Source organism: Aromatoleum anaerobium (genome assembly GCF_012910705.2).
GTDB classification, from domain to species: Bacteria; Pseudomonadota; Gammaproteobacteria; order Burkholderiales; family Rhodocyclaceae; genus Aromatoleum; species Aromatoleum anaerobium.
In genome coordinates this window covers 281,622-337,568 of sequence record NZ_WTVG02000038.1, presented here as the reverse complement: position 1 = coordinate 337,568, position 55,947 = coordinate 281,622, and the positions used below count along the sequence as shown (strand labels likewise).

Here is a 55,947-nt window from a genome sequence, read left to right as displayed (position 1 = left end):
CGCCACAAAGACCAAGTGGGCGTGCATCTTAAAAACGCAGTGCCGTCCATGTCGAATATCGTTGTCATCGCTCATAGACCAAGAGTATGATTGAGCCATGCAACGACTTCAAGCCTTCAAATTCGAACTCAGCCCGGACGGCCAGCAGGAGCGGCAGATGCGCCGCTTCGCTGGCTCGTGCCGGTTCGTGTTCAACAAGGCGCTGGCGCTGCAGAAAGAACGCTACGAGCAAGGCGAGAAGAAGCTCGGTTATGCCGGGCTGTGCAAGCGGCTCACCGAGTGGCGCAACAGCCCGGATACGGGCTGGCTGTCCGGCGCCCCCGTTCACCCTCTGCAGCAGACGCTCAAGGATCTGGAGCGGGCTTACGCCAACTTCTTCTTGAAGCGGGCCGATTTCCCGCGCTTCAAGAAGAAAGGCCAGGCCGACAGCTTCCGCTATCCCGACCCGAAGCAGATCAAACTTGAGCAGGCGAACAGCCGCCTGTTTCTGCCAAAGCTCGGCTGGTTGCGTTATCGCAACAGCCGGGACGTGCTGGGCACGGTGAAGAACGTCACGGTTAGCCAGTCGTGCGGCAAGTGGTATGTGAGCGTTCAGACGGAGCGCGAGGTCGAGCAACCCCTCCCCAACGGCGGTGCGGTTGGCATCGACATGGGCGTGGCGCGCTTCGCCACGCTTTCGGACGGCACGTTTTACGCTCCGCTCAACAGCTTCAAACGGCATCAGACCGCTTTGCGCCGCGCGCAACAGGCCATGAGCCGCAAAACGAAGTTCAGCAACAACTGGAAGAAAGCTAGGGCCAAGGTCCAGAAGATCCATTCCCGCATCGGTAACGCCCGCCGCGACTACCTGCACAAGACCTCAACCACGATCAGCCAAAACCACGCGATGGTGTGCATCGAGGACTTGCAGGTGCGGAACATGTCGAGGTCGGCGGCAGGCAGTAGCGAGCAACCGGGGAAACAGGTTCGGGCCAAGTCGGGCCTGAACAAAGCCATCCTCGATCAAGGCTGGGCCGAGTTCCGACGACAACTGGACTACAAGCTGGCGTGGAACGGCGGACACCTCATCGCCGTGCCGCCGCGCAACACGAGTCGAACCTGTCCATGCTGCGGCCACGTGTCGTCGGCCAACCGCCAGACGCAAGCCCGGTTCGAGTGCGTGGAATGCGGCTTCGAGGAAAACGCCGACGTGGTTGGCGCGATCAATGTGCTAAGGGCGGGACACGCCCGGTTAGCCTGTGAAGTGAACGGTGCGGTCATGCCGTCAGCAGCAGGAACCCACCGAAGCGACTCAGGGGCGGCTCAATGCCCGCGCCTGAGCGCAGCAGGAATCTCCGGCCTTCAGGCCGGGGAGGATGTCAAGACGCTGCTGGTCAAAGCATGGAGAGGGAAACGAACATGAGCACCGCATTCGAAAGCATCAAGCGCGGTTTGATGGAGGCCATCGAGCACGCCGAAGGCCGCGCCCCGGCAACTCGCATCCACCGGCCGCGCCCGGTGGATGTAAAAGCGTTGCGCGCCAAGGTGGGCATGACACAGGAGCAGTTCGCCGCCCGCTTCGGCTTCTCGACTGCCACGCTTCGCCATTGGGAGCGAGGCGACCGCACGCCACACGGCCCCGCACTCGTGCTGCTGAACGTCATCGAGCGCAACCCGGCCGCCGTCATCGAGGCGTTGAGCGCGTGACCGAGCAACGCCGCGCCTACCTCGACGGAGGGAAAACCGGGACACCTTCACCCGGCTGGCGCGGCACCTACCTGAGGGGCGCACGAAGGGGCGCGAACGATGAGCAAGCCTGAACCGAACTGGGCTATTTGGCGACATATGCCGAGACTGTCGGCGCATGAGGCGATTACCCTGTCCCTTGGAATTGATCCTGACAAGGTTTCAAAGTGGAGTCCAAACGAATGGGCTATTGCGGCCCGTAAGGGGGTGGCAATCTCAGTCCCCGAGTTCGGGCCGCGACTGAAGCTTTTTCGCCGCTGTCACGAGCAGTTGCTTTCGTTTGCACGCAGGTGCAGGGGCGCTGGTTCTATCTCTACCTGATCTCCAGAAAGCAAAAAGGCCAGCTCGCGAGAACTGGCCTAAGTGCTTGAATCTGCTGGTGGGGGCAGTAGGATTCGAACCTACGACCTACTGATTAAGAGTCAGCTGCTCTACCAACTGAGCTATACCCCCGGTTCTGTGTTTTTTGGTAGGCCGTGCGGGATTCGAACCTGCGACCAACGGATTAAAAGTCCGCTGCTCTACCAGCTGAGCTAACGACCCAAACCTAGAAGGATTGCGATTCTAGGGAATGCTGCCGGGCACGTCAAGTTATCGTGATAAACGGGTTTCTCAATGGCATTTTCACGATCCGATAGCTTGCTGTAGCGCGGGGAAAGGACGCCCCTGCCGATCAACCGCGCTCGGGCGCGGGCTGGGTGCGGCAGAAAGGGCCGGAATCCGGAGGCCGGTGACGCAGGCAGGTTTACTGATAGGGAGTCGGATCGGGGATGCCCGCAGCTTCGAATCCGGCTTTGCGCAGGCGGCAGGCGTCGCACAGGCCGCAGGCGCGGCCGGCGTCATCGGCCTGGTAGCATGAGACGGTCTGGGCGTAGTCGACGCCGAGAGCGGTTCCCCGCTGGATGATGCCGGCTTTGGACAGCTGGATCAGCGGTGCGTGGATCGTGATGTGCGCGCCCTCGGTGCCCGCCTTGGTGGCGAGGTTGGCCATTGCCTCGAAGGCCGCTATGAATTCCGGGCGGCAGTCCGGGTAGCCGGAGTAATCGACGGCGTTGACGCCGACGTAGATGTCCTGGGCGCCGAGGACTTCCGCCCACGCGAGCGCGATCGACAGCATCACGGTGTTGCGTGCCGGCACGTAGGTGACGGGGATGCCGCCGACCGCGCCTTCGATCGGCACCGGAATTGACGAATCCGTCAGGGCCGAGCCGCCGAATTCGCCGAGGCTGACGTGAGCGAGCCGGTGCTCGCGGGCGCCGAGGCTCTGCGCGACGCGCCGTGCCGCGGCCAGTTCGGCGGTGTGGCGCTGCCCGTATGCGATCGACAGCGCGTAGCAATCGAAGCCCGCCTCGCGGGCGATCGCGAGGCAGGTTGCGGAGTCCAGGCCACCGGAGAGCAGCACGATGGCGCGTTTCGGTTCAGTCATGATGAAGGTTCTCATCGAGCGGTTGGGAGGAATGCGGCGCGCCGGACCGTGGATCGCCCCACCCACAGCACAGGAGGCTGCGACCCATCAGCCGGCGTCCGCGCTATCGCCCGCGGGCGTCGTTCCAGAGAATCTTGTGCAGCTGAAGCTGGAAGCGCACGGGGAGGCGGTCGCGCACGATCCATTCGGCGAGCTGCGCGGGATCGAGTTTCCCCTGTACGGGCGAAAGCAGGACCGTGCAGCGCCGCGCCAGCTGATGTTCGGCGAGGCATTGGATGGCCCACTCGTAGTCGCGTAGGTCGGCGAGGACGATCTTCACTTCGTCGCGCTCGTTCAGGTGCGCGAGGTTGTCCCAGCGATTGCGCGCGACCTCGCCGGAGCCGGGTGCTTTCAGGTCCATGACACGCGACACGCGCGGGTCGACGGCGGCGATGTCCAGCGCGCCGCTCGTTTCGAGTGACACCGAAAGACCGGCATCGCACAACGCGGCCAGTAGTGCGAGGCAGCCTTTCTGCGCGAGCGGTTCGCCTCCGGTGACGCAGACGTGTTCGACGCCGTGCCCGAGGACCTCTTCGACGATCGGTGCGATGCTGCGGCTCTCGCCGCCCTGGAACGCGTACTCGGTATCGCACCACACACAGCGCAGCGGACATCCGGTCAGCCGCACGAAAACGGTGGGCAGGCCGACTCGCGTCGATTCTCCCTGGAGTGACGCGAAGATCTCGGTGATCCGCACCTTCACGTCGTGGCTGTCGCTTGCCTGCTGCATCGTGGAACCGTTTAACGCTTTACGCCGAGCCGCTGACGGGCCGCCTGCGCGGCGGAACTGTCGGGAAACCGCTCGACAAGTTTTTTCAGTGTTTCCTGCGAGGTCTTCGCATCGCCCAGTGCTTGCTGGCTGTTTGCTAGGCCGAGCATCGCGTCCGGCGCGGCGGCGTCCTGCGGCCAGGTTTTGAGGACGGTGTTGAAGTAGGTGCTTGCCGCGGCGACTTCCTTGGCCTGTAGCGCGGCGTTACCGGCCCAGAAGTGCGCGCCGGGGAGGAAGGTGCTTTGCGGGTGCTCCCTGATGAACTGCTCGAAACCGGTCAGTGCGTCCTTGTACCGGCCCTCCTTGAGGAGATTCAGCGCGGCCTCGTACTGCGCCGATTCGGCTGCAGGATCGGGCGGGGGGGCGTTCGGCGCCGTGGTGGTGGCGGACGCGGTGCGGCTGCTTTCGATCTGGCGCACGCGAGTGTCGAGGTCGACATAGAAATCGCGCTGGCGCTGCTTGAGTGATTCGACTTCGTGCAGCAGGACTTCGAGTTGACCGTGCAACCGGGAAATCTCGGCCTTCAGCAGCTCGTTCTGGCTCGCCAGTTCGAGCTGCCCGCGGCTGCTCGCCTCCAGCCGCTCGAGGCGGCCGTTCAATTCCATCCGCATGTCGGATATCGCGCGCCGCGCCCCGTCGTCGGTGAAAAGACCCGCCTGCGCGGGCCCCATCGACGACAATGCGGCAAGCATTGCCAGCGGCAGGAGGCGTTTCATCAGAACTCGCCCGAATACAGCATGTCGCCGCGGCGGTTCTGCGCGAAGCACGATTCATTGCTTTCGCCGCAACGCGGTTTTTCTTCGCCGAGGCTGACCGACTCGATCTGCGATTCCTTCGCGCCCAGCAGCGTCAGCGCCTGGCGCACCGCGTCGGCCCGCTTCTGGCCCAGCGCGAGGTTGTATTCACGGCTGCCGAGTTCGTCGGTGTTGCCCTGGATCAGCATCTTCATCTGCGGGTTCTGCACGAGGAAACGTGCATGGGCCTCGATCAGCGGACGAGCTTCGGGCTTGATGACGAACTGGTCGAAGTCGAAGAACACGCTGCGTTTCGACAGGATATTGTTCGGGTCGGTCAGGGCGGCGATGCCCGAACCCGCCATGCTCGGTGCGGTGACCGTGGCCACGCCGGGGGCGCCCGTCGAGCGGTCTTCGACAGCGGTGCCGCCTGCCTGGTCGAAAGTCCCGGTGCTGCTGCAACCGGCCAGCAATGCGACGAGCAGTGCGGGCAGAACGAATTTCTTCATGAATTTTCCTTGTAATGAGACGAACAGCAGTGGTTGTTACCTTGTGAGCGGTCCCCATGAGGGTTCGCGCACGTCGGCGGCCTGCACCGAAAGACGCTGTTTCACCCGGCCGTCGGACGACACTGCCGCGAGGACTCCGCGTCCGCCACTTTCTGAGGCGTACAGGATCATGCGGCCGTTGGGAGCGAAGCTGGGTGACTCGTCGCGTGACGAGTCGGTGAGGATCGTGGTCTGTCGGGTCGCGAGGTCCATCACCGCGACCTGAAAGCGTCCGTTGTTGCGGGTGATGAAGGCGAGGCTGCGGCCGTCCGGGGAGAGGCGCGGCGTCACGTTGTAATTGCCTTCGAAAGTCACCCGCTGGGCACTGCCGCCCGTTGCCGGAATCCGGTAGATCTGGGCGCTGCCGCCGCGATCGGAACTGAAATAGATCCATTCTCCGTCGGGCGACCAAGCCGGTTCGGTGTCGATTCCCGATGAGGTCGCCATCCGGCGCAGGCCGGAGCCGTCCGCGTTGAGGACGTACAGCTGGGACTGGCCGTCCTTCGTCAGCACGACTGCGAGCCGCTGACCGTCGGGGGCCCACGTCGGCGCCGAGTTCGAGCCCTTGAAATTCGCGACGACCTGGCGCTGGCCCGTTGCCAGCGTATGCACATACACGACGGGCTTCTTGGCCTCGAACGACACGTAGGCGAGCCGCTGGCCGTCCGGCGCCCAGGCCGGCGAGATGATCGGTTCGCGCGACGCGAGCGCGGTCTGCGCGTTCATTCCGTCGGCGTCGGCGATCTGCAGTTCGTAGCGCGGGCCGCTCTTCACGACATAGGCGATGCGGGTCGCGAAGTAGCCCGGCTGGCCGGTGAGCTTTTCGTACACAAAGTCGGCAATGCGATGCGCCGTCGCGCGGTTCTGCGCCGGGGTCATGCGCAGCGACAGTCCGCCGAGTTCGGTCTGCTTCTGGGTGTCGAACAACCGGAAGCGCACGTCGTAGCGCCCGTCGGCTTGCGGGTAGAGGCTCCCCGCAAGCACTGCGTCGGCGCCGCGAGCGCGCACGCCGGCGAGATCGGGCACCGCCGTTGCGGGCATCGCGACGAGACCCATGTCGATGAGGCTGAACAGGCCGCTGCGCTCCAGGTCCGCGCGGACCACATCCGTGATGCCCCGCGGCAGGGATCCTTCGTTCTCGAAGAGCGGAATGGCGACCGGAAACCGCGTTGCACCCGCGCCCGTGATTTCGATCGAGAGCTGCGCATGAGCGGCCCACGAGAGGGTCGCAAGGGTGGCAGCGAGCAGCAGGCGGAAACGGGAGAGGAGGATATTCATGGCGTGGCGGTGGCCGTCAATTGGCAATTATAACGAACGAATCCGAACAACAGGCGCAGGGAAGATGACACGCACCTCTTAGTCCTCGTCGAGAGGCTTGAACTTCAGTTCGAGCGTGCGCTGGAAAAGTTCCTTCGCTTCGGGCAGCGGCAGTGGGCTCGAGCGGCGGATGGCGCGTTCGATGGCCTCGTCGAGCGCGGGGATGCCGGACGAGCGCTTGAGACGGATCGCAATCACTTCGCCGCTCGGTAGCTGGTCCACCTCGAAAACGGCTTCCGGATTGCCGCTCAGGCCGGGGGGGCGCAGCAGATTGCCGCGCACCTTGGTCCGCAGGGCATTCTCGTAGGCGTCGCCGGCGGCACGGTTGCGGGCCGCCGCCGCATGGGCGACGTCGTCGCGCATCATTCGTTCGAGTTGTGTGCGTTCGGTTTCCTGCGCCAGGCGCTGCGCCATGTAGTCATCTTTCGGCGGCACGACCGGTTCGGGTTTCCTGGTCTGCGGTTTCGCCGGTTCCGGCTCGGGTTTCTTCGGCTCCGGGAGTTTGGGCTCCGGTTTCGGTTCCGGCTTCTTCGGTTCCGGTTTTTTCGGCTCCGGCTTCGGGGGTTCGGGCTTGGGTTCCGGTTTGACCGGTTTCTTCGCCTCGGGCGCCTTCATGGCGATGTCGGGCTTTGCCTGCGCTTTCGGCGGCTCGGGTTTCGGGGCCGGCTTTGGCGGCTCGGGCTCGGGCTTGGGAATCGGCTTCGGCTCGGGCTTGGGAATCGGCTTCGGCTCCGGCTTGGGGATCGGCTTCGGTTCCTGCTTCGGTTCGGGCGCCGGTTCTGGCTTTGGCGGTGCGGGGTGCGCCGGGACTGCGGCCACCAGGTCGACTTCCAGCGCCGCGGGCGGAGCGCTTTGCCAGCGCACGCCCAGCACGAGAAACGCAATGAGGCCGAGATGGACGGCAATCGTCAGCGCGAGCGATGCCCATTTTCCCGGCTCGTCGCGGTGGGAATTCGGGACTGCGTCGTTCATCGCCCGCTGCTGCCCGCCTGCGTCTGCAGGCCGACCTTCTGGATCCCCGCCTGGCGCAGGCCATTCAGCGTATCCATGACTTTCTCGTAGCTGACCTTCCGGTCGGCGGCAATGACGACCGGCTGGAGTGGGTTGCGCTCGATCGCCCGGCGCAGTTCGCGCAGCAGTTCGTTATTGCTCATCGCCTGCTCTGTCGAGCCGCCGGTCGCCTTGAGGGCGAGCGAACCGTCGCGCTTGACGACGACGAGCATCGCCTCGAGCGGGGTCTGGGGCACTTGGTCGACGGTCGGCAGGTCGACGCTGCCGGTCTGGATCATCGGCGCGGTGACCATGAATATGACGAGGAGGACCAGCATGACGTCGATGTACGGCACGACGTTGATCTGGTTCATCAGGCGGCGCTGGCGCATCGCAAAACCTCCGGCGCTCAGCGCAGCTGGCGCTGCAGGATGTTCGAGAACTCTTCCATGAAGCTTTCGAAGCGGATGCCGATCCGGTCGATGTCGTGGGCGAAGCGGTTATACGCGACGACCGCCGGAATCGCGGCGAACAGGCCAATAGCGGTGGCGACGAGGGCTTCGGCGATGCCGGGCGCGACCTGGGCGAGCGTCGCCGAGCTGACGTTGGACAGGCCGCGGAACGCGTTCATGATTCCCCACACCGTACCGAGCAGACCGATATACGGCGAGACCGAACCGACCGAGGCGAGAAACGCGAGGTGGGCTTCGAGGTCGTCCATTTCGCGCTGGTAGGTTGCGCGCATCGCGCGGCGGGCGCCATCGATCGTCGCCGCGTGGTCGTGGCTTTTCGCGCGCAGCTTGGTGAATTCGCGATAGCCCGATTCGAAGATGCGCTCCATGCCGCCCGTCTGATGGCGCGCCGCGGCGGCCGACTGGAACAGTCCGTTGAGGTCGCCGCCGCTCCAGAAGTCGCGCTCGAAGCCGTTGGTCTTGTTGCGTGCCGAGCGGATCTGGAACGACTTGCGGAAAATCCAGTACCAGGAAACGAGGGAGAGGCCGGCGAGCAGTGCCATCACCAGCTGCACGAGGACGCTGGCCTGGCTGACCAGGCTGATGATGGAGAGGTTTTCGGTGAGGGTCATGCTTGAACGAGTTTTTCCAGTCTGGAACGTATTTCGGCAGGGAAGGGGGTGGGGCGTTTTTTGTCGAGATGGACGCAGGCGATCACGAAGCGGCCATCGAACAGGAGTTCGGTGTCGCGCAGCACGCGTTGCGCAAAAACCAGGCTCGCGCCGCCGACCGTGTCGATGTTCGACACGACGTGTAACGCATCATCGAGGAATCCGGGTGACAGATAGTCGGCCTTTACCGAGCGCACGACGAAGGCGATCCGTTGTTCGGTGAGCAGTGCCTGCTGCTCGAAGCCGATTTCCCTGAGGGTTTCGGTGCGCGCGCGCTCGCAAAAGCGCAGGTAGTTGGCGTAATAGACGACGCCGGCGGCATCGGTGTCTTCGTAATAGACCCTCAGCGGCAGCGAAAAAACGGTCTTTTCCGCTGCGATCGCAGGGTGGCAAGCGGTGTGCATCGCAGCATTCTAGCCGACTCGCACCGGCGCTGCGAATCCGTTTCCGGGCACATTTTTTCAAAATGCAAGGCGTTGCCGGGACGCCGCGCGAAGGGGCAAATCGACCCGATGCGCCGGGGAGTGGCCCGAGTTGCGCAATGCCCGTTTCGTTTCCGAAGTGCTATTCTTTGCCGCTTGGTACGATTCACCTAACCATATTCCCTGGACAGGCTGCGACGTGGTCCTTCCATTTTTCGGCAAGAAGTCCGTCTCCGGCCCCCCGGCTGGCAGCGATGCCCGCACGCACCCGGCCTCGTCTGCACGGGTCGAGCACGCCGCGGAATTGTCGACACTGGATTTCACCGGTGATGCGAACCACGCACTCACGCAGTACGCCGGGCTCATGGAGGTGACGGAGGTCGGGGCCGGTCTCGGTGCGGCGTACGAGGAGGCCGCGGTGCTCTATGCCAATGGCAGTGCCGACGCTGCCGAATCGGTGCTCGGTGCGGTGCTCGACAGCGCGTCGCATCAGGCTGGCGAGGGGGTGTGGATGATGCTCCTCGATCTCTATCGCCTCACCGGCCAGCGCCAGCGCTTCGAGTCGCGGGTGGTCGATTACGCGACCCGTTTCGAGCGTTCCCCCCCTCCCTGGCAGGACCTGTCGAGCGCGCCCGGGCAAGGTCGGTCGAAGGCCGTGCCGTTGCTGAGCCTCTCCGGCACCCTGTCGGGGCAATCGACGACGCAGTTCGAGCAGATCGGGACCATCGGCAAGAAGAGCGGCGCGATCCGCGTCGAGCTGAGCCGCTTGCGCTCGGTGGATGAAGCCGGATGCACGCTGTTCCGCAAGCTGTTGCGCGAACTTGCCGCCGAGCGCGTCAAGGTGTCGCTGCTCAAGTGCGGGCAGCTTTCTGACATGCTGGCGGGGCAGGTGCACGTCGGCCGGCCGGAGGGACGGGACGGCTGGCTGTTGCTGCTCGAGATGCTGCAGCACACCGGCGAGCAGGATCGCTTCGAACAGATCGCGGTCGATTACGCGATAACATTCGAGGAATCCCCGCCGTCGTGGGAACCGAAGATGGAGCGCGAGGCGATCTCCACCGCCGCGATCGAAGCGGCCGTCGCCGCCGCCGAAGGCTTCAGCCTCGATGGCGAACTGACGAGCGCCATGACCGAGAGCATTCGCCGGCTGGCCGCTTTCGCGGCGGGCCGCCAGCGCTTCGAGGTCGATTGCGCGCAGCTGCGGCGGCTCGACTTCGTCAGCGCCGGCACGCTGTTCAACGTCCTCGCAACCCTGCAGGCGCAGGGTACGCAGGTGATTTTGAGAAACGTGAATGCCATGGTCGCCGCACTTCTGCGCGTCATGAGCGTCGATCAGGTCGCGCAGGTGACGCTCCGCGTTTGAGGCGGAGTTCTTGCCGCGCTGCGAAGGAAAAATATCAATGGAACAGTATCACGGCACCACTATCCTTTCGGTGCGCCGCGGCCGGCGCGTAGCGCTCGGCGGAGACGGGCAGGTCACGCTCGGCAACATCGTCATCAAGGCGACCGCGCGCAAGGTGCGTCCGATCTACCAGGGCAGGATACTCGCCGGGTTTGCCGGCGGCACGGCCGACGCGTTCACGCTGTTCGAGCGCTTCGAGGCGAAGCTCGAGAAGCACCAGGGCAACGTGCTGCGCAGCGCAGTGGAGCTGGCGAAGGACTGGCGCACCGACCGCATGCTGCGTCGGCTCGAGGCGATGCTCGCGGTCGCCGATCCGGACAACTCCCTCGTCATCACCGGCAACGGCGACGTGCTCGAGCCGGAGCAGGGCATCGTCGCGATCGGCAGCGGCGGCGCGTATGCACAGTCGGCGGCCCGCGCGTTGCTCGAGAACACCGAACTGCCGCCGGAAGACATCGTGAAGAAGTCGCTGCAGATCGCCGGCGATCTGTGCATCTATACGAACCAGAGCCACGTAATCGAGGTACTCGAGGGATGACCCAGATGACCCCCCCGGAGATCGTCTCCGAACTCGACAAGCACATTGTCGGCCAGGGCAAGGCCAAGAAGGCCGTCGCGATCGCGCTGCGCAACCGCTGGCGCCGCGCGCAGGTCGAGGAGCCGCTCAGGAGCGAGATCACGCCGAAGAACATCCTGATGATCGGCCCGACCGGCGTCGGCAAGACCGAGATCGCGCGCCGGCTCGCACGGCTCGCGAACGCGCCCTTCATCAAGATCGAGGCGACGAAGTTCACCGAAGTCGGCTATGTCGGCCGCGACGTCGACACGATCATCCGCGACCTCGCCGAGATCGCCGTCAAGGACGGACGCGAACGCGCGATGCGCACGGTGCGCGACCGCGCGCTCGACGCCGCCGAGGACCGCGTGCTGGACGCGCTGTTGCCGCCGGCCCGCCCGGTCGGCCTCAACGAGCCGGAACCCGCGGATTCGAGCACCCGGCAGAAATTCCGCAAGCGCCTGCGCGAAGGCGAACTCGACGACAAGGAGATCGAGATCGAAGTCGCCGCGCAGGGGATGACCGCCGAGATCTTCGCCCCGCCGGGAATGGAAGAGCTCACGCAGCAGATCCAGGGGATGTTCCAGAATCTGGGCGGCGGCAAGAAGAAGCTGCGCAAGATGAAGATCGGCGAGGCGCTGAAGGCGCTGACCGACGAGGAGGCGGCGCGGCTCATCAACGACGAGGAAGTCAAGGCCGAGGCCGTCCGTGCAGTGGAGCAGAACGGCATCGTGTTCCTCGACGAGATCGACAAGGTCGCGTCGCGCTCGGAAGGGCAGGGCGCGGACGTGTCGCGCCAGGGCGTGCAGCGCGACCTGCTGCCGCTCGTCGAAGGGACGACCATCTCAACGAAGTACGGGATGATCAAGACCGATCACATCCTGTTCATCGCCAGCGGCGCGTTCCACCTCGCCAAGCCGAGCGACCTGATCCCCGAACTGCAGGGGCGCCTGCCGATCCGCGTCGAGCTCGAGAGCCTGTCGGTCGAGGATTTCCAGTGCATCCTGACGCAGACCGACGCGTGCCTCGTGCGCCAGTACCAGGCGCTGCTCGCGACCGACGGCGTGGCGCTGGAGTTCACCGACGACGGCATCCGCCGTCTCGCCGAGATCGCGTACCAGGTCAATGAGAAGACCGAGAACATCGGCGCGCGCCGCCTCTATACGGTGATGGAAAAGCTGCTCGAGGAAGTCTCGTTCGAGGCCGGCAAGATCGGCCTGGACAAGCTTCTCGTCGATGCCGCGTACGTCGACGCGCGGCTCGAGATTCTCGCGCAGCGTGAGGATCTCGCGCGCTACGTGCTCTAACCCGGCGCAAGACGGCGGTTGCGCGCCGCCGTTCGTCGTTCGCGGACCTCGCGGCGGGAACGCTCCCGGCGTGCCGCGGCTCCCCATCCGCTTGCCCGGCCTGCGCGGCCGGCGAGCGCCGGAATTCTCCTTGCCATGCTCGTGCGCATCGTCTCGATCCTTTTTCCGCTGTTCGCGATCACCGCGCTGGGCTATTTCGTCGGCAGGCGGATGAAGCCCGACCTGTCGCACGCGAACAAGCTGAACATGGACGTCTTCATCCCGGCGCTGGTGTTCGCGGCGCTGGCGAACAAGGATTTCCGCATCGTCGAGTTCGTGCCGCTCGTCGTCGCGACGCTGGTGATCGTCATCGGCTCGGGCCTGATCGGCTGGGCGCTCGCACGTTCATCGCGGATCGCGCCGAAGACTTTCGTGCCGCCGATCATGTTCAACAACTGCGGCAACCTCGGGCTGCCGCTCGCCGTGCTGGCGTTCGGCGAACCGGCGCTGGCGCCCGCGGTGGTGATGTTCATGGTGTCGAACCTGCTGCATTTCTCGTTCGGCGCGTGGCTGCTCGATCATCGCATCGAGGTGTGGACAGTATGGAAAGTGCCGTCGGTGCTGGCGACTTTCGCCGGGCTCGCAGTCGGCATCGCCGGCATCGCGGTGTGGCCGCCGCTGATGCTCGCGATCAAGATGCTCGGCGACGTGTCGATCCCGCTGATGCTGTTCGCGCTCGGGGTGCGCCTCACCGATTCGAATATCTCGTCGATCGGGCTGGGGTTTTACGGCGCTGCCGCGCGTCCGCTCGTCGGCATGATGCTCGCGTACGCGGTGATGCTGTTCATCGACCTGCCGCCGCAACAGGAAGCCCTGCTGCTGGTGTTCGGCGCCCTGCCGCCGGCGGTGCTCAACTACATCTTCGCCGAGCGCTATCACCAGGAACCGCAGGCGGTGGCGTCGATGGTGCTGATCGGCAACGTCGCAGCGGTGGTTTTCCTGCCGATCGCGCTGGCGATCGTGCTGCCCTGAGCCTTCTCACCACATGTTCTCGACGACGAGCTGCGCCGGTGCCGCGCGGCGCGACAGCTTGTAGCCGAGGCGATTGAGCAGTTTGCGCCCGTCATCGACCATCTGCGGATTGCCGCACAGCATGATGCGGCTGCGTTCGTGATCGAGCGGGAAGCCGACCGCGCGTTCGAGTTCGCCGCTCTCGATCAGCGTCGTGATGCGCGCGCTCAGAGCCCCGGCGACGCGCTCCCGCGTGACGACCGGCACGTAGTGCAGCTTGTGCACCACGTCGCCGATCAGCGGATGGTCCACAAGGCGCGCGATCTCGTCGCGGTAGGCAAGTTCGGCGGCGGTGCGCACGCTGTGCACCAAGACGATCCGCTCATAGTCGGTCCAGGTGCTGCGGTCATGCAGAATCGAGATGAACGGCGCGAGCCCGGTGCCGGTCGCGAGCAGCCACAGGTCGCGCCCGCTTTCGAAACGGTCCGTCGTCAGGAAGCCGTAGTTCATCTTCTCGACGAAAATCTCGTTCCCTTCGGCGAGCCGGGCGAGGCGGCTCGTGAATTCTCCGTCCTGCACGACGATCGAATAAAACTCGAGGTGTTCGTCGTACGGCGCGGAGACCATCGAATACGCGCGCCAGACGATCAAGCCATCCTCCTTTCGCAGCCCGAGGCGGGCGAACTGCCCCGGCACGAAGCGGAACGCCGGGTCGCGCGTGGTGCGGAAGCTGAACAAATGCGGCGTCCAGCGCCGGATCGCGGTGATGCGCTCGGCGGTGAAGCGGTCGGCTGGCAAGGACATCGGCAGCTCCGTCGGGAGTGGCTAATGTTGATTAAAATACTCGGGTATTGTTTTGCGGGCAATACGCCCGGCCTCGGCAGGTCGGTCCCGGCCAGGTTCAGGCCTGCGGCGGATGGGGCGACACGGCGCGCTGGGCGCCGGCTTCGAGGAATCCCTTGAGAAGATCGACCGGCACCGGGAAGACGATCGTCGAGGACTTGTCGCCGGCGACCTGCGTCAGCGTCTGCAGATAGCGCAGCTGCATCGCCGCGGGCTGGCGCGACAGGATCTCGGCGGCGGCCATCAGGCTTTCGGCCGCCTGCTTCTCGCCTTCGGCGTGGATGACCTTCGCGCGCCGCTCGCGCTCGGCCTCGGCCTGGCGGGCGATCGCCCGGATCATGCTTTCGTTGAGGTCGATGTGCTTGATCTCGACGATCGTCACCTTGATGCCCCACGCGTCGGTCTGCGCGTCGAGGATCTGCTGCACGTCGATATTCAGCCGTTCGCGTTCGGCCAGCATCTCGTCGAGTTCGTGCTTGCCGAGCACCGCGCGCAGCGTCGTCTGCGCAAGCTGGCTGGTCGCGACGATGAAGTTCTCGACCTGGATGATCGCCTTCTGCGGGTCGACGACGCGGAAGAACACGATCGCGTTGACCTTCACCGAGACGTTGTCGCGCGAGATCACGTCCTGGCTCGGCACGTCCATCGTCACGACGCGCAGATCGACCTTGACCATCTGCTGCACGCCCGGAATCACCAGGACGAGACCCGGACCCTTGACCTTCCAGAAGCGTCCGAGCATGAAGATCACGCCGCGCTCATATTCCCGCAGGATCCTGATCGCACTGACGACGAGCGCGATCAGGATCAGCAGGACGGTGCCCAAGCCGAGGTTGAAGTCGTACATCATCGGGAACTCCTTTCGATCGCAGAATGGGTGGGTGCGAGTCGTTCGACGTGCAGCGTCAGGCCGCTGATGCCGACGACGCGCACCCGGTCGCCCGGAGCGAGGGGGTCCGGTGCCGTGACGCGCCACGATTCGCCCTGCACCTGCGCCCAGCTGCCGTCGCCGGACACGACCGTGACCGTGCCGAGGCTGCCCACCAGCGCTTCGCGGCCGCTGACGACGACCCGCTTGCGGGTTCGCGCGGCAAGGCTGCCTACGCCGAGGATCAGCGCGGCGCTGACGAGCGCGAGGCCGATGATGAATGGCAGGGGGATGCCGAAGCCGGGCGCCTCGGTGTCCATCAGGAACAGGCCGCCGACGACGAAGGCGACGATGCCGCCGACGCCGAGCGCGCCGAAGCTCGGCAGGAAGGCTTCGGCGAGCATCAGCGTCGCGCCGATCGCGATCAGCGCGACACCTGCCCAGTTGACCGGCAGCAACTGGAACGCATACAGCGCGACCAGCAGGCAGATCAGCCCGGCGACCCCGGGGACGCCGAAGCCCGGGCTGGTGAATTCGAAGAACAGACCGTAGATGCCGATCATCATCAGCACCAGCGCGAGTTGCGGATTCGAGAGGATCGACAGGACGCGGTTGCGCCAGTCGGGCACGATCCGTTCGACCTCGGCGCCCGCGGTGGCCAGCTGCACCACGTTGCCGCTGTCGAGCTTCACGGTGCGGCCGTCAATCCGCGCCAGCAGATCTTTCAGGTCGCTCGCGACCACATCGATGACGCCCCCCTTGAGCGCTTCGTCGGCCGACAGGCTGGCCGCCTCCCGCACCGCGCGTTCGGCGAAGTCTGCGTCGCGGCCGCGAAGCTGGGCGAGGCTGCGCAGATAGGCGGCGGCGTCGTTCTCGATCTTGGCCATCATCGCGTCGCCACGCCGTGGTTTTGGCGCGGCGGCCTTGCCGGCACTGTCGCCATCCTTGCCGGGCTGCGTGGTCGCCGGGTCATCGTCTTCGGCAGGCGGCTTTCCGCTTCCGGGGGCACCGATCGCGACCGGCGTCGCGGCGCCCAGATTCGTCGCCGGTGCCATCGCGGCGATGTGGCTCGCATAAAGGATGTAGGTGCCCGCGCTGGCGGCGCGCGCGCCGCCCGGGCTGACGTAAGTCGCGATCGGTATCGGGGACGCGAGGATTTCGCGGATGATGACGCGCATCGAGGCGTCGAGCCCGCCGGGAGTGTCCATCTCGATGACGACGAGCCGGGCGTTCTCGGAGCGCGCGCGTGCCAAGCCGCGGCTGACGAAGTCGGAGGTTGCCGGGCCGATGACGCCGTCCAGGCGCAGCGCAACCACCTTTGCCGCCGCCGGCGGCGCTTCAGCCGCTCGCCCGTCGGCAGGCAGGCCGAGGCCGAGCAGCAGAAAAAGCAGGGTGCACAGTCGTCGCAGCGCAGCGTGCATGCGGGTTCCTTCGGACGCCGATGCACGCGTGCGAGGGGCAATGCGCCGTGCATCCGCTCGTCTGAGTGTAGCGCGGGGGAAGCGTTCCCGCTGACAGGGGCGGACGACGGGCTGCGCGCCCGCCGGGAAGCGAAAAAGGGAGCGCCCGCCGTGGGGGGGCGGGCGCTCCTTTCAGGCGGTCCGGGCGGCTTCAGGCCTGTTCGGGCGGAGGCAGCGCGATGCGGTTGTCCTTGCTGTACTGGTAGTCGTGGAAGATGTGTTCCGCGCTGAGGATCTGGTACGTGCCGTCCGGCCGCCGGTGCGTCGTGTCCTTGAGCCGGTACGTGTAGTGGCCGCAAGTCCAGCAGTCGAAGTTGCGCATGTGCGTGCACAGGCAGGTCTTGTCCATCACGCGCAGGCGGCGCGCGTCCGGGTGCGCGGCGAGCTCGCGGTTGTAGACGGTGATGTACGCGCAGTTGCCGTTCGCGTCGAGCAGGTAGCCGTAGGCCTCGCAGTTCGGGCGGATGCCGGCGCCGATCGAGGGGCTGCTCTTGAGCATGCGCATCGGGTAGCCGGTGGGCGAGGTGTTGTTGACCTCGATGTCTTCTTCATGCGCGCCGAAGTAGTGCTGCTGCACTGCCGGCGGCAGCCCGCATTCGTGCGACACGGTGAAGCGCGTCGCGACCTGCACCGCGGCGGCGCCGGCATCGAGGAAGGACACCGCGTCGCTGCCGGTGAAGATACCGCCGGCCGGGATCAGCGGGATGTCGAGTTTTTCGGCCTTCAGGTACTCCTGGATTTCGGCGACGATCGCGTGCAGGTCGTACTGCGCCCAGTCCATGCCGAAGCCGAGATGGCCGCCGGCGAGCGGGCCTTCGACGACGACGTAGTCGGGCAGGCGGTTGGTGCGCGCCGACTTGCGCAGGAACAGCAGCAGCGCGCGCAGCGACGACACGATGATGCCGAGCTTGACGTCGCGAAAGCGCGGGTGATCCTCGATCAGCGCGAACGAACCCAGGTGCAGGCCGGCGGCGAGCGTGATGCCGTCGATGCCGGCGTCCAGAGCCGAGCGCAGGCGCACACGCAGCGTGTCCTTGGGCCCGTTCATCGTCAGCTTTTCCATGCAGTTGATGAAGATCAGGCCGTCGCCGCGCTTGCGCTCCATCGTCCGGCGCACATGCGTTTCCGTCGCTTCGGCGAGCAGGCCGAGGTCGAACTGCACTTCGGACTTGTCGGCGTTCGCGACGTTGTACTTGTAGAACTTGAGCTTGTCGCGCACGTACTTCGTGTCGTAGCGGCGGTCGCTGACAGTCGGGACCATCGCGTCCGAGATATGCCCGATGCCGCCGAGTCGCGCGGCTTCGAGCGACAGGTCCGACGTCGAGATGTCGACGCCCATCCCGCCAATCATGATCGGCACATATTCCCTGCTGCCGAACCGCAGGCGAAAGTCATCGACAGATTTCATGTTCGTCTTCTATGTTGCTCGCTGTGCCCTGCAGCTGGAAATCGGGCAAGCCGCCATTTTCCCACACGCCGGGGGTCGACGGGGAAGGCGTTGCGCCCCCGGCGCCGTGAGGGCGCCGGGGGCGGCAGGGGATGCAGGTGTTCAGGCAGGGCAGGTTCAGCGGATCATTCCGGCACCGACGGTGTTGTTCGTGCTTTCATCGATGACGATGAAAGCGCCGGTTGCGCGATTGTCGGTGTAAGGGTCGGCGAAAACCGGCTGGGCGAGTTTGAGTGTCAGGTTCGCGATATCGTTCATCGCGAGCGTCGTCACGGGTTCATGTTCCAGCGTGTTGACGTCGAGCCGGTAGTCGATCTTCGCGATCTTCGCCTTCACTTCGCGCGTCGTGTGGCGCAGCAGGTAAGTACGTGCCGGTGACATCGGGGTTTCGGACAGCCAGCACATGGTGGCGTCGATCTCCTTCAGCGCCTGCGGCTGCTCGGCGCTCTTGACGATCATGTCGCCGCGCGAGATGTCGATTTCGTCGGCCAGCAGCAGCGTGACCGACTGTTCGTGGATCGCGCGCAACTGGCTCACGCCGCCGATCTGGATGTCGCGGACAGAACTGATGCGCCCCGACGGCAGCACGGTGACGGCGTCGCCGATGGCAATCTCGCCGGACTCGACCCGCCCCATGAAGCCGCGGTAGTCGTGCAGCTCCGGGTTCGCCGAATCGTGCGGGCGGCAGACGAACTGCACCGGGAAGCGGAAGTTCTCGGCCTGCTCGGTGTGCGCGGCGGGCACCGTCTCGAGGATTTCGAGCAGCGTCGGGCCGTCGTACCACGACAGCCGCTCGCCGCGGTCGACGATCATGTCGCCGTTGAGCGCCGACAGCGGGATGAAGCGCACGTCCTTGATGCCGAGCTTGGCCCCAAAGGCGAGGTAGTCCGCCTTGATGCGCTCGAACACGGCCTCGTCGTAGTCGACGAGGTCCATCTTGTTGACGGCGACGACCAGGTGCGGGATGCCGACGAGGCTGGCGAGGTAGGAGTGGCGGCGCGTCTGCGTCAGCACGCCCTTCCTGGCATCGACGAGGATGATCGCGAGGTTCGCGGTCGAGGCGGCAGTCACCATGTTGCGCGTGTACTGCTCGTGGCCGGGCGCGTCGGCGATGATGTACTTGCGGGTGCCGGTCGAGAAGTAGCGGTAGGCGACGTCGATCGTGATGCCCTGTTCGCGCTCGGCCTGCAGGCCGTCGGTGAGCAGCGACAGATCGACGGCGGTCATGCCGCGCTTGGCCGAGGTCTTTTCGATTGCGTGGAGCGTGTCGGCGAGGATCGTCTTGGTGTCGAACAGCAGGCGGCCGATCAGGGTGCTCTTGCCGTCGTCGACGCTGCCGCAGGTCAGGAAGCGCAGCAGGCCGTGGTCGGTGTCGGGCAGGTTTTCAAGGGCGGACATGGTCATGGTTCCTTCAGTATTCGGTGGCGATGCGGGACGGCGCGTCAGAAATACCCTTCCTTCTTCCGCTGCTCCATCGAGGCGTCCGAAGTCTGGTCGTCCATCCGCGTCGCGCCGCGTTCGGTGATCGTCGTCGTCGCGGTCTCGAGGAGAATCTTCGCGACGGTGTCGGCATCGGATTCGACCGGGGCCGTGCAGGTGATGTCGCCGACGGTGCGAAAGCGCACCTGGACGTTTTCCACCACGTCGCCGGGCTTCGCCGGGGTGACGTCGGTGACCGGCTGCAGCAGGCCGTTCTTGCGCACGACCGGGCGGACGTGCGCGAAGTAGATCGACGGCAGTTCGAGCTGCTCGCGCTCGATGTACTGCCACACGTCGAGCTCGGTCCAGTTGCTGATCGGGAACGCGCGGATGTTCTCGCCCTTGTGGCTGCGCGCGTTGAAGAGATTCCACAGCTCGGGGCGCTGGTTCTTCGGGTCCCACTGGCCGAACTCGTCGCGGAAACTCATGATCCGCTCCTTCGCGCGCGCCTTTTCCTCGTCGCGCCGCGCGCCGCCGATGCAGGCGTTGAAACCGAATTCCTCGATCGCCTCGAGCAGCGTCACCGACTGATGCTTGTTGCGCGACTCGTCCGGCGTCTTCAGCACCACCGTGCCGCGCGCCATCGAATCCTCGACCGAGCGCACGATCAGCCGCTCGCCGAGCTCGGCGGCGCGCTTGTCGCGGAAGTCGGTCACTTCCTTATAGTTGTGGCCGGTGTCGATGTGCATCAGCGGGAACGGGAAGCGGCCCGGACGGAAAGCCTTTTCGGCGAGCCGCAGCATGCAGATCGAGTCCTTGCCGCCGGAAAACAGCAGCACCGGATTCGAGCACTGGCCGGCGACTTCGCGCAGGATGTGGATCGCCTCGGCTTCGAGCCAGTCGAGATGGGTCAGGGTTTGTCTGGTCAGCGTGGACATGGTGGTTTCTTAACGTTTGATGTTCGAGGCGCGCAGCGCGCGCAATGCGGCTTTCAGCCCGGCACGCAGCGCCGAGAGGCGGCGGCGCAGGCCGGGACGCGAGTACGGGGCGGCAGCCGAGAGGTGCGCAGTGGCGTCGTCGAGGCAGCGATTCATGGCTCAGCCCTTCTTGACGTGCAGCCCGCATTCCTTCGACGCGGGATCTTCCCACCACCAGCGCCCGGCGCGGACGTCCTCGCCGAGCGCAATTGCGCGCGTGCAGGGCGCGCAGCCGATGCTCGGGTAGAACTGGTCGTGCAGCGCGTTGTACGGCACTTCGTGGATGCGGATGTAGGCCCACACTTCGGCCTCGGACCAGTCCGACAGCGGGTTGAGCTTCTCGAGCCCGTTGCCGGCATCGAACTCGCGCAGCGGCAGGCCGCTGCGAGTGACCGACTGGGCGGCGCGCAGGCCGGTGATCCACGCCTTTTTCCCGGCCAGCGCGCGGCGCAGCGGTTCCATCTTGCGCACGCCGCAGCACGCCTTGCGCAACTCGACCGAGTCGTAGAACGCGTTGATGCCGTGCGTGCGGACGTGGTTTTCGACCGCCGTCGCGTCGGGGAAGAAGATCTTCAGCTTCGCGCCGTAACGCTGTTCCACTTCGCCGATCAGGGTGTAGGTCTCGGCCGGCAGACGGCCGGTGTCGAGCGAGAAGATCTCGATCGGGAGCCGTTCGCGCAGGATCAGGTCGGTCAGCACCATGTCTTCGGCGCCGAAGCTGTTCGCGAACGTCAGCTCGCCGGCCGAACCGAACTCGGCGGCCGCGGCGCGCAGGAACTCGAGCGCCGCGGCGGACTTCGTTGCAACGCTCGCGCGCAACGCGTCGCTCAGTTCCGGGCGGGTCGCCGGGTTCGCCGCTGCCGGGCGCAACAGCGTCACGGCGCCGGTCACGATTTCACCTGCGGCGGGATGCCGCGGGCGACGCGGCGGAACAGCGGCTGCGGATGCGTGACCGATGCCTGGTAAGGCGCGGTGAAATCGGCGAGGCTCGCGGTCGCCGCTTCGAGCTGCTCGTCGGTGTACCGGCCGGCGCGCGGCTGCAGCGCGTCGAAGCCGCAGCGCGTGAGGTAGTTGAACTGGTCGCGCAGCACGTCGCCGATCGCGCGCAATTCGCCGCTGTAGCCGTAGCGGGTGCGCAGCAGCGTCGCGGTCGAGTAGCCGCGCCCGTCGGTGAACTTCGGGAAGTCGATGCCGATGACCGCAAAGCGCGCGGCGTCGTCCGCGAGCGCCTCCGGCCCCTCGCTGCTGTTGAGCCATACGCCCAGTTCGCCGCTGTCGGCGCGGCCGGCAAGCTCTTCGCGACGCGCCTGCCACACCGCGAGCGGGACGAGCACGCGTCCGGCGGGCACGGCGGCACCGGGCGCGGTTTCGCCTTCGGCGAGCGTGACGATCTGCCAGTCGTCGGCAACGACCCGGCCGTTCTTGATCAACTTAGGCATGAGCCACCTTCCTTTGCGTCTGGACTGCGCTGCCGTAGACCCGTTGCTTGAACGGCTCGATGCCGAGACGATGCACCGTGTCGACGAAGCGCTCGTCCGCGTGGCGGTATTCGATGTACGTTTCGATGAGTTTCTCGACGACGTCGGCCATGTCGGCGCGCGCGAACGACGGGCCGATGACCTTGCCGAGCGCGGTCGCGTTGCCCTGCTCGCCGCCGATCGTCACCTGGTACCACTCCTCGCCGTTCTTGTCGACGCCGAGGATGCCGATGTTGCCGACGTGGTGGTGGCCGCAGGCGTTCATGCAGCCCGAGATGTTGATGTCGATGTCGCCGATGTCGTAGAGATAGTCGAGGTCATCGAAGCGCTGCTGGATCGCCTGCGCGATCGGGATCGACTTCGCGTTCGCGAGGCTGCAGAAGTCGCCGCCCGGACAGCAGATGATGTCGGTCAAGAGGCCGATGTTGGGCGTCGCGAGGCCGGCGTCGCGCGCGAGCTCCCACAGCGTGTGCAGGTCCGACAGCTTGACGTCGGCGAGGACGACGTTCTGCTCGTGCGTCATGCGCGCTTCGCCGAAGCTGAAGCGGTCGGCCCAGTCGGCGACGAGGTCCATCTGTTCGGCGCTGATGTCGCCTGGCGCCACGCCGGTCTTCTTCAGCGACAGTGTCACCGACGCGTAGCCGGGCACCTTGTGCGCGCGCACGTTGCGCTTGACCCACGCGGCGAACGGCTTGCTGTCGGCGAGCTGCGCCTCGTAGAGCGCATTGCGCCCGGGCAGCGTCTCGTAGTCCGGGTCGACGAAGTGCGCCGCGACGCGCTGCACTTCGGCTTCGGTCAGCGTGTTCGGACCGTCCTTGACGTGCGCCCATTCCTCTTCGACCTGGCGCGCGAACTCCTCGGCGCCGAGCGCCTTGACGAGGATCTTGATGCGCGCCTTCCACACGTTGTCGCGTCGGCCGTAGCGGTTATAGACGCGCAGGATCGACTCGCAGTAGGTGATCAGGTGCTGCCACGGCACGAAGCTCGCGATCTCCTCGCCGAGGATCGGCGTGCGGCCGAGGCCGCCGCCGACCAGCACGCGAAAACCGATGTTGCCGTCGGCGTCGCGCTTGAGGTCGAGGCCGATGTCGTAGATCCGCACCACGACGCGGTCTTCGGTCGCGCCGTTCAGCGCGATTTTGAACTTGCGCGGCAGGTAGGCGAACTCCGGATTGTAGGTCGCCCACTGGCGCAGGATCTCGGCCCACGGGCGCGGATCGACGATTTCATCGGCGGCGACGCCGGCGAACGCATCGGCGGTGATGTTGCGGATGTCGTTGCCCGAAGTCTGGTTCGCGTGCATCTGCACGGTCGCCAGTTCGCCGAGCATGTCGGGGATGGCTTCCAGCGGCGACCAGTTGAACTGCACGTTCGTGCGCGTCGTGAAATGCGCGTAGCCGCGGTCGTAGGTGCGCGCGAGGTGCGCGAGCTTGCGCAGCTGGCGGCTCGCGAGGTGGCCGTACGGCACCGAGATGCGGAACATCGGGGCGTGGCGCTGGATGTACAGGCCGTTCTGCAGCCGCAGCGGACGGAACTCGTCGTCGGAGAGTTCGCCGGCAAGATGGCGGCGCATCTGGTCGCGAAACTGCACGACGCGTTCGTCGAGAAGCTGCTGGTCATAGTCGTCGTATCGGTACATCGCGTCTCTCTCGTTGAATACCTGTTACCTGTTGCAGCTCAGTGGCTGATCAGCTTGGCGCCGACCAGCACCAGCATCGTTGCCAGGATCGGGCGCAGCACCCGGTCCGGGACTTTCGTCGAAACATGGCTGCCGAGCCAGATGCCGGGGAGCGAGCCGACGATCAGGCTGCCGAGCAGGAACCAATCCACGCTGCCGAGCATCCAGTGGCCGAGGCCGGCGACCAGCGTCAGCGGCACCGCGTGCGCGATGTCGGAGCCGACGATGCGCAGCGCCGGCATCGCCGGATACAGGAAGAACAGCGCGGTCACGCCGAGCGCCCCGGCCCCGACCGATGAAATCGACACCAGCACGCCGAGCACCGCGCCGACCAGCACCGTCAGCCGCGCGGTGCGCACCGGATTCGACGTGTTGCCGAAGCGCGCCAGCGCATACGCCTGGATCTGCTTGCGCAAGATCAGCGCCACCGCCGTCAGCACGAGGGCGACGCCCAGCGCGACCTTGATCAGGCTCGTCGCGCCTTCCATGCCGCCGGGCGCGAACGTGCCTATGAGCAACAGCGTGATCACCGCCGCGGGAAGGCTGCCGCTGGCGAGCTGCCGCGTGACCCGCCAGTCGACCGTTCCCTTCAGTCCGTGGGCGAGGGTGCCGCCGGTCTTCGTGATCGCCGCGTACAGCAGGTCGGTGCCGACCGCGACCGAAGGGTGGATGCCGAACATCAGCACCAGCAGGGGCGTCATCAGGGAGCCGCCACCGACGCCGGTGAGTCCGACGACAGCGCCAACAGCAAATCCGGCAACGGTGTAGGCAAAGTCCATGAGATGCGTCTTCTTGTATGGTGCGGCGCATCGTAAAACGGATTACTAGATGCAAAAAGCCAGTTGGCGTTAGACTCTAAGAAGAATTGGTTATAAGGGTCCCTGGATGAACCTCCAGCAATTGCGTTACATCTACGAAGTCGCCCGGCGCGGGCTGAATGTGTCGGAGGCCGCCGAGGCGCTGTTCACGTCCCAGCCCGGCGTATCCAAGCAGATCCGGCTGTTCGAGACGGAGCTCGGCGTCGACGTGTTCGTACGCCACGGCAAGCGCCTCGTCGCGGTCACCGATCCCGGCCGCCAGGTTCTCGCGCTCGCCGAACGGGTGCTGCGCGACATCGACAGCCTGCGCCAGGTGGGCGACGAGTTTACCAATGAGTCGGCCGGGAGTCTTTCGATTGCGACGACGCACACCCAGGCTCGCTACGTGCTGCCGCGCATCATCCGCGATTTCATGCAGCGCTTTCCGCAAGTCAAGCTGTCGCTGCACCAAGGCAGTCCGCGCCAGGTGTGCGACATGGTGATGTCCGGCGAAGCCGATCTCGCGATCGCGACCGAGGCGATCGCCGACTACGACGACCTGGTGATGCTGCCCTGCTACCAGTGGAACCGCTGTATCGTCGCGACGCCGCGCCACCCGATCCTCAAGGAGCATCCGCTGACCCTCGAGGCCATCGCGCGCTACCCGCTCATCACCTACGACGACGCCTTCACCGGCCGCAGCCTGATCAACAAGGCTTTCCTCGGCCGCGGCCTGCGCCCGAACGTCGTGCTCACCGCGCTCGATTCGGACGTCATCAAGACTTATGTGTCGATGGACCTCGGCATCGGCATCCTCGCGCGCATGGCGTTCGATGCCGCAGCCGACAAGACTCTCGGCATGAGCGATGCGGCGCACCTGTTCGAGTCGAGCACGACGCGTGTCGGCCTGCGCCGCAATGCGTATCTGCGCGGCTATGTGTACGCGTTCATCGAGCTGTTCGCGCCGCACCTGACACGCCGCATGATCGACGTCGCGCTCGCCGGCGGCGGCGAGGATTACGGCATGTGACAAGGCGGCCGGTGACGAGGCCGGCTTCAGGCCGGAAGAAACGATTCGATGCGCCGCTTGCGCTCCTGGTCGAGCAGGCGCGTCGCGACGTCGCCCGGCACGCCGAGCGTCTCGAACACCGAGCCGGCGAGCTGCAGCCCGGATTCGAGCGTCTCCGGGATCACGACCGAAGCGCCGGCGTCGCGCAAGGTCGCGGCGTGCGCCTCGTCGCGGGCACGCGCGGCGATGCGGATGTTCGGCGACGTCGCCCGTATGCCCTTGACCGCATGCACGGCCGCCGCCGTGTGGTCCATCGTCAGCACCACCGCGACGGCGCGTTCGAGGTGGAACTTGCGCAGCAGCTCGGGCCGGCTCGCGTCGCCGAAATACACCGGTGCGCCTTTCGCGCGCTGGCGGGCGACGAGCCTGGCATCGGTTTCGATCGCGACGTGCGGGATGCCCTGTTCGTCGAGCAGTTCGCCGATCATCTGTCCGACCCGGCCGTAGCCGGCGATGACGACATGGCCGCTGAGTTCGACGAGGTTCTCCGCGGCGATCGTCGAGTTCCTGCCGAGCCGTGCATCGATCGCGTCGCCGAGCTTGCGCCCGAGCAGCGACAGCGGCGGGGTGACGAGCATCGACAGGCTGACGACCAGCAGCATGAAGTGGCCGATCGGGTGCGCGATGATCCCCAGCCCCAGGGCCATGCCGATGACGATGAACGCGAATTCCCCGCCCTGGCACAGCATGATGCCGCCTTCGGCCGCCCGTCCCCACGTCAGGCCGAAGATCCTGAACAGGGCGAGCACGATCAGGGCCTTCAGCGCCATCAGGCCGACGACCGAGAGCGGCAGCAGCAGCGGTTCGGCGAGAATCGCCGTGACGTCGATGCCCATGCCGACCGACATGAAAAAAACCCCCATCAGCAGGCCCTTGAACGGCTCGATCGTGACTTCGACTTCGTGGCGGAACTCGGTCTCGGCGATCAGGAGGCCGGCGAGCAGCGCGCCGAGTTCCATCGACAGCCCCGCCGCGCGGGTCAGCAGCGCGACGCCGAGCGTCGTCAGCAGCGTCAGCGCCATGAAGGATTCCGCCTGTCGGTTTGCGGCGATCTGGTGGAACAGCGGGCGCACGACGCGCCGGCCGACGACATAGATCAGCGCGATCGTCGCGGCCCCTTTCGCCGCGGCGAGGCCGAGCAGCCCGGCGAAGTTGCCGCCCGCGTCCTGCGCGAGAATCGTCACCAGCACCAGCAGCGGCACGACCGCGAGATCCTGCAGCAGCAGCACCGAGAACGTCGCCTGGCCCAGAGGCGTGCCCAGTTCGCGCCGCTGCGACAGCAACTGCATGACGACCGCGGTCGACGAGAAGCCGAGCACGCCGCCGAGCACGACCGACGCTTCCAGGCCGTTGCCGAACGCGTACGCGGTGGCGCCGATGACAAGCGCAGTGATGCCGACCTGCAGGCTGCCGAGCCCGAACACGAGCCGCCGCATCGCCCACAGCCGGTCGACCGACATCTCGAGCCCGATCATGAACATCAGGAAGATCACGCCGAACTCGGCGAAGACCTCGACGTCCTCGGTGCGCCCGAACGTCAGGTACCCGAGCCACGGCGTCGCCGCGGTGAACCGCCCGAGGCCGAACGGCCCGACGACCATGCCGACGGCGAGGAAGCCGAGCACCGGATTGATGCGGCTGCGCTGCAGCAGCGGGATCAGTACTCCGGCCAGGACGAGGAACAGGATGATTTCGCGCAGGAAGGCGGGAGCGGCGTGGGCGTCCATTACCCGGGACTTGTAGTGGTGGGCGACGCGCGAGTTTAGCGGAACAGTATCGTCATGCCGCGAAATTGCGCGGCACGTGATCACCATTTTGCATTGCTACTGGTCAGTCACTGGCATTCGATGCGATCAGGCTGTGCAAAGGTGATGATCGCTGGAGGGGGACTGCCCGGATGTGTCAGACGACCCACTCCGGACGATCGACCGCTCGCGGGTTCTACGGCAGCTTTCTGGGGAGAGTCGCCGTCTGCCGACGAGCACTGTGCTGCGGCTCGTCGGCCCGACCGGTCATTGAGGACTCGACCCCTTTTGGTGAAGCTCAGTTGAACTGATTTGTCGCGTTCAAATTCATTGGCTTGCCGCTGGGGATGTCTGATTCTCGGCGCACCGGCGAGTTTTTACACGGCTTCGGCCAATTGCAACCATTGGCTTCCTCGGGGAACGCAATGGCATGCAAATGACCTACCTCGCTCATTCGCTCAATTGAACTCTGCATCAAAATAGGAGCCACAGCCAGGGCAAATCACATTAGTCACTTGATCGGCGACGGTGTTGTGGTACGTCCACATCGTACCGTTCTTAAACAGCGGTGCCGCACAGTTGTAACAGTGGGTTCTTTCAGTCCTGACGCCGCAGTGTTTGCAATCGAGAAGCCAACTCGGTGCCCCACTTTTTGTATACTTTGCTTGGACTGCGGAAGAAACATGGCGTTCGCCACAACCAAAGCAGAAGCTGTGGGATGTCCAGGTGATGTTGCCATAATCATCGCGCCCTTCCTGCGGTACAGTGAATGCATTCTGGAATACTATCGTCAGCAGGCGTCTGAGGTGCTGGGTCGCGTGCGCGCCGGAAGATGCCACCCCCGTCTGTATCCAGCCCTGACGATGGGATTGCGTACTACCGTAGTCACAATGTGCCCCCCATTCGAGCGGTGAAGTCGCGGGATGTACTGTGGACTCACAGGGTTGCAGGATAAAGACCCTTCCGCTTTCCACAGCCTTGTCATAGCCCTTCGCCAGAACCAACTCGTCCAGCATGCTGCGTAGGCCACCGTTCTTCCAAGTGCTCCTGAACTTGGCGTCCATCACGATGCCGCCGAGCCGCCCACTTTTCTGATCGAAACGCCTGGACCGCTCCTTTCCCGAAGAGATTACCTCCAGAACAAAATCGGGCCGGCGCCCCGTTGGCATGTCTGCCTGGCAGGTGAGGACTACCTTCATTTCCAGGTCATCGCGCGAAAACTCGAACCTGGCGTTGCTAGTGCGAGCGAGCGAGGCCGCGACCAGCTTTTCTTCCCAGCCACATTCGGGCTCGAACTTGAAGTCATGCGTCAACAGCATGAAGATCTTCAGCAGGCACCATTTTTCATATATATCACTCGCATGAAGAATCCCGATGCTGCTGATCTCTTCCAGTTTCGACAGATCCAGTCCGCCGCGCTCAAAGAGCTCGCAAAACTTATTGAATGCTGACAAACAGGCTGCGTAATCGGGGTTGGAGACAAATCGCATTCCGGTCGGAAAGCTCGAGTTGCTTGAAACTCCCAAGCGGTCGAGTCCAGCGTCGGTTTCCGCCAACCTTCGCGCTCCCCATCCTATTTCATCAATTGACGAAGAAATAGATTTCCTTCTTTTGAGAGATCGCTCAACTCGTCGCTCACCTGCGTCTGCTTCGCGCTTAAGCTCGCGCCGTTCATTACCAGAGAGACGAACAAGCCAGTTGCTCTTTTCCAAGCCCCGTCTCTTCTCCGTTCTTTTCTCAAGCACATCCGTTTGCGGTACAACTTCATGTACCGAGGTGAATGTGAGCTTTCGAAACCGCTTCTTTTTTGCCGTCTCCTGCACGCGGGAGTCCACACCACCTATGATTGTAAAGTTTCGGCAGAAGTGAAGACTCCCCAGAATTAGCTCGAAAAAACCTTCAGGCAGCACAACAACTCTGTAGTCGACCTCATCATCTGCGTTGCTCCCGCTGCCATTCTGTCGAGAATAATAAAAAGAAAAATTCTCATAATATCTGTGCCCAATGCGAATCGGAATCTGGCCAAGTCGACCAAACGCACAGCCCGGCAGCTCTTCGAAGTCCGCAAGCGCATCCAGCTTCCGTTTAATCTCTTCCGTCTGCTGATCGAACACGTCGGGATCAACAGGGCGCATCTCCATTTCACGATTGCGTCGGGCGCGCTCAATCTCCTGTGAAGCCAGCCTGTCAAGAAAGCCCGCCTGCAGCGACGCAGCCGAAACATACGCATCGGCCACTTTCACGGAAACCGCCAACATGTGTCGTAGGTAGCGATTCTCGGCTGTGTTCGCCGACTCGTCGAAGACCCTGCCCGTCAGCTGGCGGGCTGCTGGATTACGCGCATACTCGCGAAAACTCGCCATGTTGTAGCGCACCTTCGCGATCGGCCGAGGCGCCTGCCCCTCCCGAATGGTGACAGCGGGAGATGCCAGGACCCTTTGCGACGCAGCATGCAACTCCTCCAGCGCGTCAGCGAGCTCGGTCCCAGCCCCAACCCCGGCACCTTTACCAGTTGCTGTGGCGCCGGCGGCATCGTTCATGATCATCCAGAGAAGATCGCCCCGAAAGTCGTCGACATACGCCTGGATATCGGCGCGACCGAAGGTCGACAGGCGATTTTCAACCCGCAGCATTACATCGCCTATCCTGATGCTGTAGATGCCTGAGCTCCGTTGAAGCTCGCTCAGGTGACGCTTGTCGGCATGATCCCAACCATCATTTCGCAACCACCAGAATCCATCGCCACGCGGATCTGCAACCCGCAACATAGGGGTTTCCTGCCCCGATGCCGTCATGAACACAGGCACAATTTCTTCGAACTCAGTCCCGAGGCGAATACCGAGCCACGGATGAAAGTCGTTGAAGATCGTGCTTTCAACAACAAACCCACCTTCTGCGTACGACTCAATCTCCAGCGGAAGCGGTGCAACCTCGATTTTCCTGGCGACGCCTTCCGACTGCCAGTCGATCACAGGGCAATCGCACCTAAAATGCATAACCGATACAGGTAAACCGTTTACGATCATGCGCTTAGCGAGCCCCTGTTCACAACGTCATATTTTGTGTAGCTTACTGTCTTTTTGGGACTCCCATGAAGACAGGCCAGTTGATGCCCGTGAGCGAAGTGTTCGTGTCGGTACCCGACCCGCGCAGCAAGCGGCAGGCCAGGCACGATCTGTCCGAGTTGCTGACGGTGGCGGTGTGCGCGGTGCTGTGCGGGGCGAACGATTTCGTGGATGTGGCGCTGTGGGGCAAGTCCAACCTGGCCTGGCTGCGCAAGTTCCTGAAGCTCAAGGCGGGCGTGCCCTCGCATGACACGTTCTGCCGGGTGCTCGCGATGATCGATCCCGCGGCCTTCGAGGCGGCCTTTCTGCGCTGGGTGGGCGTGCTGGTGCCGGCGCTGGCGCCGGACAGCGTGGTGGCCATCGATGGCAAGACCAGTCGGCGCAGTGGCGGCAAGGATACGTCGGGGCCGTTGCACATGGTCAGCGCCTTTGCCGCCGGGATGGGTCTGGTGCTGGGGCAGCGCGCCACCGATCAGAAGAGCAACGAGATAACAGCGATTCCCGAGTTGCTCGCCATGCTGGCGCTCGAAGGCACCATCGTCACGATCGATGCGATGGGCACCCAGGCAGCGATTGCCCGCACCATCCGTAGTCGTGGCGCAGACTACGTGTTGTGCGTCAAAGACAACCACCCCACGCTGACCGACTCGATTCTGCTCACCCTGGCCGGCGTGGCGGAAAAGATCGCGCCGGCTTCGCATTTCGAAGAACAAACCAAGGGCCACGGCCGTGTGGAGGTGCGCCGCTGCTGGGCCTATGATGCGGTCAGCCAGTTGTACAAGTCCGAGCAGTGGGCCGGGCTGCAATCGTTTGCGCTCGTCGAGCGCGAACGCACCGTCGACGGCAAGACCAGCGTCGAGCGCCATTACTACATCAGTTCCCTGCCCGCAGATGCCGCCAGAATTGCGCAGGCCGTGCGCAGCCATTGGGCGGTCGAAAATCAGCTTCACTGGTCGCTCGATGTGCAGTTCAACGATGATCAGTCCCGTGTGCGCCGAGGCTATGCGGCCAACAACTTCGTGGTGCTGCGCCACATCGTACTGAACCTGCTGCGCCACAACACCACCCGCAAGGCCAGCATCAAGTCCAAGCGACTGCTCGCCTGCATGGAGGATGACTTTCGCGAAGAGTTACTCGGGCTGGCCATATGAGCGCCTCGGGTTATGACAAAACGGTGCAATTGCCCTGCAGTCGATCATCAGGTAGCGAGCTTCGATTTCCGGAAACATCATCGGGCCCAGAAGTTGGCGATGCCGTTGTTGCCTTCTGAGCGCGCGATCAGTTGGTCCAAGGCCTCGACAGCAGACTCGGTCACCTTGCTCTGGTCAAGACCATCCAAGGCTTGTGCCAGTGAATCCCTGAGACTGATCAGCACATTCCGTCGTTTCTGGCCATTGGTCGCAACCTTCTCCACATCGAGGATAATTTTTGGGAGAATTTTGTGTAGCACGACATTGTTCAAAGCAGTCACGGCTCCAATCTCCGCTTCCTCTCCCCTCCGGATGTAGTTGAGCGATTGCCGGATTGCCCGCAGGCCGAACTCGACGCCCAGCGGGTCGAGATAGTTCCGCGCCAAACCGACCAACAGTCTTACATGCGGATCGGCCTGATCGAAGTTCGGATACTCTTCGCGGGTACCGATGTCAGTGGCCAGCAGCTTCATCGGCAGGCCCAGATCCAGCTCGAACTCCTCCAGTTCGCCCTCAACCTCATCCCAGTCCAATAACACCGGATTGCGGAACCGCATAATGTGCGCACGGTCGAGGATCTTGGGCGAGAGATAGTGCGTGGTCTCGTCCACGTTGATCGCACCGATAATCCAGACGTTCGATGGAAACCTGAATCCGGCGGGAATGTCGATTAGCCCCGAGATCGCGCGCCTGATCTTCGCGTGGTGATTGAGTAAAGTATCAGCCTCTTGAAAGCCCGCTAACCTGCGAAGCTCAAGGTTGGCCTCGTCATGCATCAAGATATCGTTGAACGAGGCGTCGCCCGGCAAACCAGCGCGCCTCCTGGCCTCTTCCTCCAGTGCCAGGAAGATTTTGTTGTCGATAACGGCCTGCCGCTCTTCCGCCGCTGAGTACAGGTGGATCCACGGTGCCTCGCCGCGCGTTTCAAGCAAACTCAGGAAGTCGGCGAAGTAGTACTCCACGCGCGCGAGGTTCATTTCGTCGAGGCAGATGAAATGGGGAATCTCTGGCTCGCGGGCAGCTTCTAGCAGTGCCAGCAAGAACTGTGACGGGTGGTAGCGTCGCTCAATCGGATTGTAGTAGCCCAGCAGGTCGTCCGAGCCGGTCCAGTTGGGCTTCACCGGCACAATTGTGCAGCGCCCCCCAACAGCGGCGGCAACAGCCTTCACCAGGCTACTCTTTCCGGAGCCCGAATCCCCCGCGAGCACGATCAGGTCGTTGGTACGCAACAGGGTGATGAAGTCGAGCAGTTGCGCACGGGTATAGCGGATGCCCTTGTGCCAAAGATGCGTCTGGATATACGAAGCCAGCCGCTGGAAGTTTCCTGCAATCACCTCTCCGTAACAATGCCCTTTACGTTCGTCGGGCTTCCCTATGTGCGGAAACACCTTTTCTAGATCAGCCTTGTCAACGAGATCGAGAGCGATCATGCGTTCGCCTCTCTCCCTGAGTAGGGCTTCCAGTTCCCGGACCCTTATTTCCAACGCATCTCTCCTATGCATGAATTGCGAATTGAGCGCTTCGATGCACTCCATCCGCTCGCTGACTTCGCGCTTTAGTCGGCCGACTTCGTCGCCAAGCAACTGCTTCTCCGAGGCGACCTCTTCGAGCATCGAACGTGCCGCACACAACTTCTCGTTGGCCTCGGCCGTCTCATCGGCCAAGCGTTCGTCAATGGCCTGGCGAGCTATCTCCACGAGCAGTGGCACCGACTCCGAGTCAATGCTACGGATCCCCCAGCTTTCAGGGGTATGGCTCAGCGCCACCAGAGTACCGCGACGGACCTTGCAAGCGAATGGATCGCCTCTCTTCCGTCTTTCTTCAAGTGGCGACAGATCCAATTCGGCAACCGTGTAGGTCGTGGTTCCCCAGCGGTTCTGAAGATCCTTGATCTCCGATGCCGGCACAAACACCCTTTGGTGCACTCTGGAATTGCCTAACGGAGATCCAAGCCTGGTACCTGTCTCGGCATGATGCAACTCCTCCAGGAACCCAAAAGATTCCGCTTCGGCCAGTCTCAACCGGCCAATGACTCTAATATGCGCGGGGTCATATTGATCCCATTCTCGGGCAAGATATTTCCGCAGATCCGCCTCTGACCAGGTGAGCGATGGCGGCTCCTGGTCAGACCTGTCTCCGCGGGTAACATCGAAAGCATGCTCTATAGTTAAGTCTGAAGCCATTCAATCTCCTTAGCGAAATCGGTGCCACCAGCAGCTGGCCATACCACTAGGTTGTAGTTCACGCCCCGGCGCGTGAACTCTGCTTGCATCCACTGAACGAACTTCATGACCAACTGGACGAAGACCAGGAGGACTCTCTTCTTGATGTCTGTGGTTGACCACTCGTGCCGAACCTCTTGCGGCCGGCCGAATTGATCCTTTCCCTGCGCGAAGATGTGGTACTGCTCGCACGGAAGCAAGGGGGATCTGACGGAAGCGCGTTGACCTTGTTCTTCAGCCCGTCAAGTGTCGATTGCTCAAGCACGTACTTGCGCCTGTGCGAGTACCGATTTCGAACTTCGTTAACCTTCTCCAGAATCTCGACATACTCCGAAGCCATGCCCAGGTTGCGTGCGACGACAAGCTTGGTCTTGAACGGCACAAAGGTTCCAGCGAACAAGTCATCGGTCCCCGTTAGTCGGCCACACCAGATGTTGAGAAACTCCTCAAGGATGAGGTGAGCTCGCAATACGACGCTGGCCTCGTCGAGCGAGTTGAACATGACTAGGTAGTCTTCATGGTCGAAAACTCGCGCGAAGTCACCACCAACTGCCACGTGGGTCACCGGACTAGAGATAGGCATTATGGGCTTCAGATGGACGAAACTCGGCCGAGCAAATTGTTTTTTTAGATTGCTTACCCACGAAGCAACGGAATTAGGACGGCAAGAGCCATAGCTGCAAAAGGGAAAAACCAAGGCAGTAATGCCAGGCTCTTTTGAGAAATGCTTAGCGGTGGTGTTATGCGCGCCTTGATGAAACGGGCAATTGTAAACTCGCAGAATAGGATGTACCCGATTATCACATACAGCGTCATGAAGGCTGGAATGAAACCGCCACCACTCAAGAAGACTATGGCAACAAGGCCAATAGCGAAGAGAACTCTAGCCGTGACCAGCTTGAACATATGAACTTTCCCTTCTTAGTTTGTTTTCGCGCAAATGACAAATGCGTAATGCTTAACGCGGTCAGTATCCTGCAGGAATTATAGCGTTCTTCGCGCTTCTCGACGCCCTGTTGGCCCGCATCGCCCAGTGCGCTTTGATCGCCTCGAAGATCTTGCGCGTGAGCTCGTGCGTCTCCAGCAGGCGGCGAGACTTCAACAGGGGGGCGCGTCGGGCGCGGTCTCGCGGGCAGATCGATGCCGACGAAGGCGCGGGTCGCCTAGCTGTCGTAGATCGCGTCCTGGATCCCTCCGTCCGACAATCCAAACCACTGCTGGGCGACATACATTCGCAGCATCCGCGCCACCCCAATCGGCGGTTGGCCGCGCGCCGTCACCTTCGGGTAGAACGGCTCGATCTCGGCCACCAACCTTACCCACGGCGTCACCGCCGCGATCTCGGCGAGGAAGCGGTTGCGCCGCGTCTGCTCCTTCTTGGCGGTGACTTGCACGCAAATGCTGTCGGGCAGGTTTCAGGTTAGAAGGGCTGTTCGAATGGCTGGTCAGTCGAACTAGCGAAGGACTCCTCCTGGCCGTTATGAACAGCTGTGCATAACGGCCACGACCTACCGTTCGTCCGTCTGGTCACTTGACTGTATCGCATCAGAGATACAGAATGCGTGGAAATGGAGGATCCGGCTATGGCCCATTCCACGATGCTGCATGTCCGGGTGGACAACGAAATCAAGACGCAAGCCAGCGAGGCTCTGGCAGCCATGGGGCTGTCGGTGTCCGATGCGGTGCGTATCCTGCTCAAGCGCGTGGTCAACGATCAGGCTTTCCCGTTGGAACTCAAGGTTCCGAACGCGAAAACCCGTGAGGCGATGGAAGAAGCCCGCGCGATGATGACGGCCCGCGCTGCGCGTTTTGACTCTGCTGATGCCCTGATCGATGACCTTGAAAAGGCCCGCCGGCAGTAAGCGGGCCACGCCGCCCAAGGCGTGCGACTACACGAAGACCTTCCTCAAGGACTGGGACCGCCTTTCCCGCTCGGGCCGTTACGACCTCAAGCGGCTGAAGGAGGCGATGCTGCTGCTCATCGCCAATGACTCGCCTCTGGGCCCCGAGTGGCTCGATCATCCGCTGAAGGGGAACTGGGCTGATCACCGGGAATGTCACATCGGCGGCGACTTTCTGCTGATCTACCGGCTGAATGGCGATGTCATCATCTTCGTGCGTGCGGGTACGCATTCTGAGCTGTTCGAGGACTGACGGGCGGCAGTTGCGGTGCACGGCCGCTGTACTTTGTACGGCGACCCCGACAAATGCTGGTCAAGCCAGTGCAAACCGGTGCGCAAGACGAATGCATGCATGGTCAAGTACATGCAATTTCGCGGTCATGCCGCGCTCGCGGCTTCCTCGCCTTCCTGCTGCTGCAGCGCCCACATGCGCGCGTAGTCGCCGTCGCGCGCGAGCAGTGCGGCGTGCGTGCCGCGTTCGACGATGCGGCCCTGGTCGAGCACGATGATCTCGTCCGCGTTCATCACCGTCGATAGCCGGTGCGCGATGACGAGCGCGGTGCGGCCTGCGGCGGCAAGCTCCATCTGCGCCTGGATCGCCTTTTCGGTCTTCGAGTCGAGCGCCGAGGTTGCTTCGTCGAAGATCAGGATCGCCGGGTTCTTCAGCAGCGCGCGGGCGATCGCGACGCGCTGCTTCTCGCCGCCGGAGAGCTTCAGGCCGCGTTCGCCGACGCGCGTCTCGAATCCGTCCGGCAGCCGCGCGATGAAGTCGGTGAGCTGCGCGGCGCGCGCCGCGGCCTCGACGTCCTCGCAGCTCGCTTCCGGGCGGCCGTACTGGATGTTGTAGAACAGCGTGTCGTTGAACAGCACCGTGTCCTGCGGCACGATGCCGATCGCCGCGCGCAGGCTCGCCTGCGTGAGCGCGCGCAGGTCGTGGCCATTGACGCGGATCGCGCCGCCCTGCACATCGTAGAAGCGATACAGCAGGCGCGCGAGCGTCGACTTGCCCGACCCCGAATGGCCGACGACCGCGAGCGTGCACCCGGCCGGAATCTCGAAATCGACGCCGTGCAGGATCGGCCGCTTCGGGTCGTACGCGAAGCTGACGTTCTCGAAGCGCACCGTCGCCGGACCCGGTGGCAGCATCAGCGCGTCGGGCGCGTCGGCGATCTCGCGGTGCTCGTGCATCAGCCCGAACATGCGTTCGATGTCGGTCAGCGCCTGGCGCAGTTCGCGGTAGATGACGCCGAGGAAGTTCAGCGGGATGTACAACTGGATCAGGAAGGCGTTGACGAGCACGATGTCGCCGATCGTCATCGCGCCGCTGGCAACGCGGGTCGCGGCCTGCCACATCATCAACGTCACGCCGACGGCGATGATCGCCGCCTGACCGACGTTCAGCGCCGACAGCGAGAGCTGGTTCTTGACCTGCGCGTTGGCCCATTTCTGCATCTGCTCGTCGTAGCGGCGCGCCTCGAATTCCTCGTTGTTGAAATACTTCACCGTCTCGAAGTTCAGCAAGCTGTCGATCGCCCGCGCGCTTGCGGCCGAATCGAGCTCGTTGGCCTGGCGCCGCAATGCGGTGCGCCAGTTCGTGACCTTCACCGTGAACGTGATGTAGATCACCAGCGTCGTGAGCGTGATGATCGCGAACACCGCGTCGTACTGCGCGAGCAGGATGCCGATCACGAGGCCGATCTCGATCAGCGTCGGCAGGATCGAGTACAGCGTGTAGCTGATCAGCGACCCGATCGAACGCGTGCCGCGCTCGATGTCGCGCGTGAGTCCCCCGGTCTGGCGCTCGAGGTGGAAGCGCAGCGACAGCGCGTGCAGGTGGCGGAATACGCGCAACGCGATTTCGCGAACGGCCTCCTGCGTGACGCGCGCGAACACGAGTTCGCGCAGTTCGGTGAACAGCGAGCTCGAAAAGCGCAGCGCGCCGTACGCGAGCAGCAGCGCCGCCGGCACGACGATGAAGGCCTGCTGGGTCGTCAGCGACAGCGTGTCGACAAGGTGCTTGAAGATGATCGGGACGGTGACGTTCGCGCCTTTCGCCGCGATCAGGCAGCTCAATGCGAACAGCACCCGGCCCTTGTAGGCCCAGATGTACGGAACGAGGCTCTTGAGGGTCTGCCAGTCGTGGCGATGGGTCGGTTCGGGGCCGGGCAGGGCGGTGGCGGGGGCGCGTCTCATGGCCCGATTCTACTGCACGCGCCGCGCCGTCACCCCCGTCGTCCGCCGAGCAGCAGGTTCGCGGCGAGCCCGATGAAGATCATGCCGGTGACCCGGTCGAGCCACGGCCCGAGCCGCGGCCGGCGCGCGAGCAGGCGCCCGATGCCGCCGGCGGCGAACGCGATCGCGCCGAACACGACGACCGTCTGCGCCGCGAACACCGCACCGAGCACCAGCATCTGCGCCGACGCCGGGCCGGCCTCGGGGCGCGCGAACTGCGGCAGGAAAGCGAGGAAGAACAGGGCGACTTTCGGGTTCACAGCGTTCGCGATGAAGCCTCGCGCGACATAGCGGCGCCACGGCAGCGCCGCCGCCTCACCGCGTTCGGCCGCCGCGATCCCGCCGCTCCTGAGCGCCTGCACGCCGAGCCAGAACAGATACGCCGCGCCGGCGAGCTTGAGCGCGAAGAACGCGTTCGGCGACGCGAGCAGCAAGGCGCTGACGCCGAGCGTCGCCCACAGCGTATGCGTGAAGCAGCCGAGCGCGCAGCCGACGGCGATGCCGAAGCCGGCGATGCGCCCGCGCGCGAGGCTCTGGCCAAGCACCATCAGGTTGTCCGGGCCAGGTGCGAGGGTGATCGCGACCGACACGGCAAGGAAGGCCAGCAGCACGTCGAAGGGCAGCATGTTCAGGGCATTTCTGTGAAGAGGCTTTAATTCTGGGGGCGCCGAATCCCGCAGTCAAACCACAGCTTTGCGCCCGCAGAAATTGCCGGAGCCGATTCGGGCTCTGGCCTTCGGCCCGTTATTGAATCTCGCCCACCGGCTGCCAACCCGGATGATCGAAATAGCGGCCGTAATCATTCAACGCGCTGACAATCGGCGCGACGCCTTCACCTCGCGCGGCGCCCGCCGTCTTGCCGCCGAATCGGTCTGCGCCATCCTGCAATTGGACGAGGAGTTCGTGCAACACGCGGTCCGCTTCCGGATCGAGCTTGCAATTGCCGACAATGTATTCGATCTGGTGTGTCACCGCAGTGCCGACGGCGTTGTAATGTCCGTCGCCGAATTGGCCGGATCGAATCAGCGGGATATACGGTTCGACGATCTTTCGGATCGTCGTCATTCCCTGCCGCAGTGCCGGATCGGTCGCCATTCTGTCTGCGTCGATCGCGTTCGCCGTGCCTTGCTCGGTTTGCAGCGCAGTGACGGTCGTGCTGGCCGTCGCGGTTTCCGCGGCCGACGACACGGGAATCGGCCCGAAAATCGCCAGCCCGGCCGCGATCGCAAAGGCGGAAAGATGAAGTTTCGTGCGTGCCATGATTGTCTCCCGGTATGGTTCATTGATGGCCGGATCTCGACCATGAGGCGATTTTCGATGAGGTCGCCTGAACGGCGACTGAAGAACGCATTCAGCGTGCATTCATGATCCGGAGCGCATCGGACCGTCTCGCGCGTGTCGCCCGACTTGCCCCGCTCCGCCCATGCGCTCACACTTCAGACGACTTGCCCGGTGCAACCTGCCGTCTTCCGCGCGCGCTCCCACGGGACCCGGCGGGAGACGCGGGAATGCCGCGAGCGGGTCGGCGTAATCGAGGAGGCGACATGGTCTGGTTGCTCATCGTATTGCTCGTGCCGATTGCCGGCGCGCTTGCGTACCGGCGCGCCGCGTTTCCCGTCTGGGCGGCGGTCGGCTTTCTGTGGCTCGTGCTGTTCGCGGCGGTGCTCGGTTGGTCGTCGAATGCGACGATCGTCGCCCTCGTCCTGTACAGCCTCCCGATCGGCCTGTTCCTGATCCGGCCGCTGCGCCGGGAACTCGTCACCGCGCGCATCTTCAAGGCTTTCCGCGGCGCGCTGCCGTCGATGTCGCAAACCGAGAAGGATGCGCTCGAAGCGGGGACCGTGTGGTGGGAAGGCGAGCTGTTTGCGGGCAGGCCGGACTGGGCGAAGCTGCTTGCGTATCCGTGGCCGACCCTCACCGCCGAGGAGCGCGCGTTCCTCGATAACGAGACGAGCGAGCTGTGCCGGCTCACCGACGACTGGGCCGCGACGCAGCGCCAGGACCTGTCGCCCGAAGTGTGGCGCTACATCAGGGAGCGCGGCTTTCTCGGCATGATCATCCCGAAGGAATACGGCGGGAAAGGCTTCTCGGCGTTCGCGCATTCGCAGGTCGTGACGAAGCTGTCGACGCGCTCGTCGGCGCCGGCGGTCACGGTGATGGTGCCGAACTCGCTCGGGCCTGCCGAGCTGCTGCTGCATTACGGCACGCCGGAGCAGAAGGCGCATTTCCTGCCGCGGCTCGCAGCCGGCGTCGACATCCCGGCGTTCGCGCTGACGAGCCCGTGGGCCGGGTCGGACGCGGCATCCATCCCGGATTCCGGAGTGGTCTGCAAAGGCATGTGGCAGGGGCGCGAAGTGCCCGGCATGCGCGTGACGTTCGACAAGCGCTACATCACGCTCGCGCCGGTCTGCACGGTGTTCGGGCTGGCGTTCCGCCTGTACGACCCGGACGGCCTGCTCGGCGGCGAGCCGGACCTCGGCATCACCTGTGCGCTGGTGCCGGCCGAACACCCCGGCGTCGACGTCGGCCGGCGCCACCTGCCGCTCAACGCGGTGTGGATGAACGGGCCGGTGCGCGGGCGCGACGTGTTCATGCCGCTCGATTTCATCATCGGCGGGCCGAAGATGGCGGGCCAGGGCTGGCGGATGCTGATGGAGTGCCTCGCGGCGGGGCGTGCGATCTCGCTGCCGGGTTCGAACACCGGCATGCAGAAAATGACCGCGCGCGCCGTTGGCGCGTATGCCCGCGTGCGGCACCAGTTCAGGACCGCGATCGGCCGCTTCGAGGGCGTCGAGGAGGCGCTGACGCGCATCGGCGCGAACACCTACCTGTCCGATGCGGCACGCATCATGACGGCCGGCGCGATCGACCTCGGCGAGAAGCCGTCGGTGGTGTCGGCGATCGTCAAGTACCACGTCACCGAGCGCGCGCGCCAGACGGTCAATGACGGGATGGACGTCATCGGCGGCAAGGGCATCTGCCTCGGGCCGCAGAATTTCCTCGGCCGCGCGTACCAGCAGATCCCGATCGGCATCACCGTCGAAGGCGCGAACATCCTGACACGCAGCCTGATCCTGTTCGGCCAGGGCGCGATCCGCTGCCATCCGTTCGTGCTCGACGAGATGCACGCCGCGCAGGACAACGATCTGGCGACGTTCGACCGCGCGTTCTGGGGGCACATCGGCTACACCCTGTCGTCCGCGGTGCGGGCATTGGTGATGGGATTCACCGGCTCGCATTTCGTCGCTGTGCCGGGCGGTGACGCCGATGAGATCGCGCCCGAGACGCGGCGCTACTACCAGCAGCTGACGCGCTTCTCGGCGGCGTTCGCGTTCCTCGCCGACATCTCGATGGGGACGATGGGCGGCGCGTTGAAGCGCAAGGAAAAGCTCTCCGCGCGGCTCGGCGACATCCTGTCGCTGATGTATCTCGCGTCGGCGGTGCTCAAGCGCTTCGAAGCCGAAGGGCGGCAGGCGGCGGACGCGCCGCTGATGCACTGGGCGATCTGGGACTGCATGTTCCGCGCGCAGAACGCGTTCGAAGGCGTCATCGCGAACTTCCCGAACAGGTTCTTCGCGACGGTGCTGCGCCGGCTCGTCGTGTTCCCGCTCGGACGGCCGTACGTCGTGCCGTCCGACGCGCTCGGCCACGAAGTGGCGAAGCTGCTGATCGAGCCGTCGCCGACGCGCGACCGGCTGACTGCCGACGTCTATCTGCCGGACGACCTCGACGAGCCGGCCGCGGCGCTCGAAGCCGCGCTCGCCGCGACGATCGCAGCCGAGCCGGTCGAGGCGAAGCTGAAAGAGGCGCGCCGGCACGGGCGCTTCGACCCGGGCCTGATCGTCGGCGGCGGCGTCGATGCGGTGTGGCGCCGCGCGCTCGAAGCCGGCGTCATCAGCGACGCCGAATTCGCGCTCGTCGAGCGGCGCAACGTGCTGCGCGACAAGGTCATTCGCGTCGACGATTTCCCGTACGATTTCGGCCTGCGCGAAGCGCTCGCCGAAGTCGGGCCGAACGATTCGCGCCCGCTGTGTGCGGTCGCCTGAGGAGCTGCCTGCGCATGAGCCCCGGCATCTACATCATCGACGGCGCCCGCACGCCGTTCCTCAAGGCGAGGAACGGCCCGGGACCATTTACCGCGTCGGACCTCGCAACCGCCGCCGGCGCGGCGCTGCTCATGCGCCAGACGTTCGCGCCCGACGAGCTCGACGAAGTGATCCTCGGCTGCGCGAGCCCGTCGCCGGACGAGGTCAATATCGGCCGCGTCGTCGCGCTGCGGCTCGGCTGCGGCCACAAGGTGCCGGGCTGGACGGTGATGAGGAACTGCGCGTCCGGCATGCAGGCGCTGGATTCGGCGATGATGAACCTCCGCACCGGCCGCTCGGGCCTCGTGCTCGCGGGCGGCGTCGACGCGCTGTCCCGCGCGCCGCTGCTGTTCTCCGACGCGATGGTGCGCTGGCTGTCGGGCTGGTATGCGGCGAAGACAGTCGGTCAGAAAGCGGCTGCGCTGCACAGCTTCCGCCCGGTTGATCTCGCGCCGGTGATCGGCATCATGAAAGGCCTGACCGATCCGGTGGTCGGCCAGCTGATGGGCCAGACCGCCGAGAACCTCGCGCACCGCTTCGGCATTTCGCGCGCCGCGATGGACGAATACGCGGTGCGCAGCCACCGCCGCGTCGCCACGGCGCAGGATGCCGGGTGTCTCGGCGAGATCGTGCCGCTGATCGACCGCGACGGCACGCTGTACAAGGACGACGACGGCGTGCGGCGCGATTCGTCGGTGGACAAGCTGGCGAAGCTCAAGCCGTTCTTCGACCGCAAGTACGGCCGCGTCACCGCCGGCAACAGTTCGCAGATCACCGATGGCGCGGCGTGGCTGATCCTTGCGTCCGAAGAGACGGTGCAGCGCCGCGGCCTGACGCCGGTCGGGCGCATCGTCGATTGCGAATGGGCGGCGCTCGACCCGGCGCAGATGGGGCTCGGCCCGGTGCACGCGGCGACGCCGCTGCTTGCGCGTCACGGGCTCGGCCTGAATGACGTCGATGCGTGGGAGATCAACGAAGCGTTCGCCGCGCAGGTCATCGCGTGCCTGCGCGCGTGGGACGACGCCGACTATTGCCGCGACGAGCTCGGTCTCGCGGCGCCGCTCGGCCGGCTCGACGAGGAGCGCCTGAACGTCGATGGCGGCGCGATCGCCATCGGCCATCCGGTCGGCGCGAGCGGCGCGCGCATCGTGCTGCATCTCGTGCAGCGACTGCGCCGCGACAATCTCTCGCGCGGCATCGCGAGCATCTGCATCGGCGGCGGACAGGGCGGCGCGATGCTCGTGGAGACGGTGTGATGAGAACGCACTACGAACACCTGCGCCTCGTGCGCGACGAGGGGGATGGAGAGGGGGGCGGAGACGGCGTCGCGTGGCTGTACCTCGACCGCGCCGGTGCGGCGACGAACACGCTGTCGCGCGACGTGCTCGACGAACTCGCAGCCGTTCTCACTGTGCTCGAAGCGCAGCCGCCGAAAGGGCTCGTCATCGCGTCGGCGAAACCCGCCGGCTTCATCGCCGGCGCCGACATCGAGGAATTCACGCGCCTCGACTCGCCGCAGGCGGCGCGCGAGCTGGTCGGCCGTGGCTGGGAGCTTTTCAACCGGCTCGCGCGCCTGCGGTTTCCGACGCTCGCGCTGATCCGCGGCCACTGCCTGGGCGGCGGGCTGGAACTCGCGCTCGCGTGCCGTTACCGCGTCGTCGTCGACGAGCCCGCGACGAAGCTCGCGCTGCCCGAAGTGATGCTCGGCATCGTGCCCGCATGGGGCGGCATGAAGCGGCTGCCGGCGACGATCGGCGCGCCGGCGGCGCTCGACCTGATGCTGACCGGAAAGAGCGTCGATGCACGCCGCGCGAAACAGATCGGGCTCGCCGACGAGTGCGTGCCGCTGCGCGTCATGGAGAACGCCGCGCGCATGCTCGTGCTGTCCGGCCAGCGGCGACAAAAGCCGGCCCTGACGCTGCGGCTGATGAACGGCCCGCTGAAGTCGATCGTCGCCGACCGGGCGAGGAAGCAGGTCGCGTCGAAGGCGCCGCGCGAGCATTACCCGGCGCCGTACGCGATCGTCGACATCTGGCAGCGCTTCGGCGGCAACGCGCTCGCAGTGCCGGCCGGCCACCCGGCATCGCTCGAAGCGATTTTCCGCTCGCCGACGGCGAAGAACCTCATTCGCGTGTTCTTCCTGCAGGAGCGGCTGAAAGGTTTCGGCAAGAGTGATGACAACCGCGGCGACTTCGCGCCGCGCCACGTGCATGTCGTCGGCGCCGGCGTCATGGGGGGCGACATCGCGGCGGTATGTGCGCTCGCGGGCATGACGGTGACGCTGCAGGACCAGACTGTCGAGCGCATCGCGCCGGCCATCGGCCGCGCCGCGAAGCTCTTCGAGCGCAAGCTGCGCGGCGATGCGGCAACGAAAGCGAGGCAGGTGCGCTTCGCGCTCGACCGGCTGATCCCCGACCCCGACGGCCATGGCATGCGGCGCGCCGACGTCGTCATCGAGGCGATCTTCGAGAATCTCGACGCGAAGCGCGCGCTGTTTGCGGACCTCGAGCGCCGCGCGACACCCGACGCCGTGCTCGCGACGAACACGTCGAGCCTGCGCATCGAGGACATCGCGGCCGGGCTCGCGAACCCGGCGCGCCTCGTCGGCATCCACTTCTTCAACCCGGTCGCGCAGATGCCGCTCGTCGAAGTCGTCGCCGGCGAGGCGTCGGACGAAGGTGCGCTGCGCTGCGCCGCGGCATTCGTCCGCCGCCTCGACAAGCTGCCGCTGCCGGTCCGCAGCGCCCCCGGCTTCCTCGTCAATGCGGTGCTCGGGCCGTACATGCTCGAAGCGCTGCGCTGCGTCGAGGAAGGCATCGCGCCGGAAGCCGTCGACGCGGCACTGGTCGCGTTCGGCATGCCGATGGGGCCGGTCGAGCTCGTCGACACGGTCGGGCTCGACATCGCGCTGGCTGCCGGCAGGGCGCTCGGCGGGGGCGCGGTCGCGGTGCCGAAACGGCTTGCGGAACTCGTTGCCGCCGGTCATCTCGGCCGGAAGTCCGGCCAGGGCTATTACCGCTGGAGCGACGGCAAGGCGCAGAAAACCGCAGTCGACACGGTCCCCGCGGGGCTCGCCGCGCGCATCGTCGCACCGCTCCTCGCCGCGGCGCGCCGCTGCGTCGATGAGGGCGTCGTTGCCGATGCGGATCTCGCCGACGCCGGCGTGATCTTCGGCACCGGCTTCGCCCCTTTCACCGGCGGCCCGCTGCACTATCTGGCGTCCGGCGGGGAAAAACCGCTCGACGCGGCATCGGCACGCCGGGATGATGCTATCGTTTCGGCCCGATGAATTCCTGGAAAACAAGCTGATGTCCGATGTTTCAACGACTGCCGTGAAATTGCCGAAGAACCGCCAGCCGGCGCTGCGGGTGATGCCGATGCCGGGGGACCTCAACCCCGCCGGCGACGTGTTCGGCGGCTGGATCATGTCGATGGTCGACATCGCCGGCGGCATCGCCGCGCACTACCGCGCGCGCGGCCGCTGCGCGACGGTCGCGGTCAACGCCTTCACGTTCAAGCAGCCGGTGTCGGTCGGCGACCTGGTCAGTTTTTATGCCGACGTGGTGTCGGTCGGGCGCACCTCGATCACCGTCGATGTCCAGGTGTTCGCCGAGCGCAATCCCGAGAGCCTGTTCGTCGTGAAGGTCACCGAGGCGAAGCTGACTTACGTGGCGCTCGACGACCACGGCAACAAGCGACCGGTGCCGCCGGCCGAATGAGCGGCGCCGGGCAGCCGGCGCGACCGTGCGAAGGCAGTGCTAGACTTGCTGATGGCATGACAAGGAGGCGACACCCATGCATACGACGATGATTGCCCGGGCAGTCCCGGCGGCGCTGCTGACGATGGCTTCCGGGCTGGCCTCGGCTGCCGGTTTCCAGCTGCTGGAGCAGAACGCCAGCGGGCTCGGCAACGCCTACGCGGGTTCGGCGGCGGTCGCCGAGAACGCCGCGACGATCTTCTTCAACCCGGCCGGCATGACGCAGCTGCAGGCGCGCGAAGCGTCGTTCGGCGTGGCGGCGGTGCGGCCGAGCTTCGAGTTCAGCGACAAGGGCTCGCAGAGCGGCGTGCTCCGCGGCGAAGGCGACGACGCGGGCGGGTGGGCGGCACTGCCGAACGCCTACCTGTCGTGGGCGCTGAACAAGGATCTGTATGTCGGCGTCGGCCTGAGCGCCCCGTTCGGCCTCGTCACCGATTACGACGAGTCGTGGGTCGGCGCGGCCCAGTCACTGAACTTCGAGATCAAGACCTACAACATCAACCCGTCGATCGCGTATCGCGTCAATGACAAGCTGTCGCTCGGCGCCGGCCTGAACTGGCAGCGCGCCGAAGCGGAGTACGAGCGCATTGCCGCGGTCGCCCCCGGCCTCAGCACGACGTTCGCGACGCTCGATGTCGACTCCGATGCGTGGGGCTGGAACATCGGCGTGTTGTTCACGCCGTCGCCGTCGATGAAAATCGGGGTCTCGTACCGTTCGAAGATCGAGCACGAGCTCGAAGGCGACCTGAAGCTCAAGGGCACGCTCGCGGGCGCCGTGCCGCAGACGACCAGCGGCAAGGCCCGCGCGGATGTCGATCTGCCCGACACGCTGATCATGAGCGTCGCGCAACAGCTCGACGAGCGCTGGGAAATGCTCGGCGACCTGTCATGGACGGGCTGGAGCAGCATCAAGAAAGTCGACATCGACCGGCGCTCCGGGCCGCTGTCGGGCGTCACGGTGCAGACGCTCGACACCGACTACCGCGACAGCTGGCGCGTCGCGCTCGGTGCGAACTACAAGCTCAACGATGCCTGGAAGCTGAAGTTCGGCGTCGCCTACGACCAGGCGCCGGTGAGGGGCAGGGATCGCCGGCTCGTCGCGCTGCCGGACAACGATCGCACCTGGTATGCGCTCGGCGCGCAGTGGAAAGCGACGAAGACGACGACGCTCGATGTCGGCGGCGCTTATCTCTACGTGCGCGACACGAAGATCGACAACGACCAGAGCGCGGCAGGACGCGGGCGCGTCACCGGCGAATACGAGTCCGACGTCTGGATCTTCGGCGCGCAGTACTCGATGGCGTTCTGATCGCCGCAGGGGCAACGGCCGGCCGGTTCCGTTCCCCTGAAGCAATGGCAGGATTTCCGCCCGTGCATCGGCTCGTGTCGCACCGGTCATGCCGGGGCGAGCCAGGATCTGGAGAACTCGCATGAGCAAGCTGATCATCCGCAAGGTCGCCGTCCTCGGCGCCGGCGTCATGGGGGCACAGATCGCGGCGCATTGCGCGAACGCCGATGTGCCGGTCGTGCTGTTCGACCTGCCGGCGAAGGACGGCCCGCCGAACGGCGTCATCGAACGCGCGATCGCCGGCCTGACGAAGCTCGACCCGGCGCCGCTCGCGGCGAAGGATCTCGCCGGCCATATCGACGCCGCGAACTACGACACCGATCTCGAACGCCTGCGTGACTGCGACCTCGTCATCGAGGCGATCGCCGAGAAGATGGAATGGAAGCTCGACCTGTACGCGAAAGTCGCGCCGTATCTGCGCGCCGACGCGATCTTCGCGTCGAACACGTCGGGCCTGCCGATCGGGAAGCTCGCCGAAGGGCTGCCCGAGTCGCTGCGCCAGCGCTTCTGCGGCGTGCATTTCTTCAACCCGCCGCGCTACATGGCGCTCGTCGAGCTGATCCCGGCGCCCGCGACCGACCCATTGATGCTCGACGCGCTCGAAGCGTGGCTCGCGACGCGGCTCGGCAAGTCGATCGTGCGCGCCAAGGACACGCCGAACTTCGTCGCGAACCGCGTCGGCGTGTTCTCGATCCTCGCGGTGATGCATCACACGGCGCGGCTCGGCCTCGGCTTCGACGAAGTCGACGCGCTGACCGGCCCGCTGATCGGCCGGCCGAAGAGCGCGACTTATCGCACCGCCGACGTCGTCGGTCTCGACACGCTCGCCCACGTCATCGACACGATGCAGGCGACGCTGCCCGACGACCCCTGGCACACCTGGTTCCGCCAGCCGGACTGGCTGCAGGCGCTGATCGCGAAAGGTGCGCTCGGGCAGAAGACGCGCGCCGGCATCTACCGCAAGGACGGCAAGAAGATCCTCGTGCTCGATCCCAGGACGGGCGACTACCGCCCGAGCCGCAGCGACATCGTGTCGGAAGTCGCGACCGCGCTGCAAACGCTGAACACGGCCGAGAAGTTCGCGTGGCTTGGCGCGAGCGGGCTGCCCGAGGCGCAGTTCCTGTGGGCGATCTTCCGCGACCTGTTCCATTACTGCGCGGTGCATCTCGACGAAATCGCCGACAGCGCGCGCGACATCGACCTGGCGATGCGCTGGGGCTTCGGCTGGGCGCGCGGGCCGTTCGAGACCTGGCAGGCCGCGGGCTGGGCGGACGTCGCGAAAGCGATCCAGATGGACATCGACGCCGGCCGCGCAATGACGAAGGAGCCGCTGCCGGCGTGGGTGTTCCTGCGCGGCAGCGTGCACGAGGCGGCAGGCTCGTATTCCGCGCGCGACAACCTCCTTAAAGCCCGCCCGACGCTGCCGGTCTATCGCCGCCAGCTCTACCCCGACGCGCTGCTCGGCGAAGCGCCGGCCGACCGCGGCGAGACGCTGTGGGAGAACGGCGGCGACGCAGACGGCGTACGGCTATGGACGCGCCCGGACGTCGACGCCCGCATCGGCATCCTGTCGTTCAAGGCAACGCTGCACGCGATCGGCGACGAAGTCATCGACGGCATGTGTGAGGCGATCGCGCGCGCCGAACGCGACCTCGACGGCCTCGTGCTGTGGCACGACGCGCCGTTCGCAGTCGGCGCGAACCTGCAGCAGGTCGCCGAGGCGTGCAAGGCCGGGCAGTTTGCGCTGCTCGACGGCAAGGTCGCGAAGTTCCAGCAGGTGTCGATGGCGATCCGCCACGCGCAGGTGCCGGTCGTCGCCGCGGTCGAGGGGATGGCGCTCGGCGGCGGCTGCGAGTTCGCGATGCATGCGGCGCACCGCGTGCTCGCGCTCGAGAGCTACGTCGGGCTCGTCGAAGCCGGCGTCGGCCTGATTCCGGCCGGCGGCGGCAGCAAGGAATTCGCGCTGCAGGCGCACCGGCGCGCACAGCACGCCGCGGGGCGCGACGTGTTCCCGTTCATCCAGCAGAGCTTCCAGACGATCGCGATGGCGACCGTCGCGAAAAGCGCGCTCGAGGCGGTGCAGCTCGGCTTCGCCCAACCTTCGGACGACGTCGTGATGCATGCGCGCGAGCTGCCGTACGTCGCGATTGCCCGCGCGCGGGCGCTTTTCGAGGCCGGCTGGCGTCCGCCGCTGATCAACCGCGCGGTGACGGTCGCCGGGCGCAGCGGCATCGCGACCTGCGAGCTGATGCTCGTCAACATGGCCGAAGGCGGCTTCATCTCGGAACACGACTACAAGGTCGCGAAGGCGGCGGCGACTGCGCTGTGCGGTGGCGAAGTCGAGACGAATGCGCAGGTCGGCGAGCAGTGGATCCTCGACGTCGAGCGCGCGCTGTTCGTCGAGCTGCTGAAGACCGAAAAGACGCAGCAGCGCATCGCGCACATGCTGGAAACCGGCAAGCCGCTGCGCAACTGAGAGGGGAATGACATGACCAGACAAGTCCAGGACGCCTACATCGTCGCCGCGACGCGCACGCCCGTCGCCCGGCGCAACGGAATGTTCGCGCACGTGCGGCCCGACGACCTGCTCGCGCACGTGCTGTCGGCCGTCGTCGGCAAGGTGCCGGCGCTCGACGCGCACGAGATCGCGGATGTCATCGTCGGCTGCGCGATGCCGGAGGCCGAGCAGGGCATGAACGTCGCGCGCATCGGCCTGCTGCTCGCCGGGCTGCCGGACAACGTGCCCGGCATCACGATCAACCGCTTCTGCGCGTCCGGGCTGCAGGCGGTCGCGGACGCCGCGGCGCGCATCCGCTTGGGCGAGGCCGACGTGATGATCGCCGCCGGCACCGAGTCGATGAGCGCGATGCCGCAGATCATGGGCAACAAGGTCAGCCTGAACCCGGCGATCTTCGCCAATCGCGACAACGTCGGCATCGCGTTCGGCATGGGGCTGACCGCCGAAAAGGTCGCGCAGCAGTGGAAAGTGAGCCGCGAGGACCAGGACGTTTTCGCGCTGCATTCGAACCAGCGTGCGTCCGCGGCGATCGCCGGCGGGCATTTCCGTGCCGAGATCACGCCTTATACGGTCCGCACCCACCTGCCCGGTGACGGCGGCGCGGTGCGCGTCGTCGAGCGCGTCCGCGACACCGACGAAGGGCCGCGGCCGGACGCGTCGCTCGAAGCGCTGGCGAAGCTCAAGCCGGTGTTCGCCGCGCGCGGCTCGGTCACCGCCGGCAACAGCTCGCAGATGTCCGACGGCGCCGGCGCGGTGCTGCTGATGAGCGAGGCGGCGTTGAAACGCTACGGCGCGACGCCGATCGCCCGTTTCGTCAGCTATTCGGTCGCCGGCGTGCCGCCCCGGATCATGGGCATCGGCCCGATCGAAGCGATTCCGCGCGCGCTCGCCGCGGGCGGCGTGAAGCTCGCCGACGTCGGCTGGATCGAGCTCAATGAAGCGTTCGCCGCGCAGTCGCTCGCGGTGATCCGCGAGCTCGGGCTCGACCCGGCGCGGGTCAACCCGTTCGGCGGCGCGATCGCACTCGGCCACCCGCTCGGCGCGACCGGCGCGATCCGCACTGCCACGGTGATGAGCGCGATGCAGCGCGACCCGAAGCTGCGTTATGCGATGGTGACGATGTGCGTCGGCACCGGCATGGGCGCAGCGGGAGTGTTCGAGCGGGTGTAGACTTTCCGCCCCTTTTACCCGATATGTCGCGCGCCGCGGCCGCAGACCCGGAGACCCGCGAGCGCCTGTCCTGGAGATTCAACCCGATGGCCAATACCGTACTGCTCGACGTCTCGAACCGCGTCGCCACGCTCACGCTCAACCGTCCGGCGCAGCTCAATGCCTTGTCGATCGAGATGATGCAGGACCTGCTGGGTGTCGTCCGGGAGTTGCGCGATCTCAAGGACGTCGACGTCGTCGTCATCACCGGCGCCGGCGACCATTTCATGGCGGGTGGCGACCTGAAGGACTTCGCGACGCAGTTCCACCTCGGCCCGCAGGCGCGCATGGTGGCTTTCCGCGCGATCATCGAGAAGCACATCAACCCGGCCGTCGAGATGCTCCAGTCGCTGCACCAGCCTGTCATCGCGAAAGTGCGCGGCGCGTGCGCCGGCTTCGGCCTGTCGCTGATGCTCGGCTGCGATCTCGCGCTGTGCGCCGACAGCGCCAAATTCACGACTGCGTATTCATCGATCGGCCTCGCGGCCGACGGCGGCCTGACGTATTTCCTGCCGCGCGTCGTCGGCAGCCGCAAGGCGCTGGAACTGCTGCTGCTCGCCGAGCGTTTCGACGCCGCCGAAGCGCTGCGCCTCGGCCTCGTCAACCGCGTGCTCCCATCCGCCGAGCTCGACGGCGAGACCGACCAGCTCGTCGCCCGGCTGCAGGCGGGTCCGCGCGAAGCCTATGGCGAAATCAAGCGGCTGGTGGCGAGTTCCTACGACGCCCAGATCGAATCGCAACTGGAGAGCGAAGCCGAAGCGTTCGGCCGCTGCAGCGCCACCGACGACTTCGTCGAGGGCATCACCGCCTTCCTCGAGAAGCGCAAGCCCGCGTTTCGCGGGATGTGACCGGCCGGCCGCGGGTCGAGCGGCGCGGGTTGCTGCAGCTTCACGCGCCGAGCAATCGGCGAGCCAGCACCGACTGCATATCTCGGCGGCCATCAACGATCAGGTAAACGACGACTTGGCTGCCCGTCACGCGGTAAATCACCCGGTAGGGCTTGAACGCGGTTTGCCGGTACTCCTTGATGCCCAGCGGCACCAACTCCTTCGGATAGCTGCCTCGCTCGGGGAACTGTGCCAGGCTTTCCACGACTTCCATCAGCTGGTCGAGCACGTAGTTTGCGTTCGCCAGGCAGTCGAATTCGGTGATGTAATCGTGAATCGATTCCAGGTCCTGCTCTGCACCCCGGGTGAGCAAAACCTCATACCTGATCGGCTTGCCGCCCATCAGCCTGTGGCACGCTTGCCGCGCAGGCGAGCCACGACATCAGCCACTGGCTTGACACGACCGGCTTCCACGTCCTGATTGCCGAGAGCCAGGATCTTCAGCAGCGCCAGCGTTTCCTGGGTCTCCTCAAACGAGGCGACGTCCTGCAGAACGGCCTTGGCCTCCCCGTTCTGCGTGATGACCAGGGGCTGCCGCTGCTCGGCAAGATGCGCCAGCACCTCGGCTGCGTTGGCCTTGAGGTAGCTGATGGGTTTGACTTGAGATGAGTAGCGCATGGTCGTGCCCGGACACCAGTTAAAGACTTAATTTAGTCTTTTTAGGGTCTCGTCGCAATGTCTCAACGAACCCACGCCGTACCCCGTAACAGAGTCGCTGTCGGTTCCGTACCTGTCATTTGCCAATGGCAAAGCGACGGCATGGGTCGTGGACGATCGTCGATGGCGCATCATCGCGTTCGACCGCCTCGGTGCGCCGGTCGGCGGTGCCCGCCGGCGCGCTTCAATGCAGTGTTCCCTGTGCGCCGCCCGATCCCGGCAGCCTGACCACGGCCTCGGCGAGCGATCCGTCCGGGCTGCGCCACAACAGGCGTCCGCTTCTCGTGAGGCAACGCAGTCGCCACGCGAAGAACACGTCGCCGAGGAACTCGTCGCATTCCCACTGCGCCGCGCCGATCACCTGATCGGCCGCTTGCCAGTCGTCATCGCACTGAGCGAGCAGCAAAGCGTCGTAGAAGTCGTCGCCGTGGTGGGTGATGCGGCCGTCGCTCCAGCGCCGCACGCCGGACGGGACGCTGCGGTGACGCTGCCATTCGCCTGCGCGCCGCGCGATCTCCCCGCGGTCGAGGGCGCGCATGCGCGCAAGCAGTTCTCCAAGATCGCCCGGGTCGAACTGGCTCACCGCGCGCCGACCGCCCGAAGCGGCCCCCGGGTCGACGGCCTCGACAAGGCGGACGTCCGCGGCCTGCGGCGAAAACGTCGCGCACAGACGCTGTAGCCACAATTGCGACGAGCTGTGCGCGCCGCTCCAGATGAACACCGTGCCGTGGCGCACAGCGTCGGCCGCGTGCGCGTAACGCGTCTCCTCCTCGTCGAAGCCGGTGACCGGCGGCGGCGCGTCGGGCAGCAGCTGCGCCCAGTAGCGTGCGCGGCTTGCCGGGCCGTCAGCGGTACCGAGCGCGCCAAGAGGGCCGATGCAGTAGATGTCTCGAAAGCGCAGGATCGGCGCCGCCGCCGGGATGCCCGCCGTCATCGCGTCGCGCAGGACACCCGCCGCGGCGTCGCCGAGCACCAGATGGGTCGCCTCGTCTGTCATCGCCTGTTTTCCGGAATGCGACCGCCCCGCACTCAGCCGTCCGCCGCAGGATCGTACGGCAGCACGCGCTCCTGCTCGTCGGCGTCGTTGCGGGCGACAATCGCACGGGCGGGTTCGGTGCTGCTGAGGTTGAACGCCTGATGCGGCACGTCGGGCGGGATGAACAGGAAATCGCCGGCCTCACTGACGACCGACCGGTGCAGGCCCGGCCCATAACGTGTTTCGACGCGCCCCTCGAGCACGTAGATCGCGGTCTCGAAATCCTGATGGCTGTGCGCCTGGGCGACGCCTCCGGGCGGAATCACGACGATATGCATCGACAGCCCCTTGCTGCCAGCGGTCGCAGCGGAAATGCCGAGGAAGTAGGGAAGGCGCTGGCGGGTGAGGACCTGGCGGTCGGGGCGGACGGCGACGAGTTCCGCGGCGGGGCGGGGGGGCGGCGGAGGCTCCGGCTGCGCGGCCGGGTTCGCTGGACATTGCGGGGCTCCTTGCGCGATTCGGGCTGCTCGGGGTCGGGGTCAGGGATAGCGCACCGGGAACGGGTGATTGTCCGGCAGCGGGATGAATTCGGTCTCGCCCGGCACTGGCGCGAAGCGGCCGGCGCGCCAGTCCGCCTTCGCCTGCTCGATGCGCTCGCGCGAACTCGACACGAAGTTCCACCACACGTGGCGCGGCCCGTCGAGCGGTTCGCCGCCGAGCAGCATCAGCCGGGTTGCCGACGACGCCGTGATGACGACTTCGGTGCCGCGCCGCAGGACCAGCAGCTGGCCTGCCGAATACATCACGCCGTCGATGGCGACGGCGCCCGCGACGATGTAGGCGGCGCGCTCGACATGCTCGCTCGGCACCTGCAGGCGCGCCGGCGGGGCGAGCGTGACGTCGGCGTAGAACAGCGGCGAGTGGGTCGCGACCGGCGAGCGCGCGCCGAAAGCCTCGCCGGCGATCAGCCGGACGCTCAGGCCGGGCGCGTCGATGACCGGCAGTTCCGCCGCGCCGTGGTGTGCGAACGCGGGTTCGCTCTCCTCGTCGCGCGCCGGCAGCGCGACCCACGCCTGCAGTCCGGCGAGACGCGGGCCGGACGGGCGCAGTTCGGGCGGCGTGCGCTCGGAATGCACGATGCCGCGTCCCGCAGTCATCCAGTTCAGCTCGCCGGGGCGGATCGGCTGCACGCTGCCGAGGCTGTCGCGGTGCAGGATTTCGCCGTCGAACAGGTAGGTCACCGTCGCGAGGCCGATGTGCGGATGCGGCCGGACGTCGAGGCCGCTGCCCGCGGCCAGCTCCACCGGCCCCATCTGGTCGAGAAACACGAAAGGCCCGACCATGCGCCGCTGCACGGACGGCAGCGCGCGCATCACCTTGAAGCCGCCGCCCAGATCGCTCGCGTGCGGCACGACGACGGTTTCGACGGGCAGCGGGTCCTGCGGGGATGTCGATGCATTCGGGTTCATCTGCTCTCCTCGACGTGAGATAACGATGCGGCGATACGGGCCAATACGGCGATACGGGCGCGGGGCCCGGCGCTACGGCGGGCACGGCCGGGGCGCTCGTTCGCGCGCCCCGGCCGTCCTTGAGAAGACCCACGCTGCCCGCGTGTGGTTCGCGCGATCCGCAGGCTGAAACCTCGGCGGCACGCTTGCGGCCCCGTCATTGCCGCGGTTGAACGCGGCGGATCCGTTGACTAGGCTGGCCTAACGGCAGCGGTGCCCTGCCATCCTGTCCTTCACCCCTGGAGCTGCGACATGAAAGTCCAGATCATTTTCTACAGCATGTACGGCCACATTTTCCGCATGGCGGAAGCGGTCGCGGAAGGCGCGCGCAGCGTCGCCGGGGCCGAAGTCGGCCTGTTCCGCGTCCCGGAACTGGTGCCCGACGAGGTGCTCGAGAAGTCCGGGGCGAAGGCGGCGCAGCAGGCCTTCGCGCACGTGCCGGTGGCGAAGACCGGGCAGCTCCCCGAAGCCGACGCGATCATCTTCGGCACGCCGACGCGCTTCGGCAACATGTGTGCGCAGATGCGCAACTTCCTCGACCAGACCGGCGGGCTGTGGATGAAGGGGAGCCTGATCGGCAAGGTCGGCAGCGTATTCACCAGCACCGCGACGCAGCATGGCGGGCAGGAGAGCACGATCCTGTCGACGCACATCACGCTGCTGCACCAGGGCATGGTCCTCGTCGGCCTGCCTTACAGCGAGAAGCGGCAGATGGGGATGGACGAGATCCTGGGCGGCTCGCCGTATGGGGCGGCGACGATCGCCGGCGGCGATGGCAGCCGCATGCCGAGCCAGCTCGAGCTCGAGATGGCGAAGTTCCAGGGCCGCCATGTCGCCGAGATTGCGAGCGCGCTGGTGCGGGGCAGGGCGGCCTGACGACAACCCTCGCCGGACAATATCACCGACGCCCCCTGCGGACTCGCCGCGCACCGGCCCGGCTGGCAGCCGCCTTCGCGGGATCGGGCTTGCCGAAGTTGCCGCGGGAACGCCACAATCCCCCGCGTGCCGTTCAGCGCGACAGGCGCAGCGCGAGCAGCCCCAGCCATTCGTGCGCCGCGTACCAGCCGGCATAGGCCGAGGTCGCGCTGGGCAGCGCGCTCAGCACCTGGTCGTTCGCGTCGTGCTTGCCGAGCCAGGCGGTTGGGGCGGCGATCACCTCGATGCCGCGGGCCTCGAACTCGGCGCGGGCGCGGCGCATGTGCGCGGCGTGCGTGACGAGCAGCACACGCCGCACGCCGGCCGCTTTCAGCAGCGGCGCGGAA

The 55,947-nt window shown here is 65.6% G+C and carries 54 protein-coding genes, 2 tRNA genes and 1 pseudogene (2 of these 57 running past the window's edge); 19 read left to right on the top strand and 38 right to left on the bottom strand.

What is annotated here, in order from left to right; genetic code table 11:
* Window positions 1–75, bottom strand: the 5' portion of a protein-coding gene (gene tnpA / locus GO606_RS10540) for an IS200/IS605 family transposase (protein WP_169118628.1). 339 nt of this gene lie to the left of the window's left edge; 75 of the gene's 414 nt are visible here — the first part of the coding sequence; its start codon is at window positions 73–75; the stop codon falls past the left edge of the window.
* A 22-nt stretch (window positions 76–97) separates the two neighbouring features.
* Here tnpA and GO606_RS10535 point away from each other — a divergent pair, with 22 nt between their 5' ends.
* Together GO606_RS10535 and GO606_RS10530 are read left to right on the top strand one after the other, a co-directional pair.
* Window positions 98–1,402 carry an RNA-guided endonuclease InsQ/TnpB family protein gene (locus GO606_RS10535; RefSeq protein WP_169118629.1) on the top strand — a complete coding sequence of 435 codons (1,305 nt, stop codon included), beginning with the start codon at window positions 98–100 and terminating at the stop codon, window positions 1,400–1,402.
* The gene (locus tag GO606_RS10530; protein ID WP_169118630.1) at window positions 1,399–1,686 is read left to right on the top strand and encodes a helix-turn-helix domain-containing protein; all 288 of its coding nucleotides are present in this window, start codon (window positions 1,399–1,401) and stop codon (window positions 1,684–1,686) included. Before GO606_RS10535 ends, GO606_RS10530 begins: the two co-directional genes overlap by 4 nt.
* Before the next feature lie 416 nt (window positions 1,687–2,102).
* Here the strand turns inward: GO606_RS10530 and GO606_RS10525 are convergent.
* The 11 genes from GO606_RS10525 to ybgC all read right to left on the bottom strand — a co-directional run bounded on the left by GO606_RS10525 (window position 2,103) and on the right by ybgC (window position 9,075).
* Window positions 2,103–2,178 (bottom strand) — tRNA-Lys (locus GO606_RS10525).
* Between the two features lie 14 nt (window positions 2,179–2,192).
* Window positions 2,193–2,268 (bottom strand) — tRNA-Lys (locus GO606_RS10520).
* Between the two features lie 202 nt (window positions 2,269–2,470).
* On the bottom strand, window positions 2,471–3,151 hold the full coding sequence (queC, locus tag GO606_RS10515; RefSeq protein WP_169118631.1) for a 7-cyano-7-deazaguanine synthase QueC: 681 nt from the start codon (window positions 3,149–3,151) through the stop codon (window positions 2,471–2,473).
* Between the two features lie 103 nt (window positions 3,152–3,254).
* On the bottom strand, window positions 3,255–3,920 hold the full coding sequence (gene queE, locus GO606_RS10510; RefSeq protein WP_169118632.1) for a 7-carboxy-7-deazaguanine synthase QueE: 666 nt from the start codon (window positions 3,918–3,920) through the stop codon (window positions 3,255–3,257).
* A gap of 11 nt (window positions 3,921–3,931) precedes the next feature.
* Window positions 3,932–4,675, bottom strand: coding sequence for a tol-pal system protein YbgF (ybgF, locus tag GO606_RS10505; RefSeq protein ID WP_169118633.1), 744 nt, complete (start codon window positions 4,673–4,675; stop codon window positions 3,932–3,934).
* Complete coding sequence (gene pal, locus GO606_RS10500) at window positions 4,675–5,202, bottom strand: peptidoglycan-associated lipoprotein Pal (RefSeq protein ID WP_169118634.1); 528 nt, start codon at window positions 5,200–5,202, stop codon at window positions 4,675–4,677. The genes ybgF and pal overlap by 1 nt, the downstream gene beginning before the upstream one ends.
* A 36-nt stretch (window positions 5,203–5,238) precedes the next feature.
* Window positions 5,239–6,519, bottom strand: a complete 1,281-nt coding sequence (gene tolB, locus GO606_RS10495; protein ID WP_169118635.1) for a Tol-Pal system beta propeller repeat protein TolB — start codon at window positions 6,517–6,519, stop codon at window positions 5,239–5,241.
* Window positions 6,520–6,597: 78 nt separating this feature from the next.
* Complete coding sequence (locus GO606_RS10490) at window positions 6,598–7,530, bottom strand: energy transducer TonB (RefSeq protein WP_169118636.1); 933 nt, start codon at window positions 7,528–7,530, stop codon at window positions 6,598–6,600.
* Entirely contained in the window at window positions 7,527–7,940 is a 414-nt protein-coding gene (gene tolR / locus GO606_RS10485) for a protein TolR (protein WP_169118637.1), read from the bottom strand. Before tolR ends, GO606_RS10490 begins: the two co-directional genes overlap by 4 nt.
* Before the next feature lie 17 nt (window positions 7,941–7,957).
* Window positions 7,958–8,632, bottom strand: a complete 675-nt coding sequence (tolQ, locus tag GO606_RS10480) for a protein TolQ (RefSeq protein ID WP_169118638.1) — start codon at window positions 8,630–8,632, stop codon at window positions 7,958–7,960.
* Window positions 8,629–9,075, bottom strand: coding sequence for a tol-pal system-associated acyl-CoA thioesterase (ybgC, locus tag GO606_RS10475; RefSeq protein ID WP_169118639.1), 447 nt, complete (start codon window positions 9,073–9,075; stop codon window positions 8,629–8,631). The genes tolQ and ybgC overlap by 4 nt, the downstream gene beginning before the upstream one ends.
* Window positions 9,076–9,292: 217 nt before the next feature.
* Here ybgC and GO606_RS10470 point away from each other — a divergent pair, with 217 nt between their 5' ends.
* The 4 genes from GO606_RS10470 (at window position 9,293) to GO606_RS10455 (ending at window position 13,369) form a co-directional block, all read left to right on the top strand.
* Window positions 9,293–10,456: an STAS domain-containing protein gene (locus GO606_RS10470; RefSeq protein WP_246979478.1), complete on the top strand. Its 1,164-nt coding sequence runs from the start codon at window positions 9,293–9,295 to the stop codon at window positions 10,454–10,456.
* A gap of 37 nt (window positions 10,457–10,493) precedes the next feature.
* Window positions 10,494–11,033 carry an ATP-dependent protease subunit HslV gene (gene hslV / locus GO606_RS10465; protein ID WP_169118640.1) on the top strand — a complete coding sequence of 180 codons (540 nt, stop codon included), beginning with the start codon at window positions 10,494–10,496 and terminating at the stop codon, window positions 11,031–11,033.
* A complete protein-coding gene (gene hslU, locus GO606_RS10460; protein ID WP_169118641.1) occupies window positions 11,030–12,358 on the top strand; it encodes an ATP-dependent protease ATPase subunit HslU in 1,329 nt (442 codons plus the stop codon). The genes hslV and hslU overlap by 4 nt, the downstream gene beginning before the upstream one ends.
* Before the next feature lie 135 nt (window positions 12,359–12,493).
* Complete coding sequence (locus GO606_RS10455; RefSeq protein WP_169118642.1) at window positions 12,494–13,369, top strand: AEC family transporter; 876 nt, start codon at window positions 12,494–12,496, stop codon at window positions 13,367–13,369.
* Window positions 13,370–13,375: 6 nt separating this feature from the next.
* Here the strand turns inward: GO606_RS10455 and GO606_RS10450 are convergent, their stop codons facing one another.
* The 11 genes from GO606_RS10450 to GO606_RS10400 form a co-directional block, all read right to left on the bottom strand.
* Complete coding sequence (locus GO606_RS10450) at window positions 13,376–14,152, bottom strand: ferredoxin--NADP reductase (protein ID WP_169118643.1); 777 nt, start codon at window positions 14,150–14,152, stop codon at window positions 13,376–13,378.
* Window positions 14,153–14,249: 97 nt separating this feature from the next.
* Window positions 14,250–15,041, bottom strand: a complete 792-nt coding sequence (locus GO606_RS10445; protein ID WP_169118644.1) for a slipin family protein — start codon at window positions 15,039–15,041, stop codon at window positions 14,250–14,252.
* Window positions 15,038–16,480 (bottom strand): NfeD family protein, encoded by a 1,443-nt coding sequence (locus GO606_RS10440; protein ID WP_169118645.1) that lies wholly within the window; start codon window positions 16,478–16,480, stop codon window positions 15,038–15,040. Before GO606_RS10440 ends, GO606_RS10445 begins: the two co-directional genes overlap by 4 nt.
* Window positions 16,481–16,670: 190 nt before the next feature.
* Window positions 16,671–17,927 carry a nitronate monooxygenase gene (locus tag GO606_RS10435; RefSeq protein WP_169118646.1) on the bottom strand — a complete coding sequence of 419 codons (1,257 nt, stop codon included), beginning with the start codon at window positions 17,925–17,927 and terminating at the stop codon, window positions 16,671–16,673.
* 156 nt (window positions 17,928–18,083) lie between these two features.
* Entirely contained in the window at window positions 18,084–19,364 is a 1,281-nt protein-coding gene (gene cysN / locus GO606_RS10430) for a sulfate adenylyltransferase subunit CysN (protein WP_169118647.1), read from the bottom strand.
* 44 nt (window positions 19,365–19,408) lie between these two features.
* A complete protein-coding gene (gene cysD, locus GO606_RS10425) occupies window positions 19,409–20,323 on the bottom strand; it encodes a sulfate adenylyltransferase subunit CysD (RefSeq protein WP_169118648.1) in 915 nt (304 codons plus the stop codon).
* Between the two features lie 9 nt (window positions 20,324–20,332).
* Complete coding sequence (locus tag GO606_RS10420) at window positions 20,333–20,479, bottom strand: hypothetical protein (protein WP_169118649.1); 147 nt, start codon at window positions 20,477–20,479, stop codon at window positions 20,333–20,335.
* A 3-nt stretch (window positions 20,480–20,482) separates the two neighbouring features.
* Entirely contained in the window at window positions 20,483–21,253 is a 771-nt protein-coding gene (locus GO606_RS10415; RefSeq protein WP_169118650.1) for a phosphoadenylyl-sulfate reductase, read from the bottom strand.
* Window positions 21,250–21,801: a DUF934 domain-containing protein gene (locus GO606_RS10410; RefSeq protein ID WP_169118651.1), complete on the bottom strand. Its 552-nt coding sequence runs from the start codon at window positions 21,799–21,801 to the stop codon at window positions 21,250–21,252. The genes GO606_RS10415 and GO606_RS10410 overlap by 4 nt, the downstream gene beginning before the upstream one ends.
* Window positions 21,794–23,479 (bottom strand): nitrite/sulfite reductase, encoded by a 1,686-nt coding sequence (locus tag GO606_RS10405; protein ID WP_169118652.1) that lies wholly within the window; start codon window positions 23,477–23,479, stop codon window positions 21,794–21,796. The genes GO606_RS10410 and GO606_RS10405 overlap by 8 nt, the downstream gene beginning before the upstream one ends.
* Before the next feature lie 38 nt (window positions 23,480–23,517).
* The gene (locus GO606_RS10400; RefSeq protein ID WP_169118653.1) at window positions 23,518–24,297 is read right to left on the bottom strand and encodes a sulfite exporter TauE/SafE family protein; all 780 of its coding nucleotides are present in this window, start codon (window positions 24,295–24,297) and stop codon (window positions 23,518–23,520) included.
* Between the two features lie 106 nt (window positions 24,298–24,403).
* On the opposite strand from GO606_RS10400, the gene cysB reads away from it, so the two are divergent.
* Window positions 24,404–25,345, top strand: coding sequence for an HTH-type transcriptional regulator CysB (cysB, locus tag GO606_RS10395; RefSeq protein WP_169118654.1), 942 nt, complete (start codon window positions 24,404–24,406; stop codon window positions 25,343–25,345).
* 26 nt (window positions 25,346–25,371) lie between these two features.
* On the opposite strand, the gene GO606_RS10390 is transcribed toward cysB, so the two are convergent.
* On the bottom strand, window positions 25,372–27,111 hold the full coding sequence (locus GO606_RS10390; RefSeq protein ID WP_169118655.1) for a cation:proton antiporter domain-containing protein: 1,740 nt from the start codon (window positions 27,109–27,111) through the stop codon (window positions 25,372–25,374).
* Between the two features lie 476 nt (window positions 27,112–27,587).
* Entirely contained in the window at window positions 27,588–30,101 is a 2,514-nt protein-coding gene (locus GO606_RS10385) for a hypothetical protein (protein WP_211166632.1), read from the bottom strand.
* Window positions 30,102–30,220: 119 nt separating this feature from the next.
* Between GO606_RS10385 and GO606_RS10380 the strand changes: the two genes are divergently transcribed.
* Window positions 30,221–31,345 (top strand): ISAs1-like element ISAzo3 family transposase, encoded by a 1,125-nt coding sequence (locus tag GO606_RS10380; protein WP_169120938.1) that lies wholly within the window; start codon window positions 30,221–30,223, stop codon window positions 31,343–31,345.
* A gap of 77 nt (window positions 31,346–31,422) precedes the next feature.
* Here GO606_RS10380 and GO606_RS10375 read toward each other — a convergent pair whose 3' ends face one another.
* The 4 genes and pseudogenes from GO606_RS10375 to GO606_RS10360 all read right to left on the bottom strand — a co-directional run.
* Window positions 31,423–33,567 (bottom strand): McrB family protein, encoded by a 2,145-nt coding sequence (locus tag GO606_RS10375; RefSeq protein WP_169119552.1) that lies wholly within the window; start codon window positions 33,565–33,567, stop codon window positions 31,423–31,425.
* A gap of 103 nt (window positions 33,568–33,670) precedes the next feature.
* Window positions 33,671–34,108, bottom strand: a complete 438-nt coding sequence (locus GO606_RS10370; protein ID WP_169119551.1) for a hypothetical protein — start codon at window positions 34,106–34,108, stop codon at window positions 33,671–33,673.
* A 134-nt stretch (window positions 34,109–34,242) separates the two neighbouring features.
* The gene (locus GO606_RS10365) at window positions 34,243–34,512 is read right to left on the bottom strand and encodes a hypothetical protein (protein WP_169119550.1); all 270 of its coding nucleotides are present in this window, start codon (window positions 34,510–34,512) and stop codon (window positions 34,243–34,245) included.
* A gap of 121 nt (window positions 34,513–34,633) precedes the next feature.
* Window positions 34,634–35,018: pseudogene (locus GO606_RS10360) on the bottom strand (transposase); the annotation flags it as partial.
* 171 nt (window positions 35,019–35,189) lie between these two features.
* Between GO606_RS10360 and GO606_RS10355 the strand changes: the two are divergent.
* Window positions 35,190–35,468 (top strand): type II toxin-antitoxin system RelB/DinJ family antitoxin, encoded by a 279-nt coding sequence (locus GO606_RS10355; RefSeq protein ID WP_169119549.1) that lies wholly within the window; start codon window positions 35,190–35,192, stop codon window positions 35,466–35,468.
* Window positions 35,440–35,760: a type II toxin-antitoxin system YafQ family toxin gene (locus GO606_RS10350; protein WP_169119548.1), complete on the top strand. Its 321-nt coding sequence runs from the start codon at window positions 35,440–35,442 to the stop codon at window positions 35,758–35,760. Before GO606_RS10355 ends, GO606_RS10350 begins: the two co-directional genes overlap by 29 nt.
* Before the next feature lie 125 nt (window positions 35,761–35,885).
* Here GO606_RS10350 and GO606_RS10345 read toward each other — a convergent pair whose 3' ends face one another.
* The 3 genes from GO606_RS10345 to GO606_RS10335 all read right to left on the bottom strand — a co-directional run bounded on the left by GO606_RS10345 (window position 35,886) and on the right by GO606_RS10335 (window position 39,101).
* Window positions 35,886–37,700, bottom strand: a complete 1,815-nt coding sequence (locus GO606_RS10345; RefSeq protein WP_169119547.1) for an ABCB family ABC transporter ATP-binding protein/permease — start codon at window positions 37,698–37,700, stop codon at window positions 35,886–35,888.
* 29 nt (window positions 37,701–37,729) lie between these two features.
* Window positions 37,730–38,365: a LysE family translocator gene (locus tag GO606_RS10340; RefSeq protein WP_169119546.1), complete on the bottom strand. Its 636-nt coding sequence runs from the start codon at window positions 38,363–38,365 to the stop codon at window positions 37,730–37,732.
* Window positions 38,366–38,483: 118 nt separating this feature from the next.
* Window positions 38,484–39,101, bottom strand: coding sequence for a hypothetical protein (locus GO606_RS10335; protein WP_246979477.1), 618 nt, complete (start codon window positions 39,099–39,101; stop codon window positions 38,484–38,486).
* A gap of 182 nt (window positions 39,102–39,283) precedes the next feature.
* Here GO606_RS10335 and GO606_RS10330 point away from each other — a divergent pair, with 182 nt between their 5' ends.
* From GO606_RS10330 to GO606_RS10295, 8 genes are all read left to right on the top strand, one after another.
* Window positions 39,284–41,785, top strand: coding sequence for an acyl-CoA dehydrogenase (locus GO606_RS10330; protein ID WP_169119545.1), 2,502 nt, complete (start codon window positions 39,284–39,286; stop codon window positions 41,783–41,785).
* A 14-nt stretch (window positions 41,786–41,799) separates the two neighbouring features.
* Entirely contained in the window at window positions 41,800–43,080 is a 1,281-nt protein-coding gene (locus GO606_RS10325; RefSeq protein ID WP_169119544.1) for an acetyl-CoA C-acetyltransferase, read from the top strand.
* Window positions 43,080–45,113 (top strand): 3-hydroxyacyl-CoA dehydrogenase NAD-binding domain-containing protein, encoded by a 2,034-nt coding sequence (locus GO606_RS10320; protein ID WP_169119543.1) that lies wholly within the window; start codon window positions 43,080–43,082, stop codon window positions 45,111–45,113. The genes GO606_RS10325 and GO606_RS10320 overlap by 1 nt, the downstream gene beginning before the upstream one ends.
* 19 nt (window positions 45,114–45,132) lie before the next feature.
* The gene (locus GO606_RS10315) at window positions 45,133–45,543 is read left to right on the top strand and encodes an acyl-CoA thioesterase (RefSeq protein WP_169119542.1); all 411 of its coding nucleotides are present in this window, start codon (window positions 45,133–45,135) and stop codon (window positions 45,541–45,543) included.
* Window positions 45,544–45,619: 76 nt separating this feature from the next.
* The gene (locus tag GO606_RS10310) at window positions 45,620–46,891 is read left to right on the top strand and encodes an OmpP1/FadL family transporter (protein ID WP_169119541.1); all 1,272 of its coding nucleotides are present in this window, start codon (window positions 45,620–45,622) and stop codon (window positions 46,889–46,891) included.
* Between the two features lie 121 nt (window positions 46,892–47,012).
* A complete protein-coding gene (locus GO606_RS10305) occupies window positions 47,013–49,406 on the top strand; it encodes a 3-hydroxyacyl-CoA dehydrogenase/enoyl-CoA hydratase family protein (RefSeq protein WP_169119540.1) in 2,394 nt (797 codons plus the stop codon).
* A gap of 12 nt (window positions 49,407–49,418) precedes the next feature.
* On the top strand, window positions 49,419–50,618 hold the full coding sequence (locus GO606_RS10300) for an acetyl-CoA C-acyltransferase (RefSeq protein ID WP_169119539.1): 1,200 nt from the start codon (window positions 49,419–49,421) through the stop codon (window positions 50,616–50,618).
* An 86-nt stretch (window positions 50,619–50,704) separates the two neighbouring features.
* Window positions 50,705–51,505, top strand: coding sequence for an enoyl-CoA hydratase/isomerase family protein (locus tag GO606_RS10295; protein WP_169119538.1), 801 nt, complete (start codon window positions 50,705–50,707; stop codon window positions 51,503–51,505).
* Window positions 51,506–51,545: 40 nt separating this feature from the next.
* Here GO606_RS10295 and GO606_RS10290 read toward each other — a convergent pair whose 3' ends face one another.
* The 5 genes from GO606_RS10290 to GO606_RS10270 form a co-directional block, all read right to left on the bottom strand.
* Window positions 51,546–51,887 carry a type II toxin-antitoxin system RelE/ParE family toxin gene (locus GO606_RS10290; protein WP_169119537.1) on the bottom strand — a complete coding sequence of 114 codons (342 nt, stop codon included), beginning with the start codon at window positions 51,885–51,887 and terminating at the stop codon, window positions 51,546–51,548.
* Window positions 51,887–52,162, bottom strand: a complete 276-nt coding sequence (locus GO606_RS10285) for a type II toxin-antitoxin system Phd/YefM family antitoxin (RefSeq protein WP_169119536.1) — start codon at window positions 52,160–52,162, stop codon at window positions 51,887–51,889. The genes GO606_RS10290 and GO606_RS10285 overlap by 1 nt, the downstream gene beginning before the upstream one ends.
* Window positions 52,163–52,385: 223 nt before the next feature.
* Window positions 52,386–53,198: a DUF1835 domain-containing protein gene (locus GO606_RS10280; protein ID WP_169119535.1), complete on the bottom strand. Its 813-nt coding sequence runs from the start codon at window positions 53,196–53,198 to the stop codon at window positions 52,386–52,388.
* Window positions 53,199–53,230: 32 nt separating this feature from the next.
* Window positions 53,231–53,515 carry a cupin domain-containing protein gene (locus GO606_RS10275; RefSeq protein WP_246979476.1) on the bottom strand — a complete coding sequence of 95 codons (285 nt, stop codon included), beginning with the start codon at window positions 53,513–53,515 and terminating at the stop codon, window positions 53,231–53,233.
* A gap of 201 nt (window positions 53,516–53,716) precedes the next feature.
* Entirely contained in the window at window positions 53,717–54,646 is a 930-nt protein-coding gene (locus GO606_RS10270) for a pirin family protein (protein ID WP_169120392.1), read from the bottom strand.
* Window positions 54,647–54,937: 291 nt separating this feature from the next.
* Here GO606_RS10270 and wrbA point away from each other — a divergent pair, with 291 nt between their 5' ends.
* Window positions 54,938–55,561, top strand: coding sequence for an NAD(P)H:quinone oxidoreductase (gene wrbA / locus GO606_RS10265; protein ID WP_169120394.1), 624 nt, complete (start codon window positions 54,938–54,940; stop codon window positions 55,559–55,561).
* A gap of 133 nt (window positions 55,562–55,694) precedes the next feature.
* Here wrbA and GO606_RS10260 read toward each other — a convergent pair whose 3' ends face one another.
* Window positions 55,695–55,947, bottom strand: partial view of a YdcF family protein gene (locus GO606_RS10260; RefSeq protein ID WP_246979475.1) — the final stretch only. It continues 521 nt past the right edge of the window; 253 of the gene's 774 nt are visible here — the last part of the coding sequence; its start codon lies beyond the right edge, outside the window; the stop codon is at window positions 55,695–55,697.

Coding starts and splice junctions, on each gene's coding strand:
- GO606_RS10400 (WP_169118653.1), bottom strand. CDS start 24,297: ATGGACTTTGCCTACACCGTTGCCGGATTTGCTGTTGGCGCTGTCGTC.
- queE (WP_169118632.1), bottom strand. CDS start 3,920: ATGCAGCAGGCAAGCGACAGCCACGACGTGAAGGTGCGGATCACCGAG.
- GO606_RS10490 (WP_169118636.1), bottom strand. CDS start 7,530: ATGAACGACGCAGTCCCGAATTCCCACCGCGACGAGCCGGGAAAATGG.
- GO606_RS10320 (WP_169119543.1), top strand. CDS start 43,080: ATGAGAACGCACTACGAACACCTGCGCCTCGTGCGCGACGAGGGGGAT.
- GO606_RS10335 (WP_246979477.1), bottom strand. CDS start 39,101: ATGCACGCTGAATGCGTTCTTCAGTCGCCGTTCAGGCGACCTCATCGA.
- GO606_RS10420 (WP_169118649.1), bottom strand. CDS start 20,479: ATGAATCGCTGCCTCGACGACGCCACTGCGCACCTCTCGGCTGCCGCC.
- GO606_RS10405 (WP_169118652.1), bottom strand. CDS start 23,479: ATGTACCGATACGACGACTATGACCAGCAGCTTCTCGACGAACGCGTC.
- GO606_RS10315 (WP_169119542.1), top strand. CDS start 45,133: ATGTCCGATGTTTCAACGACTGCCGTGAAATTGCCGAAGAACCGCCAG.
- pal (WP_169118634.1), bottom strand. CDS start 5,202: ATGAAGAAATTCGTTCTGCCCGCACTGCTCGTCGCATTGCTGGCCGGT.
- ybgF (WP_169118633.1), bottom strand. CDS start 4,675: ATGAAACGCCTCCTGCCGCTGGCAATGCTTGCCGCATTGTCGTCGATG.
- GO606_RS10310 (WP_169119541.1), top strand. CDS start 45,620: ATGCATACGACGATGATTGCCCGGGCAGTCCCGGCGGCGCTGCTGACG.
- GO606_RS10330 (WP_169119545.1), top strand. CDS start 39,284: ATGGTCTGGTTGCTCATCGTATTGCTCGTGCCGATTGCCGGCGCGCTT.
- GO606_RS10365 (WP_169119550.1), bottom strand. CDS start 34,512: ATGTTCAAGCTGGTCACGGCTAGAGTTCTCTTCGCTATTGGCCTTGTT.
- GO606_RS10350 (WP_169119548.1), top strand. CDS start 35,440: ATGACCTTGAAAAGGCCCGCCGGCAGTAAGCGGGCCACGCCGCCCAAG.
- wrbA (WP_169120394.1), top strand. CDS start 54,938: ATGAAAGTCCAGATCATTTTCTACAGCATGTACGGCCACATTTTCCGC.
- GO606_RS10275 (WP_246979476.1), bottom strand. CDS start 53,515: ATGCATATCGTCGTGATTCCGCCCGGAGGCGTCGCCCAGGCGCACAGC.
- GO606_RS10370 (WP_169119551.1), bottom strand. CDS start 34,108: ATGTTCAACTCGCTCGACGAGGCCAGCGTCGTATTGCGAGCTCACCTC.
- GO606_RS10390 (WP_169118655.1), bottom strand. CDS start 27,111: ATGGACGCCCACGCCGCTCCCGCCTTCCTGCGCGAAATCATCCTGTTC.
- GO606_RS10410 (WP_169118651.1), bottom strand. CDS start 21,801: ATGCCTAAGTTGATCAAGAACGGCCGGGTCGTTGCCGACGACTGGCAG.
- GO606_RS10290 (WP_169119537.1), bottom strand. CDS start 51,887: ATGGGCGGCAAGCCGATCAGGTATGAGGTTTTGCTCACCCGGGGTGCA.
- GO606_RS10345 (WP_169119547.1), bottom strand. CDS start 37,700: ATGAGACGCGCCCCCGCCACCGCCCTGCCCGGCCCCGAACCGACCCAT.
- GO606_RS10450 (WP_169118643.1), bottom strand. CDS start 14,152: ATGTCCTTGCCAGCCGACCGCTTCACCGCCGAGCGCATCACCGCGATC.
- GO606_RS10340 (WP_169119546.1), bottom strand. CDS start 38,365: ATGCTGCCCTTCGACGTGCTGCTGGCCTTCCTTGCCGTGTCGGTCGCG.
- queC (WP_169118631.1), bottom strand. CDS start 3,151: ATGACTGAACCGAAACGCGCCATCGTGCTGCTCTCCGGTGGCCTGGAC.
- GO606_RS10295 (WP_169119538.1), top strand. CDS start 50,705: ATGGCCAATACCGTACTGCTCGACGTCTCGAACCGCGTCGCCACGCTC.
- GO606_RS10325 (WP_169119544.1), top strand. CDS start 41,800: ATGAGCCCCGGCATCTACATCATCGACGGCGCCCGCACGCCGTTCCTC.
- hslV (WP_169118640.1), top strand. CDS start 10,494: ATGGAACAGTATCACGGCACCACTATCCTTTCGGTGCGCCGCGGCCGG.
- GO606_RS10440 (WP_169118645.1), bottom strand. CDS start 16,480: ATGCACGCTGCGCTGCGACGACTGTGCACCCTGCTTTTTCTGCTGCTC.
- cysD (WP_169118648.1), bottom strand. CDS start 20,323: ATGTCCACGCTGACCAGACAAACCCTGACCCATCTCGACTGGCTCGAA.
- GO606_RS10380 (WP_169120938.1), top strand. CDS start 30,221: ATGAAGACAGGCCAGTTGATGCCCGTGAGCGAAGTGTTCGTGTCGGTA.
- GO606_RS10445 (WP_169118644.1), bottom strand. CDS start 15,041: ATGATGTACGACTTCAACCTCGGCTTGGGCACCGTCCTGCTGATCCTG.
- GO606_RS10435 (WP_169118646.1), bottom strand. CDS start 17,927: ATGAAATCTGTCGATGACTTTCGCCTGCGGTTCGGCAGCAGGGAATAT.
- GO606_RS10280 (WP_169119535.1), bottom strand. CDS start 53,198: ATGACAGACGAGGCGACCCATCTGGTGCTCGGCGACGCCGCGGCGGGT.
- tolB (WP_169118635.1), bottom strand. CDS start 6,519: ATGAATATCCTCCTCTCCCGTTTCCGCCTGCTGCTCGCTGCCACCCTT.
- cysN (WP_169118647.1), bottom strand. CDS start 19,364: ATGTCCGCCCTTGAAAACCTGCCCGACACCGACCACGGCCTGCTGCGC.
- tolR (WP_169118637.1), bottom strand. CDS start 7,940: ATGCGCCAGCGCCGCCTGATGAACCAGATCAACGTCGTGCCGTACATC.
- hslU (WP_169118641.1), top strand. CDS start 11,030: ATGACCCAGATGACCCCCCCGGAGATCGTCTCCGAACTCGACAAGCAC.
- GO606_RS10455 (WP_169118642.1), top strand. CDS start 12,494: ATGCTCGTGCGCATCGTCTCGATCCTTTTTCCGCTGTTCGCGATCACC.
- GO606_RS10300 (WP_169119539.1), top strand. CDS start 49,419: ATGACCAGACAAGTCCAGGACGCCTACATCGTCGCCGCGACGCGCACG.
- cysB (WP_169118654.1), top strand. CDS start 24,404: ATGAACCTCCAGCAATTGCGTTACATCTACGAAGTCGCCCGGCGCGGG.
- GO606_RS10375 (WP_169119552.1), bottom strand. CDS start 33,567: ATGGCTTCAGACTTAACTATAGAGCATGCTTTCGATGTTACCCGCGGA.
- GO606_RS10535 (WP_169118629.1), top strand. CDS start 98: ATGCAACGACTTCAAGCCTTCAAATTCGAACTCAGCCCGGACGGCCAG.
- GO606_RS10305 (WP_169119540.1), top strand. CDS start 47,013: ATGAGCAAGCTGATCATCCGCAAGGTCGCCGTCCTCGGCGCCGGCGTC.
- GO606_RS10285 (WP_169119536.1), bottom strand. CDS start 52,162: ATGCGCTACTCATCTCAAGTCAAACCCATCAGCTACCTCAAGGCCAAC.
- tolQ (WP_169118638.1), bottom strand. CDS start 8,632: ATGACCCTCACCGAAAACCTCTCCATCATCAGCCTGGTCAGCCAGGCC.
- GO606_RS10270 (WP_169120392.1), bottom strand. CDS start 54,646: ATGAACCCGAATGCATCGACATCCCCGCAGGACCCGCTGCCCGTCGAA.
- ybgC (WP_169118639.1), bottom strand. CDS start 9,075: ATGCACACCGCTTGCCACCCTGCGATCGCAGCGGAAAAGACCGTTTTT.
- GO606_RS10530 (WP_169118630.1), top strand. CDS start 1,399: ATGAGCACCGCATTCGAAAGCATCAAGCGCGGTTTGATGGAGGCCATC.
- GO606_RS10355 (WP_169119549.1), top strand. CDS start 35,190: ATGGCCCATTCCACGATGCTGCATGTCCGGGTGGACAACGAAATCAAG.